The following is a 57,472-nucleotide window of genomic DNA, read 5'->3' on the forward strand; positions in this document are numbered from 1 at the left end:
TTTCATCCTTGATCTGATCGCGTTCCTTTTTATAGACCTTGCGCATTTGTTCGGCTTCGATCTCTTCGACCTTTTCCTTCACTGCGTCACGCACGACGCTGCCCGGCAGAATGCGTTCTTCTTTACGGGCGGCGATCAGCAGGAAGTCCCCGCTGACGTGTACCAGCGGTGCGTCTTCGCCCTTGCCGAATGGCGCGACGAAACCGTAGGTGGTCAACTCCTGGCTTGCACATGGACGCGCCAGTTTGGTGGCCAGTGCAGTTTCCAACGCCTCGGCATCAAAAGGCAGATCTTGGGTCAGGCGATAGATAAGCAGGTTTTTGAACCACATGGGGTGAGTCTCTCCTTTATACAAAGGGGGGCATTATTGTCTTCGCCGGGTCATAGGCCAACCCTTCTCTAAGCCTTTGGAAGGCCTGAGAAAATTAATTTAAAAAGTGCTTGCCAGAGGTTGGGTCGCTCCGTAGAATGCGCGCCACACCGAAGCGAAGGGTGATTAGCTCAGCTGGGAGAGCGTCTGCCTTACAAGCAGAATGTCGGCGGTTCGATCCCGTCATCACCCACCATTCGTTTCAAGTGTTTAGCGCAGCGGTAGTTCAGTCGGTTAGAATACCGGCCTGTCACGCCGGGGGTCGCGGGTTCGAGTCCCGTCCGCTGCGCCATATTCGGTAACCTGGACCACTGAACGCCAGGTCACCACGGAAAAACCCGCTGAGGCGGGTTTTTTTCTGTCTCAAGTTTGTACCTTGTTCCATCGGGTTGTGTCGTTTCACCGGTTTTCGGATTTTTTTGAAAAAAACTTCAATTAAATCAACACTTTACGAAAACTTGTGGCATAATGCGCCCCGTAACGAAGCGAAGGGTGATTAGCTCAGCTGGGAGAGCGTCTGCCTTACAAGCAGAATGTCGGCGGTTCGATCCCGTCATCACCCACCATTCGTTTCAAGCGTTTCGCGCAGCGGTAGTTCAGTCGGTTAGAATACCGGCCTGTCACGCCGGGGGTCGCGGGTTCGAGTCCCGTCCGCTGCGCCATATTCGGTATCTGGAACACTGAACGCCAGATCACCACAGAAAGCCCGCTTAATGCGGGCTTTTTGCTGTCTGGGATTTGGCTTTTTGCCGGATTCACTGAAGAAAGCGACCTGTTCGGGTCGCTTTTTTCGTTTCTGCCTTACTTATTGTTCGGTATTGCGGCTGTGTCGATAGTCGCTGACGGCTTCGTACACCGCTTTGCGCAACCGGTTGATCCCGCCAATCGGCCGATGGGCGTCAAGGCCGAACCATGGATTGAACGACAGGTTGTCGCATTGCAGATTCAGCGCCGGGGTGTCGAAATCCTGGGCGGGCAGCTTGATCTTGGCCACGGTTTCGAAAGGCGCGTCGTGTTCACGCCACTCGATGCTAGTGTCTTCGATCGGCATATATTGGCTCGGATCCTGGCGCTGGACCTGTAACACGAAGCAGGCCGGCACCCGGTCAGTCGACAGCTGCTGGTTCAGCGCACTGCGCAGGAAGTTCGGCAGGTTTTGATTTTGCGTGGGCAGCGTGTAGGTCGGGCAGCTCTCCGGATCGGGTATTACCCGGAATTTGACGTTGGCCTCACCAAACTTGTACGGCGAAACCGAAAAGTAGGTGGTCTGGGTCGGACTTGCCGGGGCAGGGGAGAGTGTCGCCAGCGCAATAAACAGATGACGAACCTGCCAGGTGCGCGGATCCCAAGCCGGGAAGAACGCCATTATCGTTTTGCCGTCAGCCTGAGCGGCCACATTCTGACGGTACTCGGCGACATCGCTGACAAAGAAGTTCGGATGGTTGAACATCACGAAATCCTGTTCGCTGCGCCCTTGTCGGTCACTCAGTAACTGTTTACCCGGCACATCGAACAACTTGATCGCCATGCCCCGGGCATCGCGGATGCTGTCGAACTGCGGATAGGCATTGCCGTTGGACAGCCGCATCGTCGCTTGCCAGGTTTTGCCGGGTTCGCTGAACACGCCTTGGCGCAACGCCGTCGCCAGATCCGGCAGCACCTGAACCTCGGCCTTCACGCAACCATGGGCCTTGGCGTGAGCGTCGCGCAGATAGCGAGTACTTTCGCGGTGTTGATCGACGATCCGCACCGCTGTCTGGATGATGTCCCGGGTCATCGCCGCTTCGCCGTCCGGAATCAGTTCTTCGGCCGATACCGGGCCGCGATGTTGCCAGGCGAGCCATGCCATGGTCAGCGCCCAGCCGAGTACCCCCAACCCCAGCAACCACAGCAGGGTTTTACCAAGGAAGGCACCCAGACGTAGCCAGAGCATGATCAGCATGGGTCAATCCTTTTGACTGATGAGGTGGTCTGGCAATTGCGACTCCAGCGGGCCGCCCAACACTTTCAGGTATTCCAGCAGCGCCCAGCGCTCCTGCGGTTGCAGCAGGCGACCGATCACGCCATTACCGCGCTCGCCGGCGCGGAATTCGTGGCCGCTGTTGTGATTGCCGGTAATACGCGTGTCGAACACAAAACCGTTGGCGAAGGCTTCGGTGCGATAGCCCAGGTGTTTGGGATCGTATTCGAAGGTGCCCTTGTAGAACGTTGTTGCACGTTCATCCTGGGGCGAGAGCAGTTGATAAATGCTCGGCACCGAACCGTTGTGCAGAAACGGCGGCGTGGCCCAGACGCCTGCCAGTGGTCGGGCTTTATAGCTGCGTAATTCCTGGACACCGATAGGCAGGCCGAAACCGTCCAGGTTTGGCCGCTCCGCCGGCGTCACATTGGCTGCGCGATAGGCCTGGTTCCCCACGAAAGCAGTGACGTAGGCCAGCCCCTTGGCCACTGACAACTGGCTCAAATCCAAGGGCTCCGTGGGTTTTGGATGCAATTGCACGTCCAGTTGCGCAAGCTCTGCGGGATCCCACTGCAGGGCTGTCAGATCGAAGCGATGGTCGGCAATATTGTTGGCGGCGCCGGGGTCTGTGCCAATCACCTCCACGGGCAGTAATTTCAGGTGGTGCACCGGTCTGTCGTCGCTTTGGGTGACGCGGGGGACGTGGCACCCGGCGCAGTTTTCAGCGAATAGAGCGCGGCCTTTTGCGGCCAACGGCTTGTCGATGGTGCCCAGCAAGGCTTCCGGCCAGACGGGCGGCTTGAGTCGTTGCAGGGTTTGTTCGATCCGGTGCAGATCGCGCACCTGGACGCTGGACGGATAGCGGTCGTCGCCCTTGAGGGGCTGCCCGCTGGCGTCGAAGAAATTCAGCGTGGCGCCGACACCCAGGGCCTCGCCGATGTTGCGGGCCATCGGTTGCTGCGCCGAACCGTTCCACTGCACCCAGTCGAAAGTCCACATATCCCACAGTTGCGGGTAGTCCACCGGCGCGTTGGCCACGCGGTAGTTGGCCGGCGAAATGGCGTCGCCGAAACTGGCGTTGGCAATGCGTCCGAAGGCGTCGGTACGGCCGGGGCCTTCTTCGGTGGGGTAGAGCCCGCGATGGGTGTCGTTCCAGGCCACTTTCAAGAAGGTATCGAGTGAGCTTTTGAAATCCTGGCGTAGCTGTTGATGCCGGGCGTCATAGTCCTGGCCCAGGACATTGCGCGCGAAACGTTCGAATTTCCACGGGTTGTAGTAAGTCGAGGCGAGGCTGGCCACCAGTGCCTGGCCAAAGCTGCCGCCGCGCAGGGTCGGGACGCTGGACGGCAACACATGCTGGGCCGAGCCGCCGTCGATGCGCACGGCCTGGCCGTTGAAACGCAATTCGCCGGTGTGGCAGGCGGAACAGGTGATGTCCAGAAACTCTTCCTGGCTGCCCGGATTCTGATGACGGGCGAAACCGACGGGCAGGTTGCCAGGGTTGTCTGGCGTGGCTTTCTGGCTCGGATCGATCAGAAAACCAAAGCGTGCGAGGTATTCGGGAGCGGCGAATCGTTTTTGCGAGAAGGGCAGTTCGAGCGCGTTGAACCAGTCATAGCGCAAGCCTTTGACCTGGGTGCCTTGGGGCGTGAAGTAGTAGGCCTGGCGGTCTGCGGCGCTCCATTGCTCCAGGTAATGCACCTGTTGCGCCGGTGACCAGGCCGGTAATTTCGGGTTGGCGACGTAGTACAGCACCACGGCGAGGCCTAGCCCCAGCAGTGCTACGATCAGAATCAGCAAGCGGATTATGAGGCGCACGATAAACATCCTTGTCAATTTGTACCTCTCTTATGCCTCAGCTGATGAAGTGCGGCAAGAGGCCATTACGCCAAGGGCTGTGGGAACCGGCATCGGGGTCTGTGAGAGCCAGATGACAGAAGCTTCATCCTTCTAATCCCGAAATGCGTTTAAACACCTGAACTTATCGGAAGTTTCCTGCTCTCATGCCGGTAGCCATTGGTCGTGGCCGCCTGATAAGCTCGCGGCTTTACTCGATTGCCCTTTAGGCGCATGAACAAGGAAATAGCATGAAACAGCATCGGTTGGCGGCGGCGGTGGCCCTGGTTGGCCTGGTACTTGCGGGTTGTGATTCGCAGACCAGCGTAGAGCTGAAAACCCCGGCGCAAAAAGCTTCCTACGGCATTGGCCTGAACATGGGCAAAAGCCTGGCTCAGGAAGGCATGGATGATCTGGACTCCAAAGCCGTAGCCCAAGGCATCGAAGATGCCGTCGGCAAAAAAGAACAGAAACTGAAGGATGAGGAACTGGTTGAAGCCTTCGCAGCGCTGCAGAAGCGTGCCGAAGAGCGTTTGGCCAAGATGAGCGAAGAGTCGGCAGCCGCCGGCAAGAAATTCCTCGAAGAGAATGGCAAGAAAGCCGGTGTCGTCACCACGGCTTCCGGCCTGCAATACGAAGTGGTCAAGAAGGCCGATGGCGCACAGCCTAAGCCGACCGACGTAGTGACTGTTCACTACACCGGTAAACTGACCAACGGCACCGTTTTCGACAGCTCCGTCGAGCGCGGCAGCCCGATCGATCTGCCGGTCAGCGGTGTGATTCCGGGTTGGGTCGAAGGCCTGCAACTGATGCACGTTGGCGAGAAGTACAAACTGTACATCCCTAGCGACCTGGCTTACGGCGCCCAAAGCCCTAGCCCGGCGATTCCAGCCAACTCGGTGCTGGTATTCGACCTGGAGCTGCTGGGCATCAAGGATCCAGCGAAACAAGACGACGCCAAGTAATCCGCGTCTGCTCGAAAAAACAACGCCTCGCTTATGCGGGGCGTTGTTGCATCTGGGGTTCAGTGAAGGGTAAACAAAGCGAACGGATGCGGTACGCTGCAGTCATAGCCAGTGAGAGCGTCCGAGCTAGACGGACCAGTGCGCCAAGTCAATGAAATCTTGGGTTTTTTTATGTGAGTAAAAAACGCCCGATCTGAGCAGGACCCTTGTGAAACGGGGCTTCCAGCGGTGAAATATAGCTCTGTTCACAAGGTTATCCACAATTTGTGTGGATAACATTTCAGTGGGAGGAAAAGATGAAAATGCCCTGGAATTTCGCCCGCTTCCTGCCACTGGCCGGGCGCCTGCTCGCCCGTGGTCGTTTGCCGACCCTGCTGTTTGCGGTTGCCAGCAAAGGCGCGCGCCAAGGTAATCGTCTGGGCAAACTTAAGGACGATCTGCGCTTGTTGCAGGCACTCTGCCTGGCCTACTGGCGTGGCGAGTACCGAGCCATCAGCCCGAAAGCGATAGTTTCGGTGGTGGCCGGCCTGATGTATTTCCTGAGCCCGGTGGATGCGATTCCGGATTTCATCCCGGTGTTCGGCATGCTCGACGACATTGCCGTGCTGGCCTGGCTGATGAAAGTCCTCGATGACGAACTCAACGCCTTCCGCGCCTGGCGCAAACATCAGGCGCCGGAAAAACTCGCGGTGGTTGAACGCCTGCCCGATACCCCGGAACAACTGCAACTTCAGGGCCCGAAAAAAAACTGAACCGATTCAGGATCATCCATATTCATGCCCCCCGCGACCTTGGCCGCTGTTAGGATTACACTTCTAAGGAAAAGTGCCGACTCGCTAAGTGTCGTTGTCCTACGGGGTAGTCATGGATATTCAGATAATTACACGCGAAGGCGAACCAGAATATGCGGTTCTGCCATGGGCTCAGTATCAGGCTCTACTGAAAGCAGCAGGCATCAACGAACAACCACCGCGCGAAGCCACAGTGCGTCCCGCGGCCACATCAGACCAGACTCTTCCGGGTCTGGATCAACTACGCAGTTTGCGCGAAGGGAAGGGCATCGCCATTGAGGCGCTTGCCCGCACGGTAGGCATCAGCCCGTCATATCTCGCCTTGATCGAAAGCGGTGAGCGTCAACCCGACGCTGCTATTCGCCGCAGCCTCGCCTGGGAATTGACGGTGCCGGGATGGAGGGATGAATCGTGAGCGTACGCATCAGTCGTCAACATTGGGATGGATTGCTGGGGGAACTGGATCAGGCGCGCCGTCAGCGCCATCTTCTGACTTATCGGGCATTGCTGGAGCGATTGCAGCTACCCACGCCCGCCATGCAAACCCTGACCGCCGCCCTTGAGCACCTGGCCGCGCTGGATGCCAGAGCCGAGCAGCCGCTGCGCAGCTCGCTGGTGATCAGCCAGGGCGCCAGTCGTTTGCCGCGCACCGGCTTCTTCGAATGTGTCGAGCGCCTCGGGCGCTTCTCCGGACCGTCCGATGGAGTGGCTGCCGCATCCTGGCATGCCTCGGAAGTGGTGCGGGTGTTCGAATACGAGTACCCCGAGTCGGCGGAAGCCTGAGTGTTCCTACGACTCAAGGCGCGGACTGGTTACTGGCTGGCCCGCCGATTGTTCCACTGGTCGTGGTTTGTGCGCCAGCCGCGCGGCTGGCGCTGGCTCGAGGGCCAGTTCGCGCGCATGGCGAACCTGGGGGATGTCGGCGCCCAGAGCTTCTACGGCCACATCCTGACCTTTCGCGGGGTCGGTCTTGGGGCTCGCGAGGAAGGCGTACGACTACTGCGCCTGGCTGCATTGGCGGGGGATGGCAAGGCGGCGTATCAGGTTGGCGTGATCTGCCTCGCGGGGACGCCGAGCAAGGCACCGGATCCGGTGGAAGCGGCGCGGTTTTGGCGTATTGCCTTGAAGGCCGGGCATCCGTTGGCTGAGATCAAGTTGAAAGGGTTGGCGAGTGGTGATGCTGAGTAGTGATTCGATGTTCTTCGATGAGCAAGTGCTGTGGGGGCGTAACGATGGTCAATTATACGTTCTATGGCGAGCGAGCTGCTTTCGGCCGATTCTGTTGAAAAAGTCGGCCATGGTTTCCACGGTAGAAAAGTACGCGCTTGAGATTAAAATCTTTGCATTGAGCAGAGGATTCCGGACTCAGATTTCGTGTAGCGGCGCGCAAAAAAAGGCGTTTTCAGCGGTCAGTATCCGGGGAGTCTGGAAGAACCGACTTTTTCAACAGAATCGGCCAAAAGCGGTCGCTGAGAAAGGTGCTTCAACCTATTGAAATCGGCAATGATGCTTATGTGGCAGCGGTCAACGCGATTGAGGAAGGGTGTAACTGGCTAGACAGAACTCACTGAGTATGTGTCGATTTTAGGAAGCCACCTCGGGGCGCTTCCTTTTCCACATCAATTGTCAACTGCCAGACAGGTATCTTATGACACAGGAAACGTCCCAATTCCTATCCATCCTCGCGAACATCGAACAAGACGAAAAACGATTACTGCGATCCATACGTGCTGAAGAGCGGAATAGATCTCGTAGTCGCATCCCCCGTTACGTTTTCTGGATCGGGCTGGTCAGCTCTTGCTTGATGGCCGCTGGATTCGTGGCGTGGGTCAAACTCGGAGGGCCAGCGTGGGCAAAGCTCGCCGCCGTTGGGGCTCTTGGACTAGGCTATCTAACCATTCTGTTGCAACCAATATTGCTCGCTTGGTTCCACCGACAAACACTACGCGAAGTAATCTCCGGACCTTTCGCAGCCTTCCTTCGTGCCAACGTGACACAACCGATGGACGTAGATAGCCGCCACCTACCACTGCTCATTGAGCTTCCCAGGATCGAATTGGAACTCGGGCTCCTTGCGTTGAAAATGGAAGCTCAATTCTTGGAAAAGCGCATTAGTTGGGTCGTCGGCTCAATCGATAAGATTGGCATCGTCCCCGGGTGCTTAGCTGTCTTGGTCAGCCTGCAAAAGTTGGGCGAACAATCAACGTGGGTGACAGCTGTCGCTGGGGCAAACATCGGTCTCTTCTTACTGGGTACCTTGGCTAACGTCTACGTAGTGCGTTATCAGCGGATGATCGGCTTGACGGAATTAGCTATCAAGCAACAGGAACTGCGAGATAAAGAACGCGCTGGCGACAAAGGTACATCATGGACGTACCCAAGAGCTGGATGCGCTACTCCGTCAACAGCTTCTGCATGATGCTTGTGCACTCGGCACCGTGGAATTCATCACATATTTTTCGAATGCCCAGACTGGCATAAAAGCCTTCTGCGGTGTACGAAAGCACACTTCTGGCCGGCTCGCTTTCAGCCGATAAGATAGTGATAACACTTTCAAAGCAGGAGTAAAAAAATGTCGTGCTCTAGAGGCGCAGCGTCACCTGATGCGCAAACACAGCGGCGACTCTTCGCTGCATCGGCGGGCTACTGCCAGAACCCCGGATGCTCTAATGAGCTGTTCATCAATGCGGCAGGCAAGTCCGTCCACATCGCTGAGATGGCTCATGTATTTGCGGCCAACGATGCTGGGCCTCGCGCTAAACCGGACCTCAGTCTTGAGGAGCGCGGAGCCTTCGAGAATTTGGTTATGCTCTGCGCCAACTGCCATACGATCGTGGACAAGGCACCGAGCGCCTTTCCAGACAAGACTATGCTGAGCTGGAAGCGCGAGCACGCGAACAAGCTTCAAGGGCTTTTCGGCGCAGTGAAATTCGGCGATCGCGCCAGTGCTCGCGGAGTGGTGGAACCGCTTCTCGCGGAAAATCACGCGATCTTCAAACACTACGGTCCTCACATTGACGCCGCCCACAATCCGGAGAGCGGAGCGGCCGAGCAGTGGAAGCGAAAGATGCTGGCGTGCATCCTACCCAACAATAGACGAATGCTCGCGATCCTTGATGCCAATCGCCACCTGCTTGTAGGCGACGAAAAAGCGACGCTGGAGCAATTTCGGCAACACATTAACGACTTGGAAGCCTTCCATATCGAAGGCAATCGGGAAGATGCTTCTCGCTTCCCAACCGAGTTGTCCAAGATTTTGGAGGCTAGCGAATGAGCAATAGCGCAACCAATTGGGTCGCCGATAAGCTTGTTACCAAGGAAGAGCTAGAGATTGTCGAGCGCACCCCTGAGGACTTTTTGGTCGTCAAGAGCAAGGGTGGCGATTCATTCATAGTCGCAGTCCTCGGTGTGCAAAATATAATAGAGCTTTCGGACGTTGAGCCTCTCTTCGCCGGCGCCAACAAGCCTCAGTTCGTAGTGAATATTCCGTCTAAAGCAAGGTGGAGCGGCGCGGCTATCAATTACGTTCATGCGGCGTCTGCTGCGTTCGGAACGCTGCGCGAAGTCGCCCAAGCGTCCTATTACCATGACCCTGGCAGCTATCGGGAAAAAAACATGGACTTTTACTTCACCGCGATGAATCAGCACTCACATGTGTCCCGTGTCTCCTACGTCTACGAGACGGCTTTTAAGGTCGATCGCAAGTTCGGCCCAAGCCTCATCGTTGCGATTATCGATGCATACAATATGAGCGCCGAAGACATACGCAACGCCAAAACGTACTACGGTCACTTTGATATTGCCCTCAAGTCAACGAGCTACGGCTCAATCACTAGCCAAGCAGACGCAGCTGCCAAGTCGATGGGCGCAGAGGCCTTGATGTTCGGAGAGTTGATGTCGCGCCTGGCTAAGAAATGATTCGCCAGCGTGTAATCACCAGCCTTCGCCAGCTTGCGGTCGATCTCGGAGCGAAGGCCGAAGGAACTCAGTGGCATCTTTTCGGCTCAGTCGACCGGGACGAAGCGGGCGCTGCTGACATCGACTTGATGATTCTCTGCAAGGATGATCACCAAGCCGACGCACTTCGACAAGCAATAGATCCTGATGCTTTTTTACTACCGCTTCATCTAGCTCTGATGACCTTTGATGAGGCCGCTGAAGTGGACGCGATACTAGTGCAACGTAGCCGCTCAATCTTTCCCTGAAGGGCCACATTCGGCCGGTTCTGTTGAAAAAGTCGGCTTCGGTTTCCGCAGCAGAAAAGTATGCGCCTGAGATTGAAATCTGTGTTTTGGGCAGAAGGTTCAGGATCCGGAGAAATGGGGTCAGATCCTGAGGGATCCCCACAAATCTACCCCAGCGCCTGCGCCTGTTGATGTACCTCGGCTCGCGATACGTGCTCAAGTCTCTCCAAGGTTTTTCGAGAGTTCGAGCCGCGTCCGCTGCGCCAGTATTCCAAACCCAGCCGCCACAGCGACAACACCCGTCGGCGTTTAAGGCTATTGCTTTGAAAGCGATGTTCATGACCCGCTTCACGGGCCTGCAACCCCGTTAAACAAATGATGTAGTTAGCCAAAGCTGAGATCAGTAAAAGCACTTCGATTCGGTGCGGGCAGTGACTCCGATGGCGAGCCACGCCAACTCCAAAGTGCTCGTTTTTTACATCCCTGAAGCCTTCTTCTATCTGCATACGCTGCTTGTAAATGGCCACGATTCTCGATGGATTCCATTGATCCTCCGGCAGGTTGCTGGCCAATAACCAAGGCTCTCGTTCACGATTAGCCGATTGTCTGCTGAGTTTGTTTTTAGCGATTGAACCGGTGACACGCTGGTGTTTACGACCCTTTGCCGAATGCCTGACGCAGTACAAATGGATGAAGTGCGGAGCGCTTTGGGTCATCTCGATCTGMCCCAGTGATTTCGGTGAGGACGACGCCAGRGCGTAGAGGTTTTTAACCGGCAGCCAAGTGTGTGCGTCGTTGCGGTAAAGGTCCCGGTTACGCACTCGCCCCACGTAATACCAACCTTKCGCCTCGACGGCTTTGATCCATGGCCGGCGAAAACCCGCATCAGCGACAAGGATCGGAACGCAGTCTTTGGGGAGCATTTCGGCCAASGTTTGCARCAACCGTTTTTGATATTTCGGACAACCCTCGCGYTCATGAACRCTCTCGTAAATGGGGAACGAACGTCCTGCCAAAGGAATGGCAGTGCGCAACAAAAAGAACTCTCCAGCCGCATCGATCGGCGACCAATCGACCAGGATCAACGGATGTCTCAGCGACCCCAGCAAGGCTCGCAACATGACCCAGTAAAACAGCGAGCGCTCGGTTTGCAGATGCCGATTACCCAGCAACCGATCTACTCGTTTGATGGCGTGTTTGGGGTAAGCCTTGCCTGACATGAATCGACCAAGCCCCGTCAGAGTGAGCCGACGTCCTTGGAGTAATGCGCTGACACAACACATCAATGTTTTCAGACGACGAGAATGGACAGTGGGAAGTGCTTGAGCGAGCGCGCTGTGTAAGAATCGGATGGCCTGCATGGGTTCGGGATCTTGTTTTTGTGTGGTGCAATACAAGCTGCCGCCCCATGCAGATCTCTACAATTCCCAACTTCTTGATTTCTCGTAGGAAAAAGCGGGGATTTCTCAGGGTCTGTCCCCGTTTCTCCTGCCTCCGGAACGCATTCCTGTGACGAGCGTGCCTTCTGCGTAAAGACGCTCAGCTATTTGAATTCCCTATGTAAAACGGGCGACCCATAGGTCGCCCGTTTTACATTTACTCCGCAGCCTGCGCCCGCAATCGCCTGCCAATCACATCCATCAAATCACAACCATCCCGCAACGGTATGGCCAGCAGTTTTGAAAAGTCGGACAGCACCACCGTATCGCAACCAATCTCGGCGCGAAAGGCGATGTTTTCCAGCACCTGGGTGACGGTGCGAATGCGGTAGTCGGCCATGGCGTGCAGGACGTCGAGTGGGGCTTGGGTGTCGATGAGCAGGGAGGCCGGGATCAGGTCGATTCCGGTGAGGGGCATGTATCGATTCATTTGAAGATCTCTGTTTGATGGGCTAATGCCGTCACTCAGTCGTCGCCAAACGAGAGGGTGGCAGCTGTACGCAGGTTGGCGAACCGGTACAGAGAAACCGGCAGATCCGAAGATCTCCCGCGCACAGCCGCCATAAATAGCGGCTTTGCGGGTGCGTTGGCGCCTGCAATTAAGCTGATAGCCTTCGCATTCTCTATAATCAGGTCGCCAAACCTGAATCGCCATTTGGGCGACGGGCGGACTATAAGCTTCATCGTTCCAGCGGTGCAAGACGACTGTTTCCGAGGTTGTTGTAGGGCGTTTGCCTGGCGGCAGTTGGGCAACCGGACGCGGCCTACAGAACACTACGCAACTTCGTGGGAGCGAGCCTGCTCGCGATAGCGGTGTATCAATCGACATCAATGTTGAATGTTAGTCAGTCATCGCGAGCAGGCTCGCTCCCACAGTGGATTGGTGGTGTTCATACTCGGCCCATGCGGGTCTACCCCCCATGGCAGCAACTGGCCGGCGCCTTGTCCTTATACCGATCATGATGCCGCACCCACTCCATGATCTCCTCTTCATTACGGCCCTTGGGCGTGAGGTCCAGGTAATTGTAGGCGCCAACCAGCAGGTCCAAGCCGCGGGCGTAAGTGGAATAGGTATGGAAAATCTCCCCCGCTTTGTTGCGATAAAACACGCTGAGCCCTGGGAGTTCTTCCTCAACACCGTCAGTTTTTTCGTAGTTGTAAGTAGCTTTTCCAGCGGCGACGTCTTCGGCCCGGGCGCAGACGCCGAAGTCGTAGTTGAAGTCGCAGCCTTCGGACGAGACCCAATCGAATTTCCAGCCCATGCGCTGTTTGAAGGATTGGAATTCGGCGAACGGTGCGTGGGAAACCGCTACTACCGCTACGTCGTGATGGGCCAGGTGTTGGTTGGCGCCGTCGATGTGGTCGGAGAGGAACGAGCAGCCGGGGCAGCCTTCGTCCCAGCCGGCGGCGAACATGAAGTGGTAGACGATCAACTGGCTGCGGCCGCCGAACAGGTCGGTCAGGCTCAGTTCGCCGTTGGGGCCCTGAAAGCGGTAGGGTTTGTCGATTTTTACCCAGGGCAGGGCGCGGCGTTCGGCGCTGAGTTTGTCTCGTTCTTTGGTGAAGGCTTTTTCGTGGGCCAGGTGTTGTTTGCGGGCCGCGACCCATTCTTCCCGGGACACGACCGGATGATTCTGTATGTTCATGGTGATTTCTCCTGCGAGGCTTCGGTGAAACCGAGCCGCGCTGCGGGTTAAACCGTCTTACACAGCCTAGTCGTTTGGCCTGCGCTCAAATCGACAGGCCGCCGGTCGGTAAGGCGAAATACCTCGGCTGAACGGCTGCCCTCCCGGTCGGTCACAACCTATGAAGGACATTTCACTCTCGGGCTTGGAGGTTGGATCAGGATGACGACTTATAACTGGGATTTGATGGAACGCTTGCTGCATGAAGCGCAGAACAGCGCTGGCCACAGTTTCACCCCACGGCCCTATGCCGAGCAGTATGCGGCGGAGAAAGCGGCTGCCGGTGAGGCGATTGAGAACCTGGATCACCTGAAAACGGTCGCTGGCGAGTACGAAAAGTTACTGTTGGGACGAGGTTATATCGAGCCTCGGCCGACGGATCAGGGCGGCAATGGCGCGAACTACATTTTGACGCCTCGGGGCTCGAGTTTATTGAGCCTGATCGACAGCAGCATTCCGGGGAATCAACATCCACGGCAGGTGCTGGATGAGCAGGACGATGCGCTGGATGAGCTGACGTTTGATGAGGTGGCGTCGAAGGCGCAGATTGCCTGATTTTGTGGTGATCGCAAAAGATCGCAGCCTTCGGCAGCTCCTACAGAATTTGTGTCCACCCGATGTCTCACGGTGTATGCGCTTCCCATGCAGGAGCTGCCGAAGGCTGCGATCTTTTAATCTTCTAACCTCGATGCGCCGCTTTCAGGCATTTCAAATCAGTGAAATCCTTGCGCATCCCCGCAATCTTCTGCAGCAACCGTTCACGCTGAGCAGGCGTGCTCTCGGCCATTAAGTCCACCAGCAACGCCCGAGCCTGGGCTTCGGTGTTGGCATAGGCCACACGGTAAGCGGGGGTCCATAAACTCTCGCGATCAACCAGAAGCGTCTCGATTTGCTGTGGGAATTGCGGACTCTGACGTTGCGCGACCGCCGCGCTGAATTGCTGTTGCCAATGGACGCGGTTGGCAATCCATTCCTTGTTCTGATCCCCCAGGGCGTTCGACCAGGCCATCACCCGTTGCTGTTGGGTTGGGCTGAGCGGTCCGAGCCAGGCATTCAGGCGTTTTTCCATGCGCTTGCTTCGCTCTTTGATCTGTTGCTCGAGAGGTGGGTTGAGGTAGTCCTCCTGGCGTTTGCGCTGGTCCTTGGCGAAAGCGTCGTTCATTTCCGCAACTTGCTTGTCATCCAGCCCTTGCAGCAGTTCGATGGCCGATGGGGTGATTTCCCGGGCGGTTTCGGCGATGGCTTGTTTGGCTTCCTGGGTGCGGGCTTGCAGCGCGGCGTCGGTGATCTGATTGGTCTCGATCATGGTCTGTAAACGATTCAGCCAGTCGAGGTAGCCGGGTAGTTGCGTGGTGCAGTGCCAGCGCAGGTGTTCTTTGAGCCGCTCGTTCAACCAGTCTTTTTGCTGGTGGTTCATGTCCAGGTAGTCGCTGAGCGTCCAGGGAATGATCACGTCGAGGTTGCGGTAAGCCAGGCCCACGCGGGTGCAGGCGGCGATGGTGAGGCTGAGCGTGAGGATGACGGTGATCTGTTTCAACCAATGCGACATGGCAAGCCCTTGCGAAGACCTGGTTTTTTTATGTGAACGCAGGACGAGCCTGTCAGTTCAGCCGATTAATAGAAGGCGCGTGCGGCCTTGAGGGTGACCAGGCCATCGCACTCGCTATTGTGGCCGGAATAGGCGGAGCAATCGCTGCCGCTCAGGCTTGAGTCACTGTAGATCAAGTCCAGGTCGATACCCATGAACGGTCGGGACAATTTCACCGACCAGTCGGTAAAACTGCCTACATATCCACCGTCAACGGACACCGGCGTATTGAGCTGGTGAGTGGTGTATTTCAGGCTGACCCCGATGCCGAACGGCTGATTGCCACTGAGGTCGGCGAACAGGGTGCTGTTCTGTTTGTCTGGGTCGTTGCTGAAGGCAGCGCCGAAGCGGCTGCCCAGCAGGGTCAGGCCGCCGAACAACTCCTGGCTGTCGAGGGTATCCACTTTGGGATAGCTGTAATGGATCATGCCCACTTCGTAGCCGAGGGAGTGATCGAAGGGCTGTTTAAAACCCATGTAGGAATCGACTTCAAGGTTGCTCGAAGGACTAAGCCCCATGCTGGGGGACCATTGGCCCACGTAGAAGCCGCTGTCGTGGCTCAGGTCGAGGCCACCGTGGAACGAGCCGGTTGTCGAGGGTTTGACCAACCCTTGGGCCATACTGCGGCTGGGGGTGGTGGCGAGTTTGAGATCGAAGTCGCCCAATTCGCGCTGGAAGACTTGCGCATGGGCGACCGAACACCACAACAGGCTGGCGAGCAGGAGAAAAGGGGGCTTGAGCATGCGTCACTCCATGAGCTGCGAGGAGCAGGTGGTGAAAACCTGCTGAAACGCTTGATCCAGACACGTGCAAGCATACCGGCGAATGTTCGGCATCGAGGGCCGTTCGTCGATTGTTGAAATATTGATTTGTTTTATGGGGTGTTGCTGGAGGGTTCCAGTCCAAGCGCTTCGAAGCTCAAAGCGCTTAGGGACCAGTTAAAGCGGGGGAATTACTTTTTGCCCAGCGTGATCTGCTTGGACGGGCCGAACGTCTGGCCGCTGACGCCTTTGGCAATTTGCTGGATCTCGCCACCGGACTTGAGGAACGCAGCGATCTGATTGTTGATCGATTCGCTGGTTTCAACGGCTGGAGCTGGCTTTGCTTTGCTGTTGGATGCTTTTACACGCATGGCGGCCATTAACCTGTAGAAATTAACTTGGCCAGGCATCGTACAGGAAATACTTGACAATTGCTTGGTAAATATCCTCCCGAAATACACACGGCAGGTGCGCGAATAATCGCAAGTTATTATTTGGAATAGTCCCCTAAGCTGCTGTTTTAACTAAAAACCTCAGTGGAGAAATAGTGCTTTTCGGATGGGCTGGCCACCGTCCAGACCACCCGAACGGCCTGACGAGCGGCCAAACACGCCCGCCAAACCCAGGGAAATTAGGGCCTTGCGCGGATTTTCTCGCGCCACCGAGCCGGCCCGCCGAACGCCGCCCGCAAAACCGGGTAGAATGCCGCCCACGCAATGAGGGTATTGGACATGGCTTTAGTCGGGCGCTACAACAGTTTGCAAGTGGTTAAACATACTAACTTCGGTTTATATCTGGACGGTGGCGCGGACGGCGAAATCCTTCTGCCTAATCGTTATATTCCCAAAGATATTCCCAGCGAAGATGAAGACTGGCTCAACGTTTTTATTTATCTGGACAGCGATGACAAACTTATCGCTACAACCGAAAAGCCGAAAGTTCAGGTCGGTGAATTCGCCAGTTTGAAAGTCGTTGAAGTCAACAGCATCGGCGTGTTCCTGGATTGGGGTTTGCCGAAGGACCTGCTACTGCCGTATTCCGAAGAGAAACGCCAGATGACGGCCGGCGAGTATGTCGTGGTGCACGTCTACCTCGACAAACACACCCGGCGCATCACCGCGACGGCGCGTCTGGACCGTTACCTGGACAAGACCCCGGCCAACTACACCCCGGGCCAGGAAGTTGATTTGCTGGTGGCCGAAGCGACCGATATGGGCTTCAAGGCAATCATCAACAACAAGCACTGGGGTCTGATCCACAAGAACGAAATCTTCAAGTTCATGCGCGCCGGTAAAGAAGAGAAGGGCTTTATCAAAGAAGTCCGCGCCGACGGCAAGATCAGCCTGAGCCTGCAACCGGTGGGCGAAGAAGCCGCCACCAGTTTGAACTCGAAGATTCTCGCCAAGTTGCGCGACAACAACGGCACCCTGCCGGTCAGCGACAAGAGCGATCCGACGCTGATCAGCAGTATGTTCGGCGTCAGCAAGGGCAACTTCAAAAAGGCCATAGGCGCCTTGTACAAGAACGGCCAGATCGTCATTCACGCTGATCGTATCGAACTCAGCTGACCTGCACCGGCCCCGGTAGGCGCTACCGCAGGTTGTGATCAAAAAAGGATCCAGCCTACGGTAGCCTTCTGCGCAGCATTCACCTATCTCTTTGTATACATAACACCCTGCACCGTTTTTAGGCGCGGACGCCCTGTTCATGGGCGTTATCACCCCCTATACGTCTTGAAGGCTTTGCTCTGAACAGGGCTTAAAGCCAGATTTGTCACACCTTTAGATCATATGGCACGCATTCTGCGTAGTAACTCGTATACAAACTATGCCAGCTCCCGTACGCAGTGTGCTCGCCACACCCATCTCGGGGGCCGCGCCTGTACTTTCGAGGAGCCCCGCGATGACCGAACAATTGCCCAATGGCTACAGCCCGCGCCTGTATAACCAGGACCTGGGGCCACTGCCGCAGACATGGAATTGGTACAACATCTTTGCCTTCTGGATGAGCGACGTGCACAGCGTCGGCGGCTATGTATTCGCCGCCAGCCTGTTTGCGCTTGGGCTGGCGAGTTGGCAGGTGTTGATTGCCTTGCTCGGCGGGATTTGCATCGTGCAGTTGATCGCCAACCTGGTGGCCAAGCCGAGTCAGCAAGCCGCAGTGCCTTACCCGGTGATCTGCCGACTGGCGTTCGGGGTGTTCGGGGCGAATATTCCTGCGGTTATTCGCGGCCTGATTGCGGTGGCCTGGTACGGGATTCAGACGTATCTGGCGTCCAGTGCACTGATCATCGTCGTGCTGCGCTTTTTTCCTGCGATGGCGGCCTACGCCGAACCGCACTTTGCCGGTTTGTCCTACCTCGGCTGGTTCGGTTTCCTTAGCCTGTGGTTCGTCCAGGCGCTGGTGTTCTGGACCGGCATGGAGTCGATCCGCCGCTTCATCGACTGGGCCGGCCCGGTGGTGTACGGCGTGATGTTCCTGCTCGCCGGCTGGATCGTCTGGCAGGCCGGCTGGAGCAACATCAGCTTCACCCTGGCGGAGAAATCCCTGTCTGGCTGGGAAGCCTTCGGCCAGGTGATCGTGGCAACGGCGTTGGTGGTGTCGTACTTTTCCGGTCCGACCCTGAACTTCGGCGATTTCAGTCGCTACTGCCGCAGCATGAACGACGTGCGTCGCGGCAATTTCTGGGGGCTGCCGGTAAACTTTCTGGCGTTCTCGCTGGTGACCGTGGTGATCGTTTCCGGCACCTTGCCGGTGTTTGGTGAAATGCTTCACGACCCGATCGCTACCGTGGCGCGCATCGACAACAGCGTGGCGGTGCTGCTCGGCGCCTTTGCCTTCGTTACCGCGACCGTCGGCATCAACATCGTCGCCAACTTCGTGTCCCCGGCGTTCGACTTCGCCAACGTCGCCCCAAGCAAAATCAGTTGGCGTGCGGGTGGCATGATCGCCGCCATGGCGTCGATCTTCATCACCCCGTGGAACCTGTTCAACAACCCCGAAGTGATTCACTACACCCTCGACGTGCTGGCAGCGTTCATTGGCCCGCTGTTCGGGATTCTGCTGGTGGATTACTACCTGATCAAAAAACAGCAGATCGATGTCGATGCGCTGTTCAATGACGGCCCGAGCGGGCGTTATTACTACAGTGGCGGGATCAACTGGACAGCGGTCAAGGCGTTGATTCCTGCCACCCTGATGGGTGTTGCGATCACTTTCATCCCGGTGTTGCAGCCGATGGCCAACTTCGCCTGGTTCACCGGCTGCTTCCTCGGCGGCGTCCTGTATTTCGCACTGGCCAGGCGCGAGCAGGCACAACAATCGGCGGCGCTGGTCATCGCTGGATGACGTACGTGGCGATTTAAAGGTCTTTTGCAGACACCTTTTTCTGTCCATCTGGTTAATAATCGACAGCATAATTTTTCGCCCTAGCGCCCTCTGTTCAGCAGGAGGGCCGGGGCTTTGCTTTTACTGTCGAGTCACTGCCATGGATTGTGTTGTCGAGGTGTTCCGGTGAGCGCCACCCGGCGTAGCGCCGATGGGTTTGCCCTGCAAGTGATGGTCGGGCTATGCCTCATCTGGGGTGTGCAGCAGGTGATGATCAAATGGGCCGCGCCCGACATCGCGCCGGTCATGCAGGCGGCGGGGCGGTCGGGTATTTCCGCGTTGCTTGTAGGATTGCTGATCTGCTGGAAGGGCGGCTGGGATCAGGTCGGCGCTACCTGGCGCGGCGGTTTGCTGGCCGGCGCGCTGTTTGGCCTGGAGTTCTTCTTCATTGCCGAAGGTCTGCAACTGACCACGGCGGCGCACATGTCAGTGTTTCTCTACACCGCGCCGATCTTTACCGCGTTGGGCGTGCACTGGCTGCTGCCGAGCGAGCGCTTAAGGCCGGTGCAGTGGCTGGGGATTTTTCTCGCCTTCGTCGGCATTGCCATTGCGTTTGCCGGTGGTGTGTCCTGGGACAACCTTGACCACCGCATGTTGCTGGGCGATGCCCTGGGTGTGCTGGCCGGCGCGTCGTGGGGCGCGACCACCGTGGTGGTGCGCGCCTCGCGCCTGTCGGAAGCGCCGGTGACCCTGACGCTGTTTTATCAACTGATCGTCGGCTTCGTCGGCCTGCTGCTGATCGCGATCCTCAGCGGCCAGGTCACCCATGTCAGCCTGACCACGGTGGCGGTGGCCAGCGTGCTGTTTCAGGGATTGGTGGTGTCGTTCTTCAGCTACCTGACGTGGTTCTGGCTACTGCGCCGTTACCTGGCGGCGAACCTCGCGGTGTTTTCGTTCATGACGCCGTTGTTCGGCGTCACGTTCGGCGTGGTGCTGCTGGGTGAAGAGCTGAGCCTGAACTTTGTGATCGGCGCGGTGCTGGTTCTGCTCGGGATCACTTTTGTGAGCGCAGAGCAGTGGGTGCGCCGTCGTTTGCGCAAAGCACTTGGGCAATCCTGATCGGGCGCAGCAGCAAACCTGCGGCAATGATAAAACCGCCGCCGGCGATCACCAGCGCGGGTTGCAAGCCACCGCTGAAATGGCTGCTCAACGCGGCTAGCAATGGCCCGCTGAGCTGACCCACGGCGAAGCACGCGGTCAGCAGCCCGGCGTTACGCTGGGTGGCGTGGGGCGCCAGTTCCCGGGAGCGCTGCATCACTAGTTGCATGCAGGCCAGGAACGGCCCGCCACACAGGATCACCCCCAGTGCCAGGCCGGCACCGCTGCCCAACAGGCAAGCAAACACACCGGCGGCCTGTAGCCATAGCGTCGCCATCAGCCAATGACGAGTTGCGTTCGGGTTGTGCCGACGCAGGCTTACCAACACGACCCCGGTTGCCGCCGCCAGGCCAAAGCACGGCCAGAACAGATCGGCTTGCCATTGCCCGTGGAACTGCGCGCTGGCCATTTGCGAGAGGAAAGTGGCCGGGATGATGTAGCCCAAACCGTACAAACCGTAGATCACCGGTAAACGTCCGACGCCTTGGGTACCCGGCGTGGCGACAGGCGATGTCAGCGTTGAAGGGGCGGCCGGCTGCGGCAGGAACGGCAGAATCCCCAGCAGCATCACCAGCCCGACAGCGGCATACACCAGCCACAAGGTTGCGGACGTCTGCCCCAGCAGGTTCGAGCCTAAGGCCAACAACCCTGTCAGAAAAATCCCCAGACCCGGTCCGGCAAATACCAGCGCGCCGAGCCGTGGACGACCGGCCGCCGCTGCCAGTGGTTGGCTCAACGCGGTAATCATCACCAGCACCCAGGCACTGGCCACGCCCGTACCGAAACGCAGCGCCAGATGCGACCAGAACCCGTTGGCCCAGAATGAGGCCAGGGTCAGCAATACACACAACCACAAACCGCCGAGCAGGCGCCTGCGAACCTGATCTGGGCGACGGGCGAACATCGCGTCCACCGCGCCGACGAAGTAACCAAGGTAGTTGGCGGCGGCAATCAGACCGGCGGCGGTCAGGTCGATCTGACCCTCGCTGAGCAAGTGCGGCAGTTGTGGGGTGAGGGCGAAACGCCCGATGCCCATGGCCATCATCAGGGCGACAAAGCTGGCGGTTAAGCGAATCAGCGGGGACATGGTCTGAGTTCCGTTTCGAGGATCAATGACCGTCAGGCTAGGACTGATTGACTTTCTTTAAAAATGAATAATAGTGAGAAACTTGTTCTGATTTGGAGAATGGTGTGGAATTCAGCCAATTGCGGATCTTCCAGGCGGTGGCGGAAGAGGGCTCCATTACACGAGCCGCTGAACGCCTGCATCGCGTGCCCTCCAACCTGTCGACCCGGCTTAAACAACTCGAAGAGCAACTGGGTGTCGAATTGTTCGTACGCGAGCGTCAGCGTTTGCAGTTGTCGCCTGCGGGAAAAGTCCTGTTGGACTACACGGCCAAGCTGTTCGCCTTGCACGACGAAGCCCACGCGGCAGTGCAGGGCGGGCAACCGGCCGGGGATTTCGTACTGGGCACGATGTACAGCACCGCTGCGATTCACCTGCCAGAGCTGTTGGCGCGCTATCACCGCCGCTACCCGGCGGTGAACCTGCAAGTGCAGTCGGGCCCCAGCGGTGAACTGCTCGAAGGGTTGCTCACCGGGCGCCTCGATGCGGCGCTGGTGGACGGCCCGCTGGAACTGGCCGGGCTCGACGGCGTGCCGTTGTGCGACGAACGGTTGGTGTTGATCAGCGAAGCCGCTCATCCGCCGGTGCGCAGTGCGCTGGATGTCGAAGGGCGTTCGGTGTTCACGTTTCGCCAGGGTTGCTCCTACCGGATGCGCCTGGAAGCCTGGTTTGCCCATGACCATGCGGCCATGGGCCGGGCCATGGAGATCGAGTCTTATCCCGGGATGCTCGCTTGCGTGATTGCCGGCTCTGGCGTGGCGCTGATGTCGGAGTCGATGCTCGCCAGCCTCCCGGGACGCGAAAGCGTGGCGGTGCACCCGTTGGCCGAGCCGTTCGCCAGCGCAACCACCTGGCTGATGTGGCGCAAAGGCATGGTCGGCGCCAATCTGAATGCGTGGATCGAGCAACAGCAGGCGGTGTATCCGTCGACAGCGGTCCAGGCCCAGGCAATTGCTTGAACCATCGTCCAAGGATTTGGATCAATTCAGTAACAGATCATTGCGATCTTGGACGAGCATTACGTAGGACTTCGGACTATTATCAGTGCGAAGGGGCTACAGAACTTCGGCCGCTCGGCACGACCCTGAAGGGGGGCATCATGAAAGAGAAAATCCAAAACTGGCTGCATGACCTGGGTGTCGCACTCGGTTTGATTGAACCGCCTCTGCAACCGGTGCCAATTCGCACTGACGACGAACAACGTCGCCGCCAGCAGCGTCGCCGGTAAACCTTAAAAGATCGCAGCCTTCGGCAGCTCCTACGGGAGTGTGCCTGTGCTGCGATTGCGGGTACACCTGTAGGAGCTGCCGAAGGCTGCGATCCTGGCGGTCCATAGGTTTGATCAGGTGTGGCGGTTAGTACCGCCCAATCTCAATCAAAAACCGGGTCAAGTCATTCGCCGTCCTGGCAGTCTTGAGCATCCGGTCTTCTTCGGCGGTAAACGCCGTCAACCCCAACTGATCCTCCAGACGGAAGATCAGCTCTTCAATATCCTCTTTGTCCAATCCCAACTGCATCAGGTTGGTGTTGTCGTCGAAGTCATCCTGGTTTTCCAGCAGGCGGCGGATGCGACGATGCACGGCGGCACGAACGGCGGCTCTTGTCATGAGATCCTTCTTCGAGAACGTTATGAGGTCCCTGACGCTGAGTACAGCAGGCTTCAGGCGTGTCGGCGCTGCCACTCGTCAATCATCGAGCGCAGATATTCCCCGGAAAAGCTCCCGAAATGCCCGCCGTGCACCGTGCGGATCGGCATCGCGCGCAAGCGTTGCAGGCTGCGGGCGTAGTCATCGAGGTTGGAGTGGTAGGCGTTTTCGATCAGCGGCCCGTCGTAGATGATGTCGCCACTGAACAGGGTTTCAGTCGCCGCTTCATACAGGCTGATGCCACCGGGTGAATGACCCGGCGTGTGCAGCACTTGCAGGACCCGATTACCGAGATCGAGCACGTCGCCGTCTTCGATAAAACCGGTGGCCGGCGCGGCTTTGACCCGGTATTCGGCGTAGCACAATGGGCAGTCGGGGTGAGCCTCGAACATGTCGTCACCGACGAAAGCCTTGCTCAGGGTGTTGTCTCCGTCGGGCTCGGCGAGGATCTGCGCTTCGGCCGGATGCACCAGCCGTTCGGGGAACTCGTGATGGCCCGCGATGTGATCGAAATGGCAATGGCTGGCCACCGCTACCAGCGGTCGTTCGGTGAGCCATGGCAATTGCTCGCGCAGGCTGACCAGGCCGGAACCGCTGTCCAGCAGCAAGTCCTTGTTGCGGCCCTGAATGTGCCAGAGGTTGCAGCGGTAAAAAGGCCGAATGTACGGCTCGTGAATCAGGCGGATACCGTCGCTGAGCTGTTTGACCTCGAACCACTGATCACGGCTGACGATCTTCATAAACAGTTTCCTTCAGCCGAAAAAAACGGGTGTGGCAACCGACGCCACACCCGCCGAAGAAAGCATCAGGTCGTTATAGAAATCTTAGGCAGCGCTCGCCACTACGGCCGGGCGACGGGACAGAAGGCTGACCACCACGAAACTCACCAGGCCCACGCCGAGGCTGTAGTAGATCGGAGTGTTGGCGTCCATACCGTCCTTGATCATGAACAACAGCGCAGTGGCAAAGCCCAGGCCCATGCTGGCGATAGCGCCGGCGGTGGTTGCACGTTTCCAGAAGATCGCGCCGATCAGCGGAATCAGCATGCCGCCCACCAACAGGTTGTAAGCCAGGGTCAGCGCGCTGATCACGTCATGTACGACCAGAGCGATGCCGAGTACGACGATGCCGGTCAACAGGGTGAACAGGCGGTTCATGCCCAGGCTCGACTGTTTGCCTCCACGCAGTTTTGGCAGCAGGTCTTCGGTCAGTGTGGTGGCAGCGGCGAGCAGGCCGGCGCTGGCGGTGGACATCATGGCCGCCAGGGCCGCGGCGATCACCAGACCACGGATACCGTCCGGCAGGGACAGTTTGACGATGGCGGCGAAAGCGTTGTTGACGTTGTCCAGGTCCGGGATCAGCACGTGAGCGGCCATGCCGATCAGGGCGCAGGCCAGGCCGTAAAGGATGCAGTAGAAGCCTGCGAAGGTACCGGCGACCTGAGCCACTTTGGCGCTCTTGACGGTGAACACACGCTGCCAGATGTCTTGGCCGATCAGGATCCCGAAGAAGTAGATCATGAAGTAGGTGATGATGGTGTCCCAGCCAATCGTGGTGAAGCTGAAGGCAGTGGCCGGCAGTTTCAACACCAATTCATCCCAGCCGCCAACGCGGTACAGGCAGATCGGCAACAGGATGAACATCAGGCCGACGGTCTTGATCACGAACTGGACGATGTCGGTCAAGGTCAGGGACCACATGCCGCCGATCGCAGAGTAGATCACAACCACGCCACCGCCGAGCAATACCGAGACCCAGAACGGCAGGCCGAACAGCACTTGCAGCACGGTGCCGATTGCCAGGATCGAAACTACGCCGATCATCAGCGCATACGCCAGCATGATCACCGCGCTCGCGGAGCGGGCCATCGGGTTGTAGCGTTTTTCCAGCACTTGGGTAACGGTATAGATTTTCAGTTTCAACAGCGGTTTGGCGAGGAACAGGTTCAGCGCCACGATCCCGCAGCCGAGTGCCGCGCACAGCCAGAAACCGGAGATGCCATGGACGTAGCCCAGGCGCACGGTGCCGACGGTGGACGCACCGCCCAGAACGGTGGCGGCCATGGTGCCCATGTACATGCTCGGGCCGAGGTTGCGACCGGCGACCAAAAAGTCTTCGTTGGTCTTGGCCTTGCGCATGCCGTAATAGCCGAGCATCAGCATCGCGGCGGCGTATATGAGAACGACGAATAAATCCAAAGCCATGATGGCGTGTCTCCGATTGTTTTTTTTATGGTGAGGCGAAAATCAAACCCTGTGGAAAATCGCCCCTGAGGGAGCGAGGACCACAGGTAATGCGTTGAATCAGGCGGCTTGTCGCATCGCCGGTTTACCGAGCGAATCCGTGCCCTTGCTGCGTGCATCGTTGGGGCCGAACACCGCAGGCGATTCCGGAAACAGGCTCAGCAGCGTCAGGTACACCAGCGAGGCCAGGCCGAGGGTTACCGGCAGGCTGATGTCGATCCCGCCGGCCAGATCTCCGAGCGGCCCGACAAACTGCCCCGGCAGGTTCACGAAGCACAAACCGACCGCGGCACTCGGGATCCAGGCCCCCAGGCCCCGCCAGTTCCAGCCGTGGGTGAACCAGTAGCGGCCACCTTTTTCGCCACGGGTGAACACTTGCAGGTCATCCGGGCAGTAGAAGCCGCGACGCACCAGCAGGCCGATGATCATGATCACCATCCATGGGGTGGTGCAGGTGATGATCAGCACGGCGAAGGTCGACACGCTCTGCACCAGGTTCGCCGCAAAGCGCCCGATGAAGATGAAGGCAATCGACATCACACCGATCAGCAGCGTCGCTTTAACCCGCGACAGGACCCGTGGAAAGACACTGGACATGTCCAGCCCGGTGCCATACAGCGACGTGGTGCCGGTGGACATGCCGCCGATCACCGCAATCAGGCACACCGGCAGGAAGAACCAGCTCGGCGATACCGCCAGCAGGCCGCCGACGTAGTTGTTGGCCGCGATGTAGTCCGGTGCCTTGATCGCCACGATGGTGGCGGTGGCCAGGCCGAACAGGAACGGGATGAAGGTCGCGATCTGCGAGATCACCACGGCGGCCATGATCCGGCGCTTGGAGGTGTCACGCGGGATGTAGCGCGACCAGTCGCCGAGGAACGCCCCGAAGGAAATCGGGTTGCTCATGGCCACCAGCGCAGCGCCGATGAACGCCGCCCAGAAACCCGGTTGACCGAGGCTGACGCTGCCGGCGTAGTTCACATCGAAAGGGCCGGCGAAGGCGAAGACGCCCAGCAGAAACAGCAGGCTGGCGCTCCACACGGCGATCTTGTTGACCCACAGCAGGAAGCGGAAGCCGTAGATGCACACCGTCAGCACCAGGATCGCGAACAGACCGTAGGCCAGGCCCAGGGTCAGGTCGGTTTCCGGCAGGCCGATCAGGCGTTTCGCACCACCGATCAACGCATCACCCGAGCTCCATACCGAGAGCGAGAAGAAGGCGATGGCGGTCAGCAACGACAGGAACGAACCGACGATCCGCCCGTGCACGCCGAAGTGAGCACCGGACGACACGGCGTTGTTGGTGCCATTGAGTGGACCGAACAGGCCCATCGGCGCGAGGATCAGCGAGCCCAGCAACACGCCCAGCACAATCGCCCAGACGCCCGCCTGAAAAGACAGGCCGAACAGTACCGGGAAACTGCCGAGCACGGCGGTGGCGAAGGTGTTGGAACCGCCGAAGATCATCCGGAACAAGTCCGTCGGGCCTGCGGTGCGTTCGTTGTCCGGGATCTGCTCGACCCCGTAGGTTTCAATTTGCGTAAGGCTTTGGTCTTTGTTGTTGTTATTCATGATCTGCTCCGATCATAAAGGCGCGCTCATCGTGCGTGAGCGTCACCTTGGCTAAGGGGGTGGCAGCCCTTCCGGCATTGCGGACAAATGTTCGTGGCAGGCCAGCCATAGGCCTTGTTGTTCTTGGCCAGACGCCTGTTTCTTGAAAACAATCGTCTCGCGCTCCTGGCTGAAGTGTTGCTCCCCTTGCATGCGCAGCTCGGTGGCCACGTCATGGATGAAAATCGCCACGTCACCCTGCAGGCTGACGAAGGCGTTGCTCGAGGTGCACGACAGCACCTCGAAGCCGTCCTCGGCACGCCAGTTGTCCCACAGCGCCTGGTAGGCATCGCGCGACAGCAGAGGCTGTTCGAGGGTGTAGAACACGAAGCTGGCATCGGCACTGAATGCGCCGAAGTAAGCTTCGCGATCGTTACGGGCAAAGGCCGACACCAGCTCGGCGGCGGCGTTGAGTACCTGATCACGTTCGTTCATGACCGATCCTCAGCGATGGACTACGCCTGGCAGTACGCAGAGCATTTCGTACAGCAGGTTGGCGCCCAGCAGCGAGGTGTTGCCGGTGGTGTCGTACGCTGGCGAGACTTCTACCAAATCGCAGCCGACCAGGTCGAGGCCTTGGCAGCCGCGCACGATTTCAATCGCCTGAATGGTCGTCAGACCGCCGATTTCCGGGGTGCCGGTGCCAGGTGCCCAGGCCGGATCGATGCCGTCGATATCGAAACTCAGGTACACCGGACCGTCGCCGACTTTCTCGCGCACTTCGGCCATCAGCGGCGCCAGGGACTTGTGCCAGCATTCTTCGGCCTGAACCACGCGGAAGCCCTGATTGCGGCTCCAGTTGAAGTCATCGGCGGTGTAGCCCTGAGCCCGCAGGCCAATTTGCACTACACGGTCGCAATCCAGAAGACCTTCTTCCACAGCGCGACGGAAGGTGGTGCCGTGGGCGATTTTCTCGCCGAACATGTGATCGTTCACATCGGCGTGAGCGTCGATGTGCACCAGGCCGACCTTGCCGTGCTTTTTATGGATGGCACGCAGGATCGGCAGGGTGATGGTGTGGTCGCCGCCCAGGGTCAGGGGGATCACATCGTGCTCGAGGATATTGTCGTAGGCCTCTTCGATGATCCGCACGGCGTCCAGCAGGTTGAAGGTGTTGATCGCCACGTCACCGATGTCGGCAACCGACAGCGAGTCGAACGGCGCAGCGCCGGTAGCCATGTTGTACGGGCGGATCATCACCGATTCAGCGCGGATTTCACGCGGCCCGAAGCGGGTGCCGGGGCGCAGGGACGTGCCGATGTCCAGCGGGATGCCGATAAAGGCAGCGTCCAGGCCGGCAGCGGAGGGCAAATGGGGGAGTCGCAGCATGGTGGCGATGCCGCCGAAGCGCGGCATTTCATTGCCGCCCAGTGGTTGGTGAAGAATCTTGTCCACGGGTAAGGCCTCATCGTCGTTGTTTTATTTATGCAGGTAAGCCGCTCGGGGAGAGACGGGCACCGCTGTGGGCCGATTCTGCGAAATGCAGTGGCCGGGAAGAATCGCTACGGGCAAATACTTAGTTCAGATTTTTCTAAACTAATGGCAGCAGCGGCGATAGACTCTTTCCCGTGATCGTTCCCACGCTCTGCGTGGGAATGCATCCACGGACGCTCCGCGTCCAGCCGTTTCGTGCATGTGACGCAGAGCGTCACGGACTGCATTCCCACGCAGAGCGTGGGAACGATCTATGGAGTAACCATGGCCAACGCTTTACCCGACCTGAAACTATTGCGCATCTTCGTCAGCGTGGTCCGCCATCAGGGGTTCGCCAACGCCCAGCACGAGCTCAATCTCTCGACGTCGGCCATCAGCACCTATATGAGCCAGCTCGAAGCGGCGCTCGGCCTGGTGCTCTGCCATCGCGGGCGCGGTGGTTTCAGCCTGACCAGCAAGGGCGAGCTGTTCCATCAGGAAACCCTGCGCCTGTTGGCCGAACTCGAAGGTTTCGAACAATACGCCGCCGCCCTCAAAGGCGAACTGCGCGGCACGTTGAACCTGGGGGTGATCGATTCCACCGTCAGCGACAAAGCCTTGCCATTCGCCGAAGCCATCGGTGCCTACAGCCAGGAGCACCCGGCGGTGCACTTGCATCTGTCGGTCATGAGCCCCTACGAACTGCAACTCGGCGTGCAGGACAACCGCCTCGACCTGGCCATCGGTGCCTTTTCCACGCGCATGAGCGGTCTGGTGTACATGCCGCTCTACCGCGAACAGCACTGGCTGTATTGCAGCAGCCGTCATCCGCTGTTCAACGAGCGGCGCATCCCCGAGCAGGTCATCACCCAGCAACGCATGGTCGGTCGCGGCTATTGGAGCCAGGCCGAACTGGCGCGTCATGGTTTCAAACACAGCGCGGCGACCGTGGAAAGTATGGAGGCCCAATTGATTCTGGTGCTGTCCGGCGCCTACATCGGTTACCTGCCGGAGCACTACGCTCAGGCCTGGGCCGACAAGGGGGATTTGCGCGTGCTGCTGCCGGCAACGTTCGGTTATCAGGCACCGTTTTCGATGATCGTGCGCCGTGGCCGTAGCCGCGAACCGTTGATCCAGACTTTCCGTGATTTGCTCAAAGCACAGCTCAATCAGGCTTAAGAATATGTCCAGAATCCAGTGCCCGCGCTGCCTGCGTCCGCAAACTCATTGTCTGTGCCCACTGATCCCAAGCCTGGATAGCCGCACGCGGGTGTTGCTGTTGCAGCATCCGAGTGAAGTGAACCATGCACTGAACACCGCGCGGCTGGCGGCGTTGGGGCTCAAGAATGCCGAGTTGATCGTGGGCGAGGTGTTTGAGGATTTGCCGGCGTTGTTGCATCAGCCGGGCTATCAGGCGCGGCTGCTGTTTCCCGGTGAAGATGCGCAGCCGATGCAGGCGTACACCGCGAGTGATAAGCCGCTGCTGCTGGTGGTTCCGGACGGCACCTGGCGCAAGGCACGCAAAATGCTGCACCTCAATCCGTTGCTGGCGGCGTTGCCCAGAGTGACCCTGGCCGAGGGCGGGGTGTCCCGTTATCGCTTGCGCAAAGCGCCGGGGCCTGGGGCGTTGTCGACGGTGGAGGCGATTGTGCAGGCGTTGCAGACCCTCGAAGCACCGAGCAGTTTCGAGCCGTTATTAAAGCCGTTCGAGGCGTTGATCGAGGGGCAGATCGCGGCGATGGGGGAGGCGGTTTTTCAGCGTAATCATGGGCCGAAATAGTGAGCGTGTGATGTGATCGTTCCCACGCAAAGCGTGGGAATGATCACACAACAGGGACAGCGTGAGACTTAGCGTTCCCGCATCGCCTCGGTCCGTGCCTTCAACACCGGTTTAAGCAGGTAATCCAGCACGCTTTTCTCCCCGGTAATAATGTCCACCGTCGCCACCATCCCCGGAATGATCAGTAGCGGTTTCACGTCCCCGCCCAGGTGATTCTTGTCGGTCCTGACCTGAATCAGATAGAAACTGTTGCCCTTGTCATCGGTAATGGTGTCCGCCCCGATCAACTCAAGCCTGGCACTCAACCCCCCATAAATCGTGTAGTCATAAGCGCTGAACTTGACCATGGCTTTCTGGCCCGGGTGCAGGAACGCCACGTCTTGAGGGCGGACCTTGGCTTCGATCAGCAGGTTGTCCTCCACGGGCACGATTTCCACCATGTCGCTGCCCGGCTGAACCACGCCGCCGATGGTATTGACCTTCAGCACTTTGATGATGCCGTGAACCGGCGACACCACGGTGGTGCGCGTTACCCGGTCGTCGATGGCAATGCTCGTGGCGGTGATTTTCGACAGGTCGGTGCGTTTCTCGTTCAGCTCTTTCGCCGCGTCCGAGCGGAAGGATTGTTCGGACTCGTCGATCTTGCTTTTGATCTCATTGATCGCCGATTCCGCCCGGGGAATCGCCAGGGTCGTGGCGTTCAACGAGCCGCGGATTTCCACCGCGCTGCGTTTGAGCCGCAGGATTTCCACCGGCGACACCGCCCCGGTGCCCACCAGCGGCGCCGACATGTTCATCTCTTGTTGCAGCAGCGCCAGGCTGGAACTGAACTGCCCCTGTTTGGAACGGAACTCCGCCAGCTCCTGGGTTTTTTGCCGAAGCTGTTCAGTCAGCGTGCGCTGTTCGCTGGCCAGTCGGCGCTGGCGTTGTTCGTACAGCGAGCGTTCGTCCTCGGCCACTTGCGGCGCCTTGGCGATGACTTCCGGGGACAGCTTGAACGGCCGGCCTTCCGCTTCGGCGGACAATCGTTCGACCTGCGCGATCAAGGCATAGCGATCCGCTTCGCTTTCGCCCTTGTTCGACAGGAATCGTGTGTCATCCAGGCGCAGTAAGGTGTCGCCCTTGTTCACCATTTGCCCTTCGCGCACGAAAATCTCGGTGACAATGCCGCCTTCCAGGTTCTGGATCACCTGTATCTTGCTCGACGGAATCGCCTTGCCTTCGCCCATGGTGACTTCCTGCAACACGGCGAATTTGGCCCAGACCAGCGCGCTGATCAGCAGTGCCGCCGCCAGCCACACGGTGATCCGCGACCAGCGCGGCGAATCCTGCAACGAGGCACCGGCGGTTTCCGGCATGAATTCGCTTTCGGCGCTTTTGCTGAAACTGCCGAAGTAGCCCCTGTCTTTTGATGTTGCTGACGATGAACCAGCCATGGGCAACTCCTAAACCGTCGCAGAGCCAACACGGCCCTTGCGCAATGCATCGATCACCGCTTCTTTCGGGCCGTCGGCGACGATCCGCCCGTTGTCCAGCACCACCAGCCGATCCACCAGGCTGAGCATCGAGGTACGGTGGGTGACCAGCAGCACGGTTTTGCCCTGGACCCAGCCGTGGAGTTTCTGCCGTAGAAGGTCTTCGCTGCTGTTGTCCATGGCGCTGGTGGGTTCGTCGAGCAGCATGATTGGCGGATCGAGCAACAAGGCCCGCGCCAGCAACACCGCTTGCCGTTGCCCACCCGACAGCAACTGACCGCGCTCGCCTACTGGTCGGTCAAAACCTTGTGGATGCTGACGCGCCAGTTCAGTCACGCCGGTCAGTTCAGCGACTTCGAGCATCCGGGCATCGCTGATGTAGCGTGCGCCGAGGGTCAGGTTGTCGCGCAGGCTGCCGGCCAGCAACGGCAGGTCGTGGGCGACGTAGCCGATCTGTTGACGCAGGTCGGCGACGTCCAGTTGCCGCAGGTCCAGGCCATCGAGCAGCAACTGGCCTTCTTCCGGCGCGTAGAACCCCATCACCAGCCGCGCCAGCGTGCTTTTGCCCGAACCGCTGCGGCCGATGATGCCGATCCGTTCGCCGGGCTTCATGCTGAAGCTGACGTTGGCCAGGGCCGGCGCGTTCTGGCCGTTGTAGTGGAACGTTACGCCGCTGAAGTCCAGGGCGCCTTGCAGTTGCGTGCGCTCCAGCGGCCGCTGCCTGGCGTCGCGCTCTTGCGGCAATGACATCAGCGAATCGGTGCTTTTCATGGTCAGTTGCGCTTGCTGGTAACGGGTGATCAGCCCGGCGATCTGCCCCAACGGCGCGAGCACGCGACTGCCGAGCATGTAGCTCGCCACCAGCGCACCGACGCTGAGGTTGCCGGCGATGATGCTGTAGACCCCGGCGACGATGGTCGCCATGCCAGAGAACTGCTGAATGAACAGCGTGCCGTTGGTGGCCAGCGCCGAGAGGTTGCGTGCATGGCTGTCGAGGCGGGTGAGGGCGCCGTGGGTGCTTTCCCATTTGTGTTGGCGCTCGCTTTCAGCGCTGCAGGCCTTGAGGGTTTCCAGGCCGCCGAGGGTTTCGATCAGCAGGGCCTGGCGCTCGGCGCCGAGGCTCAGACTCTTCTGCACGGTGTCGCGCAGGCGCGCCTGAATCACCATGGCGAAGAGGATCGTGATGGGGAAGGCCAGCACTGGAATCACCACTAGCCAGCCGCCGAGCAGGCCGATCACTACCAGCATCAGCACCGCGAAGGGCATGTCGATCAGGCTGGTCAGCGTGACGGCGGTGAGAAACTCCCGCAGGCCCTGAAAATCATGAATGCTCTGGGCGAAACCACCGATGGTCGCCGGTCGCGCCTTCATCGCCATGCCGGTGATGCGTTCGAACAGGGTCGCCGAAAGAATCACGTCGGTTTTCTTCCCGGCGGTGTCCAGCAAATGCGCACGAACCACCCGCAGCACCAGTTCAAAACCGGTGCCGATCAGCAAGCCGATCGACAGCACCCACAAGGTTGAAGTGGCCTGGTTCGGCACCACCCGGTCGTAGGTCTGCATCACGAACAACGGCACCATCAGGCCCAGCAGGTTGATCAGGAAACTCGCCAGAATCGCATCGCTGTACAGCCATTTCGACAGCTTCAGCGTGTCGCGAAACCACGCCTCGACCCGCGGCACCAACGGTGCGCGCAAGTCTTCGAGTTCATGCCGTGGCCGGGCGAACAAGGCCTGGCCGCTATAGCTGGCGGCCAGCTCGTCCGTGCTGACCCACTGTTCTCCGCCGTCGGCTTCGCTGGGCAGAATCAGCGCCTGACCATCGTCGCCCCACCGGCGCAAGACCGCGCAGCGGCCATGGTTGAGGATCAGCATCACCGGCAGGTTGAGCGCGCAAATATCCGCCAGTTCACGGCGCAGCACCCGCGCCTGCAAACTGGCCCGGGCCGCTGCGCGCGGCAGCAGGTCCAGGCTCAAACGTTGGTGTGCCATTGGCAGCCCGGCACTCAGGCTGGCGCGACTGACCGTCGCGCCGTGGAGTTTGCAGAGAATCAACAGGCCGTCCAGAAGCGGATCATCGAAGCTCAGACGCGGATCGACACCCGTGTTGCCGGTTTCCATGCTGGTCACATTGATCGCTCCTACACGGCGTTACTTCATTTGAGTTCAGGCAAGCGCGCTTCGTTTTTCACTTCGGTGGCGGCGATCGCATCGGCGGGCAGCACCACCCGTTGCTTGCTCAACAACTGGCCCATGTTCGCCAGAACGCGGTACATCGAGAACTCCTCGGTGTAGCGCACTTCGGTGTAGCGGCGGTTGGCGTTGTAGAGCTCGTTTTCACTGTCGAGCAAGTCGAGCAGGGTCCGTTGGCCGAGGCCGAACTGATCCTGATACGCCGCCCGCACACGGGTGGTGGTTTCGGCGTACTCGCGGGCGGTCGGGGTTTGTTTCTTGGCGTTTTGCATGGCGTTCCAGGCCAGGTGGATGTTCTCGTTGAGCTGGCGCAAAGCGTTGTTGCGGATGTCCATCGCCTGGTTGATCTGGTGCGCATCGGAGGCCAACCGGGCCTTGTCGCTGCCGCCACGGAACAGGTTGTAGTTCATCACCACGCCCACTCGCCATTCGTTGTCGTGGCCTTGATCGCCCTGCACATTGTTATTGGCGCCCACCGCTGCTTCGGCATCGAAGCGTGGGTAGAACGGCGACTTGGCAACTTCGTACTGGCTCTCGGCCGATTGCACGTCAGCCTGCGCGGATTTCAGGTACGGGTTGTTTTCCACCATGCTCTGCTGGGCTTCGGGCAGGGTGGCGGGCAGTTCGCCGCGGGTCGACGGCGGGGCTTCGAGTTCATCGGGCATGCGCCCCACGACGCTGTAGAAATTCGCTTCGGCATCGGCCAGATCGACTTCGGCTGTGTCGAGGTTGTTTTGCGCCAGTGCCCGGCGAGCGGTGGACTGGTCGGCGTCGGCGTTGCTGCCGATCCCACGCTGGGTACGCAGGCCGATCTGATCGTTGACCCGCATGTGCGCTTGCAGATTGTTCTTGGCCAGGGTCACCAGTTCGCGGCGCTTGAGCACTTCGAGGTACACCTCGATGGTGCGCAGGGCCAGGTCCTGAGCGGTGCCTTGAGCGTAATAGGCCCGCGAGTTGGACACGCCTTTGGTGCGCGCGACCTCGTTGGCGGTGTTGAAACCGTCGAACAGCATCTGCCGCAGACGCAGTTCCGACTGGGTGTAGGTGAGGATTTCGGTGTTGTGATTGCCCCGCGACCGGGTGGTGGTGTTATCGCTGTAGCCGCGCCCGTAGGCGGCGTTCAAATCCACCGATGGATAAAAGCCCCCTTTAGCGACTTTAATCTGCTCGTCGGCCGAGAGCCGGGCATCGACCCGAGACGCCAGTTCCGGGTGGGTCGCAATGGTGCTCTGGATCGCCTCGGTCAATGACATCGCCTGAGCCTGAGAAGCGCAGGCCATGGCCAGCAGAATCGCACTGCAAAGGGGGGTTAAAACGCGCATGGGTGCATCTCCCTGATTCCTGATGGTGCTTAGCGGTCGCCATTTTTTTGACGATATTTTTAGGTGAAACCGTTTCATGCCTGTAACAACAGAGCTAAGAACATCCTGAAGCGTAGCTAAGAAAAATTTTTCATAAGGGCTATGCCAAAAAAAACTTATGCGCCCTGAGAAATCCAGCACATTGTTCAATGCGAAAGCCTTTGTTTTATTAGCTTTCGGGAGCGTCAACAGGGTTTAGGAAAGTTCCATTCACTTTTCGACACAGGGCGAAGAAGTGCTGGAGGGGAGGAGAGCGAGACGGTTTAGAGGCGACATTTTTTTGTCACTCGAGTGATTCAGAACCGTTACGCATTCGTTTGCAGGCCGGCTGTTTTGGAAGTGGATCCCGATGCCATTGATTGCAGAGGGTTTTATCCCGATCCACAGACTGCCCCTCGCGAGCGACACGCCTGGCGAGAATGTCGGGAGGCAGCGGTTTACACGGAGGTAAGCGCTTTCCGGCAGACAGGCCGCCAGGCCACCTGACCATGGGCACGTTCTTCGCGCAAACAGGATGCCGACATCAGTTGGCAGCGGAGGAATGCACATGGCAACGCTCATCGGTATCGTCAGTAAGGTCATCGGTCAGGTGTATGCAGTGGCGGGTGATGGCACTCGACGGGCACTGATCGAGGGCGATCGGCTGTTTGCCGGCGAGCAACTGGTCACCGGGGCCGAAGGCGCGGTGGCGGTGCATTTGCATAACGGCCAGGATCTGACGCTGGGGCGTGACAGCAGCCTGCAAATGACCGCCCAGTTACTGGCGCACCAGGTGCCGCATGTGGAGACCTCCGATGCGGTGACGCCGAGCCAGGCGCAACTGACCGATATCGAGCAAGTGCAAAAAGCCATTGCCGCTGGTGCGGACCCGACCCAGACCGCTGAGGCCACCGCCGCCGGACCGGGCGCCACCGGTGCGCCCGGTGCACTGGGCGGCGGTCACAGTTTTGTGTTGTTGGAGGAAGTGGGCGGGCGGGTCGATCCCACGATTGGTTTCCCTACAGCGGGCTTCAACGGCATTCCCGAATTTCCTCTGGAGCGCCGGGACCCGGACAACGGCGACAACGGCGGCAACGGTGCAGGCCGTGCAGGCGGTGCGGGGGGTACAGGCGTTGTTCCCGTGAATAACCCGGTCACCATCACCGGCCTCTCGGTGGCGGGCGGCGAACTGACCCTCAATGAAGCCAACCTGGCGGACGGGTCGGCCAGCAACCCGGGGGCACTGACTCAGCACAGCACGTTCACGGTGTCTGCCCCCGACGGGCTGAGCAGCCTGAGCATCGGCGGGATCAGCGTGATCAGTGGCGGGGTGCCCATCGGTTTTCCGCAGTCGATCACCACGCAACTGGGCAATACCCTGACGATCACCGGCTACAACCCGGCCACCGGCGTGGTCAGTTACAGCTACACCCTGGTCGGCAACGAAACCCATTCGGCCGGCGACGGCACCAACAATCTCACCGAACAGTTCACCGTGGTCGCGAGCGACAGCAACGGCGATACCGCCACCGGTTCGCTGGACGTCAATATCACCGACGATGTGCCCAAGGCCATCGACGACAGCAACGCCCATACCGCGTCGGAAACCCTGCTGACCCTGACCGGCAGCGTGCTGCCCAACGACGTCCAGGGCGCCGACCGCATTCCGACCGGCCCCGACAGCGGGCCGATTATCGGCGGCACCTTCACCGGGACTTACGGCACCTTGGTGTTGAACGCCAACGGCACGTATACCTACACACTGAACACCAGCGATGCCGATTTCAAAGCCCTGCACGGTGGTGGCAACGGCACCGAGCATTTCGTCTACACCCTCACCGATTCCGATGGCGATACCAGCACCGCGACGCTGGTGCTGAACATCCATAACAACGATGACCTGGTGACGCTCGATGGCCTGAACGTCAACGGCGGCGAACTCACCGTCTACGAAAAAAACCTCAGCGACGGCAGCAGCGCCAACACACCGGCGCTGACCCAGAGCGGCACCTTCACCGTCACCGCGCTCGACGGTTTGCAAACCCTGACCGTCGGCGGCATCGTGGTGGTCACCGGCGACCTGATCACAGGCTTCCCGCATTCGATCGTCACGCCACTGGGCAACACGTTGACCATCACCGGTTACGACAGCACCACCGGCGTGGTCAGCTACAGCTACACCCTGGTGGATAACGAAACCCACCCGAACGCCAACGGCACCAACAGCATCACCGAGAACCTCAACGTCGTCGCCACTGACGTCGACGGCAGCACGGCGGTGGGCCAGATCAACGTCAACATCGTCGATGACTTGCCCACCGCCAACCCTGATCACGCCTCAGTGGCCGAAGGTGCGACGGTCTCGGGCAACGTGCTGGGCAACGACATCGGCGGCGCCGACGGACCGGCCCTCGGCGGCGCGGTGGTCGGCGTACGCGCCGGCAGCGACACCTCGACTTCAGCCATCGGTGGCTTGAACAGTCAAATCAACGGCACCTATGGCTACCTGACCCTGGATGCCAACGGCGATGCGGTCTATCACAGCAATCCAAATGCCGTGAACGGCCCTGGTGCTACCGACGTGTTCACTTACACCGTGCGCGATGCCGACGGCGATGAAAGCACCACCACCATTACCATCGATGTGGCCAACTGCACCCTCGTAGCTGCCACTGACACCGATGTGACGGTTAGTGAAAAAGCGCTGGATCTGACCAAGGACGGGCAGGACCTGGCGGCGGGCACGGTCATCGGCAGCGAACCTGGCAACACCGGCGAAACCGCCTCCGGCACGCTGGTGGGTTCAGTCACCGGCACCAGCGACACCATCACGTACAGCCTGGTCGGCAGCGCCAACGGAACCTATGGGCAAATCCTGCTCAACCCGGACGGCAGCTACACCTACACCCTGACCTCGCCCCCCACGACCACACCGCACGCCAACGACGGGCCGAACACCCTGAGCGAAAGCTTCACCTATCAGGCCACCGATTCTCTGGGCAACAGCGTCACCGGCACCATCGTGATCAACATCGTCGATGACGTGCCAACCGCTCATGCCGATGTCGATTCAGTGGCGGAAGGCGGCACGGTCAGCGGCAATGTGTTGGGCAATGATGTACTCGGTGCTGACGGCCCGGCCTTGGGTGGCGCGGTGGTCGGCGTGCGCGCCGGTGGCGATACCTCGACTTCGGCTATCGGTGGTTTGAATACGCACATCAACGGCACCTACGGCTATCTCACCCTGGATGCCAACGGCAACGCCGTGTACCACAGCAATCCGAACTCGGTCGGCGAACCGGGCGCCACGGACGTGTTCACCTACACCGTGCGCGATGGCGACGGCGATGAAAGCACCACGACCATTACCATCGACATCTCCAACTGTTCGCTCGTGGTGGCCCCCGATAACGACGTGACCGTTTACGAAAAGGCGTTGGACCTGACCAAGGACGGCCAGGACCTCGCGGCGAGCACTGTCATCGGCAGCGAGCCTGACAACACCGGTGAAACCGCCTCCGGCACATTAGTCGGTTCAATCACTGGCGCCACTGGTGCAATTACTTACGCCCTGGTCGGCAGCGCCACTGGCACCTATGGGCAAATCCTGCTCAACCCGGACGGTTCCTACACCTACACCCTGACTTCTGCGCCCACGACCACGCCGCACGCCAACGACGGCGCGAATACCCTGAGCGAAAGCTTCACCTATCAGGCCACCGACTCCCTGGGCAACAGCGTCACCAGCACCATCGTGATCAACATTGTCGATGACGTGCCGACGGCCCATTGCGATTCGGTTTCGGTGGTGGAGGGCGGCACGATCAGCGGCAATGTGCTGGACAACGATGTGCTCGGCGCTGACGGCCCGGCCTTGGGTGGCGCAGTGGTCGGCGTGCGTGCCGGCGGCGATACCTCGACTTCGGCTATCGGTGGTTTAAATACGCACATCAACGGCACCTACGGCTATCTCACCCTGGATGCCAACGGCAATGCCGTGTACCACAGCAACCCGAACTCGGTCGGCGAAGCGGGCGCCATCGACACCTTCACCTACACCGTGCGCGATGCCGACGGCGATGAAAGCACCGCCACGATCACCGTTGATGTGTCCAACAGCTGCCTCGTAGCCGCCACCGATACCGACGTGACCGTCTACGAAAAAGCGTTGGATCTGACCAAGGACGGACAGGACCTAGCGGCGGGCAGCGTCACCGGCAGCGAGCCCGGCAACACCGGTGAAACCGGCTCCGGCACGTTGGCAGGCTCGGTCACTGGCGCCACTGGCGCGATCACCTACACCCTGGTCGGCAGCGCCACCGGCACCTACGGGCAGATCMTGCTCAATCCCGACGGTTCCTACACGTACACCCTGACCTCGGCGCCGAAAACCTCGCCGAACACCAACGATGGCGCGAACACCTTGAACGAAAGCTTCACCTACAAAGCCACCGATGCGCTGGGCAACAGCACCACCGGCACCCTTGTGGTCAGCATCGTCGATGACGTGCCTCACGCCGTCGCCTCGGACCGTTCGGTGCCGGCGGTGCAGATCGACTCCAACCTGATGCTGGTGATCGATGTGTCCGGCAGCATGGACGACCCCTCCGGCGTATCGGGCCTGTCTCGGCTGGACCTGGCCAAGCAGGCGATCAGCGCGCTGCTCGACAAGTACGACAATCTGGGCGACGTGAAGGTACAGATCGTCACCTTCAGCAGCAGCGCCACCGACCAGACGTCGATCTGGGTCGATGTGGCGACCGCCAAGTCGATCATCGCTACGCTGACGGCAGGTGGCGGGACCAACTACGACGCGGCCGTGGCAACCATGGAGAGCGCGTTCGACACCTCGGGCAAACTCATCGGGGCGCAGAACGTCGGCTACTTCTTCTCCGATGGCAAACCCAACGAAGGCGACATCGGCACCGCGGACGAGATCGCGCTCAAAGCCTTCCTCGACGCCAATGGCATCAAGAACTACGCCATCGGCCTGGGCAGCGGCGTCAATAACGCCAGCCTCGATCCGGTGGCCTATGACGGCAGCACGCACAACGACACCAACGCTGTGGTGGTGACTGACCTCAACCAACTCAACTCGGTACTTTCGGGCACCGTGCAAGGTGCGCCGGTCACTGGTTCGCTGCTGGGCGAGGGCGGTACATTCGGCGCCGATGGCGGTTTCATCAAAACCCTCACGGTCGACGGCACCACCTATACCTACGACCCGAAAGCCAACAGCAATCAGGGTTCGCTGAACTTCAGCGGCGGCGCCAACCACGGCACCTTCAACACCGTCGACAACACCCTGAGCATCGCCACCCACAACAGCGGCACGCTGCTGGTGAACCTCGACACCGGCGAGTACACCTACACCTCGCAGAAAACCACGGCCGTGCAGATCACCGAAAACATCGGCTTCACCGCCAGCGACAACGACGGCGACCTCACCAGTTCGACCCTGACAGTCAACGTGATTGCGAATTCGCCACCGGTGGCGGTCGATGATCACATCATCACCAACGTGCTGTCGGGCAGTATCGTGGTGCCGGGCGAGCTGCTATTGGCCAACGACACCGACCCCAACGGTGATGCGCTCACGGCATCGCCGACCACCTTCAACACGGGTTGGACGGCCAAGGGGGCGGACTTTACCGGCACCAACTCGAGCTTCAGTTTCACCGGCAATAACGTCCAGGCCGTGACCATCGCCCGCAGTGCATTCGTCGCCAACGCTGCCGCCATGACCGCCATGCTGGTGGTCAGCGGGGCCTTGGGGGCGGTCAGCACCAACAATACCAACGATGAGGACCGCATCACCGTCAACCTCAAACAGGGCGAAACCCTCAACCTGGACCACAACCTGGCGGCCGGCCACATCACCATGGAGTACTCGGTCAATGGCGGCGCTTACATGGCTCTCGCCGATGGCCAGACCATCACCGCCACGGCGGACGGCACGTACCAGATCCACATCACCAACATCGACGACGGCGGGCCGGGCAACAGCGGCAAGGGTGCGGAAAACTATCAATTGACCATGACCGTCAACTACGCCGGGGCTCACGACAGCACGCCGGACTTCCACGGCACCTACACCGCCAGCGACAACCACGGCGGCAGCGACAGCGCGGCAGTCGACATCACCTATCAGGCTGGCCATACACTGACTGGCACTTCGGGTGATGACGTGTTGATCGCGGGCACCGGCAACAACATTATCAATGCGGGTGACGGCAACGACGTGCTCACCGCAGGCTCAGGCAATAACGAGATGCATGGCGGCGCCGGCAACGATCTGCTGTTCAGCGGGCCAGGCAACGATTGGCTCGATGGTGGCACCGGCAACGACACCGCGAGCTACGCCCATGCCACCGCCGGCGTCACCGTCAATCTCAGCCTGCTCACCGCGCAAAACACCGTTGGCGCAGGCAGCGACACCCTGACCGGCATCGAAAACCTCACGGGCTCGAACTTCAACGACAGCCTCACGGGCGACAACAACGGCAACATCATCAACGGCGGTCTGGGTAACGATGTGCTCAACGGCGGGGGCGGCGACGACTTGCTGATCGGCGGTCTGGGTGACAACACCCTCACCGGCGGCAGCGGCGCCGACACCTTCCAGTGGCTTAAAGGCAACAGCGGCCACGACGTCATCACCGACTTCACCCCCGGCACCGACAAACTCGACCTGTCGCAACTGCTGCAAGGCGAAAATGGCACCGCAGCGTCGCTGGATGACTACCTGCACTTCAAAGTCACCGGCAGCGGCGCGACCCTGGTCACCAGCATCGACATCAGCGCCATGGCTGGCGCCACGCCGAGCCAGACCATCGACCTGGCCGGCGTGAACCTGGCCAGCCACTACGGCGTCACCCCCGGAGCGAATGGTGTGATTGCCGGCGGTCACGATACCGCGACCATTATCAACGGCATGTTGAACGACCATTCGTTGAAGGTGGATACCGTGTGATCTGAAACGACAAAACCCGCCATCCCGGTGAAAGGGGGTGGCGGGTTTTTTGTTGGTTGGGGTTTTGATCCACCACCCTTGTGCCCGAACACACCTCCTGTGGCGAGGGGGCTTGCCCCGTTGGGTTGCGAAGCGGCCCCAAAACCATTCACCGCAATTTTCAGGTAAACCGCATGTGCCTGGATGACGACTGCTGCGCCCGGGCGCGGATCGGCCGAACGGGGGCAAGCCCCCTCGCCACAAGTTTTGTTTCGTTATAGGGCCGGGTCAGCCTTCAGCTCCAGGCTATCCAGCGCCCGACTCACCGCCAGCTCCCCGAACATGATGAGCTGCGCGACGCCCAGTATCGTATTGCGCTGCGGCCCCTCCAGAAACCCGGCGCAGTCACTGGCGATCACCTTGGCCGAGGCAAAGGATTCGCAGGCGTTGGCCAGCAGTTCTTCGATGTTGATGTCCGGGGCGACGGTGTAAATCGTGCTCGGTTTGCGCGGGGGTTTGGGGTCGGACGGTTTGAGGTAGTAATCGAGGGCGCGCTCGGCGGCTTCGTTGAGTTTTTTGGAGTCCGGGGTTTCGTAGGGGGAAACGTCGTCGGTTTCAGGGGGATTGGGTGTGGCTTTGAACATTGTGATGCTCCTTGATTAGTGGAGCCGCCACGGTTCGCTGCGAAACGAAGGGAGGTGGCAGCTGTACGCAGGTTCGCAGACCGGGAATCAAGGAACCCGGCAGACCCGAAGATCTCCCGCGCACAGCCGCCATAACGCCATCCAGTAGACGAAAAAAAGCGCCAACTGAAAGGGAACGGTGGCGCAATGCGCCTTGATTGACCCGGGCTGCGAAACCCAATCGCTGATTTGTCAGCGACCAGGAAACGATAGAGCCCGACCCCAAAGCGTACAAGCCGGCGGATTCTGGCGCAGTCGTAGGCAGCGGCGCAAGAATGTGTAGCCTGAGTGAGTGTCTGGAGATGTCTTTTAAACATCGTTGTTTAGTGCTCACTCAGGATTGGGAAAAGCCACGGCAGATAAATAAATGCGTGGCTCCTTTTCTCCTGCGTTATTCATGATCGCTGAAGGTAAATATTGTCGAGTCTGAAGTCATTGCCTCCACGTGCGTCAGCATATCCACCGAGATCCTGATGATTATTAAGGTAGATGGTGTAGGAACCGTTGGCCGGCACTTTGAAGGTGTTGGTTTGCGAGTACCACGCCCCCGTTCTGGGAACATGAAAAGCCCCCAGGATTGTTATTCCACTAGACGTGGTGACGCTGATTATCGGTGGAACGTTTGAAGGTTGTGGACTGATGTTCGCCACGGAATAAGTGAATCGGTAGGTTCTCTCCTTTTTGAGCTGAAATGTCTGACGTAGCAAAACTCCGGAGTTTCCTGTGCCCTTATAGGTCAGATTCTGGTAAACGCCGCCACCGATAGTGGCGTCCGAGGATGCAGGTCCAAATGCCCAATTTCCCGCATTGCTGGTGAAGTCTGTTATCGAGTCACGCCAGGTATCGGCCAGTACGAATACATTCAACGGCGGCGATCGAACACCATTAACCTGGCTCGTAGAGGATGAAACCAGATACGTGATTTCAACAGGCTGACCTGGATTGGCAACGAATACTGATCTGGGGATCTGGAAGACTAACGGAGCGACGGCTTTAACCTCTTGTGGCAAGGTCTCGTAGTTTTCTCCGGCACTGGTTAATTTGACGCTTATCCACTGCCCTGGCGACATTCCGATAAATTCCTTAACTTGAATACGCAAACCTGAGTCCGGGATGTCATCAAAGTCCAGATTGGGGCCTGGAACGTCCGGGATTGTCGGCGCAATCAACACCAGAGGCTTGACTGTTAGTTTCAGCGGTGGCGACGACGCAACTTTTTTCCCTCCACGATTCAGGTTCCAGAACACCTCAAACGACTTACCTTGTCGGGCGACAATAAACTCCCGGTTCAGCACAAAGTTGGCGCGCTTGTTCTGATTCAGAAGGGTAAGCGGAAAGGGATCAGAACCCACTGGCGCGTTCCTTTCCACCAGCCTCGCCCGGTCTTCAGCAATCGCCGCCAGGAATTCGACCCGCACCGTCGGAAGATCACCCAATGGATCAATTAGACTGACCGCCGGCTTGACCAGAAATGGCGGCAGCAACTCGATCTTCGCTTCCTCGCCAAACATCAATTGCAGCAAATTGGAGAACACCTCCACCTCACCCGGGTTTGTCACCGTGCATTGCACGGTCAAAGGGGTGTTGGAGTAGGGGGCAATGTATTTGGCTGGCACCTGGAAAGTGACCGGTTGTGTCGGGTCGGTGACGATCAGTCGGAAAATGAACAGGGCCGCAATCCCGTCCTGATCGGTGGTTTGCCACCGAGCTTCGACCGTAGCTCCTTCTTTCAAGGGCCAGTATTCGGCGACCCGCACCGTGGCCATGGCGGTGTCGACCGGCAGTTTGTTGTCCACCAGCGGTTCGACAATCGGCAGGCCCAATTGTTGGGATGTGCCAGTGATGGTGACATCGGCCGGTTTCGAGGGCTGGGTCTTGCCTGCTCTGGTCAACTTGTAGGACGCGTGCAAGGAGCCCCCGATCAAGTTTCGTACCCATTCATTCTCGACCGGAAAATTCACTGTCCTGCTGGCGGCAGTCAGCGTCCGGCTGTAGGTGTGGGTGACCGGGTCGCCACCTTTGGTGAGCCCTTCCAGGGTCAGCTCGATCAGATCATTGATTGCAAATACCCCGGTGACCAGCACCGCCATGGCTCCACCCGCGAGCCCATCGTGATGTACTACGTTGTCGGTATCGGCCGGTTCAAAAATCGGTGCGGCCAGCAACACGATGCCGGGTTTGAAAGTGAGGATAAGTGCATCCGACCAGCCGCTGGAGTTCTCCACCACGTCGAACACTTCCCAGCGCACCACCAGGCTGTTGGTGGGCTTCAGGGTGGCGAGCATTCCCGGCGTCAGCTCAAAGACCACGTCACCTAACGCGGTGACGGTGATTTCCAGGAGCAGCGATCCGAAGGCCAGCACCACCACGTCACCGATGGACTGATTGAAATATTCCGGCACGGTCACGAACATGCCGTCATCGATCACGCTCTGATCGACGAAGCTTTCGGAAGCAACGGGCAGCTTGAGGCCTTGGTTGAAGGGTTTTCCGCCGTCTGTGTCCGGTTCACCCGGCGCCGGGTATTTATAAAACAGCGGCACGGGTGGCGATTGTTCGGTGCCGTTTCCGCTCACACGCTCAACTTCGAACCAGAATTCCTTGTTCTCCGATAGCAGCGGCGCAAACCTGGCTTCCATGTCTTTGGCGGAAATATAGAAAGGAATGTTTTTCGCGTTGCCTTCGGCATCGAAGTGGGCTTCGGTGACGGAAAATTCAGCGACGGACGCGTTTTTTGTTTCGATGTAAACCTTGATGTAGTCGCCGATGGCCATGTTCAGATAGGCCAGGATGTAAACCAGCAAACCGTCTCGGTCGCCGTGCACCATGTTGATGTTGATCCCCAAGGCGCCGTCGCTCTGTGGTTTGAAGCCCGCCGGGAAGGGCGGGTCGACGGCCAGCACGCCGATACCGCGATCGGGCGGGAATACAACGACTTGTCCATTGGAGGCGAGGTCAGCGTTTGTCAGGGGGCTGTTCATGAATGCGTACCTTCCGTAGAGGTGCACGGTTTCCCGAATGGGCGGCACCGATATGGATGGATTAGAACGTTGGCGTGAGTGTTTGCCTACTGTCAGATCTGACAGGTGCACACAGGTTTTAGACGAGTGGTCGTACCGCTCACATCGGCTCCGGCGGCCCGATCAACCGACCCATCACCCCAAACACCCCCAACTCCCGAATCACCTCCAGTTCCCCTTTGGTCTCGACCATTTCCGCAATCAACGGCAGATCGATGCTGTTGGTCGCCCGGTATATCGCATCGATAAACAACCGCTTGTCACTCTGCTCATCGATACCCCGAATGTACGCGCCATCGATTTTCAAGTACGCCAACCCCAGCTGCGTCAGGTTGCCGATCTGGCTGAAGCTGCCGCCGAAATGCTGCAAACCGATGCGGTAACCGGTGTTGAGCAGGCTGTGGCTCAGGCGTTGCAGTTCTTCGGGGGGCGGCAGTTGGCGTTCGTCGATTTCCAGGGTCAGCAGCGGCGCCAGTTCCGGCAGTGATTCGAGTATGTCGCAGATAAGTTTCAGCTGGGTCTGATCGCGCAGGGTGCTGCCGGACAAGCTCAGTGCGAGCGGCCAGCGGTTGGCGGCGAGGTATTCGAGGGTGGTTTCGAGCATGGCTAGATCGAACCGCGCCGACCAGCCGAGGCGTTCGATCCACGGCAGGAAATGCCCGGCGGCAATCGCCTCGCCTTGCGGATCGAGCAGGCGCGCGAGGACTTTGTGGTGCAGCACCTGGCTGGTGTCGGCGCATTGCACCACCGGTTGGAAATACAACTGCATCTTGCCTTCGGTCAGCGCATCGTCGATCCAGTTGCGCCAGTCGTGTTGGGATTGGTTGAGCGTGTTATCGGACTGGGCCAGATATATCCATGGCCGCTCGGGATGTTGTCGGGCCTGGGTCAGCGCCTGATCGAGTCGCATCAGCACATCATTTGCCGGTTCGCCGGGGTGATAGGCGACGATGCCCAGGTGCGCCACCGGCATGCAGTCGCTGGCGCCGGTCAGGCGCAGGTTTTCCAGGGTGGCGCTGATTTCGGAGGCCAGGCGCGCGGCACCCTTACTGTCCAGGCCCGGCGTCAGCAAGCTGAACTCGCCGCCGCGATTGCGCGCCGCGAGCCAGGTGCGACGTTCCGCAGGTTGCGTCAGGCGTTTGAGCAACTCGCCGACGGCGCTGATCAGGGCATCGGTGCGCTGGCCACCCAGGCGTTGATTGAGACCGATCAGGTCGTTGATCCGCAGCATCAGCAAATGACCGTCTCGGCTTTGCTCGGAATCCAGTAATTGGTCGGCCAGTTGTTCATCCAGCAAGCGCCGGTTGGCCAGGCCCGTGAGGTTGTCCTGATAGGATTCGGACCGCAGTTTTTCGCTGCGCGCGGCCTCTTCGGCGAACAGTGCTTTGAGTTTTTCGACCATCTGGTTCATGGCCAGCACCACGCGTTTGAGCTCCGGCGTGCGCGGCAGTTTCGGCAAACTGCGGAACTCGCGTTTGCTGATGGCTTCCGCCTGTTTGACCATGTTGTCGAGCGGCCGCAGTTGCCGGCGCAACAGCCAACCACCAAACACGGCGCTGAGCAGTCCGCAAATCAGCAGCCAGATCAGGCTGCCAAGGGTGCTGTCCCAGAGCTTGGCCAGGGCGAACTGCGGGTTGCTCAGCACTTCGACCCGGGCTGCCTGGTCCCAGCCACGCGTGACCAGTGCATCGCCACCTTGTGGGCGCAGGTTCACCAGACTGACGAACCAGCCGGGTACACCCTCGATTTGCGCTGGTACGCTGCGCTCCACCAGCACTTGTTCATTCTCGATGTTGATGACCCGGATGCTGGTGAAATAGCCACTGTCGAAAATCGAGCTGACCATCAATTCGATCATCGCCGGGTCGTCGATCTGCGCGGTCAACGACAGGCCCAGCGCCGTGGCGGCGTCCTGGGCGTGGGAGCGCAACTGGCTGAGCATCTGTTCACGGGAGCTTTCCAGGCTGACAAAAAAACTGCCGCTGAAGGCCACCAGCAAGAACAGGCAAATGGCGAGGAACAATTGTTTGCGCAGTGACATAAAACGCTCCTTGCTGTGGCGGCTAGCCTTCGCCCACGGCGAACCCTTCGATTTGCATCTTTTTCAATACGTCTTGCCAACGCGACAATTTTTTCGAGTCGCTGCTGCGTTTACCGCCATTGGCCCCCGGCAGGTACAGGCCTTCGGCGTTGAAGGCGTACACCGGCAGCAAGTCTTTGCGTTGGGAGGCGGGGCGGATCTCGTCGATCAGGTTGTCCAGCACCAGCGGATCGGCCGTGGGGCTGCTGTAGAAGGTCAACACCATGTGTGCCTGATTCCGGGTCAGGGCCTTGACGTAGGTGATGCGCAGTTTTTCGCTGGGAATGCCGAGGTGACGCAGGCTGAAATATTTCGCCAGGGCGTAGTCTTCACAGTCGCCTGCGGCTTTGATCAAGGATTCCACGGGCGTGGCCCAGTAATCGGTCTGATGCCAGATGCGCGTGTCATCCTGAAAACTCAGTTGCTGATTGAAGAAGTGATTGACCGCGTTCAGTTGTTCGCGCTCAGGCTGGTTGCGTTCGCTTTGCAGCATTTGGCTCCAGGCCTCGATCCGTCCCTGTGCCGCGCCAAGGGGGCCGTAGCGTTTTTCGGCCGTTTGCAGAACCTGCGCAAAATCCCAGTCGGCCCAGACACTGCCCAACCCGGCCAGCAGAAAACTCGCCAGCAGCAGCCATCCGCCGAACCGAAGTCGGAGCGTTGACCATCCTGGACTACGCGGACTGCGGGACATGTCTGGCTGCTCGGGTGCAGATGCCTGAAGTCTAGGCGGTGTTTACGGCGAGGTCGGGTAGGTCGTCGGACGAAAGGATGTCGGCGGGTTGATCGTTCCCATGCTCTGCGTGGGAATGCATCCTGTGGCGCTCTGCGTCACACCGGCGAAGGGACGCGGAGCGTCCCGGGCGGCGTTCCCACGGGGACCGTGGGAACGATCACATAGATAGGGATCAGGGTTTATGCAGGGTTTTCTGCTTGAGGATATAAACCGTCACCAGCACCGCACTGGTCAGCATGAACCCGCGCGCCCACGGCAGGGGCACCAGGTAGCAGGAAAGCAGGATGCTCGCCCACATCAATCCGATGGCGTAGACCTTGCCCTTGAGCGGAATGCCGTTGCCGTCCAGATAGTCGCGAATCCACGGCCCAAGCCGTGGATGTTCAACCAGCCAGTGATAGAAACGCGGCGAACTGCGGGCGAAACAGGCGGCCGCCAGCAACAGGAACGGTGTGGTGGGTAGCACCGGCAGGAAAATCCCGATCACCCCCAACGCTACGCTCAACCAGCCGATGGCCAGCAGCACGTAGCGCAACATCAGGGGGCGGTTGCCTATGGGGTTGTCCATAGGCAAAACCTTAGTGGTGACGTGGCTTGAGAATCGCCGGTTTTTCGTCTGGCGCGTTGCACAGCAAGTACAGCGCGGTCAGGGCTTCCGGGATTTGCACGATCATGTCGTCCATCAGGTTGGCGTCGGCCGCGATGTCAGAGAACTCAGGCTGTTCGTCGAACAGACCCGAACCGACCATGATCGGCAGCAACATTTCACTGACTTCGTCTTCGGCGGTTTCGAACCAGGCCGCTTCGCGCAGGAACACGCCTTCCATGAAACCGATGCACCAGCCGCGCAGGTCGGAATCGTCCGGGTCGTCGCCCAGGTCGAGGTCGCACGGCAGCTCGAACTCTTCGTCGGACGCCAGTTGGCGGGCGATGTGAGCCTTGAGCAGCACCAGGGTGGATTCGATCGCTTCACGCTCGGTGTCGTCGGCGTAATGCGGTTCTTCGGCGAACAGCGCGTCGATCCATTCGCGGTCGGGAACGCTTTCGGAACAGATCGACAGCGCGGTGAGGTAGCCGTGGGCGGCCACGTAGTCCAGCGCCTCGTCATGCAGCTCGTCGGCGTCGAGGAAGACTTGCAGGCGGGTTAGTTGCTCAGCGAAGGACATTAAAGGGCTACCTTGGGGAATATACGATGCGGGAATTCTAGGCCTTCTTGAGCGCTCAGGCCAGCCGCGCGGCATATTTGCTCCCGGACACACCGTGTGCCCGTGTAGGAGGGATTGGCGAGCGGCGCCCTTTGCAGGGGAGGGGTCGGGTATACTCGCGCGTTTTGTGATGCCCTGCTGGCGTCACGGCTGAAATATGCAGCGTCATGCAAAGCGTACTTACGATTTGTTTGTGCAGCTTTCGTGGTTCTGAACCAGCCTTGCAGGGATGTTTCGGTGATTTTTGGAGTTTTTATGCTCGAACAGGCTCAACGCGTCCTCAAGGACATCTTCGGCTACGACAGTTTCCGTGGCCGTCAGGGTGCAATCATTGAGCGCGTGGCCAGTGGCGGCGACGCCCTGGTGCTGATGCCTACCGGGGGCGGCAAGTCCTTGTGCTTCCAGGTGCCGGCGCTGCTGCGCGAAGGCCTGGCGGTGGTGGTGTCGCCGCTGATCGCACTGATGGACGACCAGGTCGCCACCCTCGAAGAGCTGGGAGTCGCCGCGGCGTCGTTGAACTCCACCCTCAGCGCCGAGCAGCAGCGTGATCTCGCCGCGCGAATCAAGCGCGGCGAGGTGAAAATGCTCTACCTGGCGCCCGAGCGCCTGGTGCAGCCACGGATGCTGGCCTTCCTGCAAAGCCTCGAAATCGCCCTGTTCGCCATCGACGAAGCGCATTGCGTGTCCCAATGGGGCCACGACTTCCGCCGCGAATACCTGCAACTGGGCCAGTTGGCGGAATTGTTCCCCAGCGTCCCGCGCATCGCCCTGACCGCCACCGCCGACAAGCGCACCCGGGAAGAAATCGTCGATCGCCTGCATTTACAGGATGCCGAGCGTTTCCTGTCGAGTTTCGACCGCCCGAATATTTTCTATCGCATCGTGCCCAAGGAGCAGCCGCGCAAGCAGTTGCTGGCGTTCCTCGCCGAGCGGCGCAGCGATGCCGGCATCGTTTACTGCCTGTCGCGCAAAAAGGTCGACGAAGTGGCGGTGTTCCTCAGTGAGCAAGGCTTCCCTGCGCTGCCGTACCACGCCGGTCTGGCCAACGAAACCCGGGCGCATCACCAAAAACGCTTCCTCAACGAGGAAGGCCTGATCATGGTCGCCACCGTGGCGTTCGGCATGGGCATCGACAAGCCCAACGTGCGTTTTGTGGCTCACCTCGACTTGCCGAAGTCCCTTGAGGCGTATTACCAGGAAACCGGTCGCGGCGGTCGTGACGGTCTGCCGGCGGATGCCTGGATGGCGTACGGCCTGCAAGATGTGGTGATGCTCAAGCAGATGCTGCAAAACTCCGAAGGCGACGAGCGCCACAAGCGTCTGGAGCAGCACAAGCTCGACGCCATGCTCTCGCTCTGCGAAGAAACCCGTTGCCGCCGCCAGACCCTGCTGGCGTACTTCGACGAAGACATGCCCGAGCCCTGCGGCCACTGTGACAACTGTGTCGACGGCGTGCAGACCTGGGACGCCACCGAGCCGGCGCGCCAGGCGCTATCGGCGATCTACCGCACTGGCCAGCGCTATGGCGTCGGCCATCTGGTGGACGTGTTGCTGGGCAAGGACAACGAAAAGGTCCGCAGCTTCGGCCATCAGCATTTGTCGGTATACGGCGTAGGCAAAGCGCTGGGCGAAAGTGAATGGCGCTCCTTGTTCCGACAACTTGTTGCTCGCGGTCTGGCGGACATCGACCTCGAAGGCTACGGCGGGCTGCGCCTGAGCGATACCTGTCGGCCGCTGCTCAAGGGCGAAGTGACCCTGGAACTGCGCCGCGACCTCAAGCCGCAAACCACCGCCAAAAGCAGCAAGAGCCAGGCGAGCCAACTGGTCCGCTTCGAGGAGCGCGAACAGTGGGAAGCCCTGCGTGCCTTGCGCCGCAAACTGGCCGAAGAACATGGCGTGCCGCCGTATGTCATCTTCCCCGATTCGACGCTGCTGGAAATGCTCCGCAGCCAGCCGACCTCGCTGGCGGAAATGGCCACGGTCAGCGGTGTCGGCGCGCGCAAACTGGAACGTTACGGCGAGGCTTTCCTCGAAGTGCTCGGCGGTCAGGTCGAGGCACCGAAAGTGGTGGCCGATGTGCGCCACGAGCTGATCACCCTGGCCCGGGCCGGCATGACACCGCTGCAGATCGCCGGTCAGTTGCAATGCTCGGAAAAGAACGTCTACACGATGCTCGCCGAGGCCATCGGCAAGCAGCAGCTGTCACTGGAACAGGCGCTGGACCTGCCCGAAGAGTTGATGGGCGAAGTTCAGGACGCCTTCCTCGACGGCGAAGGCGAACTGCCGCCGGTGGCGGAGATCGCCGCGTTGTTCGCAGGGCGGGTGCCGGAAGGCGTTTTGTATTGCGTACGTGCCGCGCTGCAGTCGGAATTCGAAATTTGAATGACCTCCACACGCCCCCCGTAGGAGCTGCCGAAGGCTGCGATCTTTTGATCTTGCCTTTAAAAGCAAAGTCAAAAGATCGCAGCCCTTCGGCAGCTCCGGATGTAACGATTCAGTACAGAGCAAACCTTGCCTATAGCCAAAGGTCATGCTTAGCTGACTAATAATTAGTTTTTCTCTATTTCAGTCTAACCATGAGTGTTTTATGCCGTTAACCGATCAACACCGCTTTGGCATGCAACTGGCCCAGATGTCTCGGGGCTGGCGTGCCGAACTGGACCGCCGACTGGCTGGCCTGGGTCTGTCCCAGGCGCGCTGGCTGGTGCTGCTGCACCTGGCGCGTTTCGATGATGCTCCCACCCAGCGTGAACTGGCGCAAAGCGTCGGCGTCGAAGGGCCTACCCTGGCTCGACTGCTCGATAGCCTGGAAAGTCAGGGCCTGGTGCAACGCCAATCGGTGCTGGAAGACCGTCGGGCGAAAAAAATCGTCCTCTGTGCCCCGGCCCGTCCCTTGATCGAACAAATTGAAACCATTGCCACGCAACTGCGCCACGAATTGTTCGAAGGCGTTGATGAGGCGGATTTGAAGGTCTGCATGCGTGTCCACGCGCACATCCTGGGCAACCTGGAAAAATCTTGAGGCACAACCACGCGTCGGACTTTTGAGATACCCCGTTGGGCAGACTATAAAGAACTACTAGGTAATATCGTGTTCGTACCGGATGTGCGAATGCATACAGGTTGGTTCTGGTTATCTAAGGGATGCTCATGCTCGAGAGTTGGCGCGTTGTATTGCGGTGTTGCAGCAGGCTGCTGTTGGTCGGTGGTGCCGTCACTTACTCGGCATTGGCCCCTGCGCTAGGCTTGGGTGAGATCACCCAGCATTCGGCGTTGAATCAGCCATTCAGCGCCGATATCGCCCTGGTGGATGTCGGTGGTCTGGAGGAGGGCGAGCTGTCGGTCAGCCTGGCGACGGCGGAGGAGTTCAGCCGCGCCGGTGTCGAGCGGGTGTTCTTCCTCAATAACCTGAAGTTCACGCCGATCCTGCGGGGCAACCGCAGCCTGATCCGGGTGACGTCCAGTAAACCGGTCAAGGAACCCTTTCTGAATTTTCTGGTGCAGCTCAATCAGCCCAACGGGCGTTTGCTGCGCGAGTACACCGTGCTGATCGATCCGCCGGGTTCACCGGGGATTGTTCCCGTCAACGACGACCCCGCGCCGGGCTCTCAGGATTCCGCGTTCCCGTCCGTTGAACCGGCTGTTGCACCGCCACCTGCGGTGAATAGTTCGGCACCCAAGCCTGATGTCGATAAACCAGCCGCCACGCCGGCGAATGATCCTGTTGCCGAACAACTGGCCACCAGCGTGCTGCAAAACCAGCAGCTGCAAAAGACCATCGATGAACTCAATGCGAAGCTGCAGGCGCAGGACGAGCAGATCGCCGTTCAGAAAAAACAGGTGACTGAGCTGCAAACCCAACTGACGGAAGTCAAACAGGCGTCGGCGGCACCTGCCGCACCCGAGGTGCCGGCGCCGGCGCCGGTTCCGGTGGTTATCGAGACGTCCGAAGCATCCCATTGGCCGTTGATCATCGGGTTGCTGTCGTTGGTGGCCCTGGTGTCGCTCGCAGTGTTCATTCGCCGTCAACGACAGCAGGTTCAGGCCTTACCCGAGCCGCTACCCGTGCAGCCGTCACGTCATGAACCGGTGCTCAACCGCACGGCAGAACCAGCCAGGCCAGCCACCCAGGCGCAATCGGTAGCCGGCTTGGCGGATGAGACTGCCGCAGGCGACGTGCTGGAGGGGGTTGGTATCTACCTCGCCTATGGCCGTTTGTCCGAGGCAGCCGGATTGTTGCGAGAGGCATTGGTCAAGGAGCCCCAGCGCACCGACCTGGCCGTGCAGCTGCTGGAGGTTCTTGGTAAACAGGGTGACGCGCAAGCATATGACGCGCAGGAAAGTAGCTTGCGTGAGGCCGGGTTTGACGCACAGCAACTTCAGGACATCCGCGCCCGCCATCCGAAACTGGTCGGCGCCGCGCCGGTGGTCGCCGCCGTGGCAGTGGCTCCGTCCACGCCTGCAATCCCAGCGGCACCGAGCGATGAATTCCAGTTGAACCTCGACGACCTGTCGATGGATGCGAACTGGGACCTGATCAGCCCCTTCGACAACTCACCGCCCAGCGCCAAACCATCGAATGAGCCATCACCGGCAGACGAGCCCGGGTTCACGTCGAATCTTCATGTGTTGCCCGATGTCTTCGAAATACCCGACGAGCCGACGCTGGATGAGCCCGAGCTTGAATGGGTCGCCGAACCTGACTCGCAATCTCTGGACGAGACCTTTCTCAACGAATTCAGCGATCCCGGCCAGCCGCTGGAGCTTGAACCGCTGAATGCTGAGTTGATGGATCTTGAACCGGCCGAGCCGAGCAGCGCGGGCAAACTCGAACAGGCCCAGACCTGCATTGACGACGGCGACCTGGACAGCGCCATCGAGCTGCTGAACGAGTTGCTCAAGGAAGGCGACGAACCGCTGAAGGAGACGGCCCGAACGCTGTTGGCGGGTATTCGCTGAAGATCAAAAGATCGCAGCCTTTGTGGTTATTATGGCAACCCCTCAGGCAGAGGAGTTTTGCCAATCATGACCGCACGTAAACCGGAAATCGTCATCACCTACTGCACGCAATGCCAATGGCTGTTGCGCGCCGCCTGGCTGGCCCAGGAACTGCTCAGCACCTTCGGCGATGATCTGGGCAAAGTATCCCTGGTGCCCGGTACCGGCGGGGTGTTCCACATTTTCTGTGACGATGTGCAGCTCTGGGAACGCAAGGCCGACGGCGGTTTCCCCGAGGCCAAGGTGCTCAAGCAGCGGGTCCGTGATCAGATCGATCCGGACCGCGACCTGGGCCACAACGACCGCACTCAGTGAGACGGCGCTTGCGCGGCAACGGTCTTGTGGCTTGAACCGCCGGACAACCGGCTGGAGAGCACGATGGCCACGATGATCAACGCGCCGCCGATCAGCATGCGCAGCGTCGGGTTTTCATCGAACAACAACCAGGCCAGGGTGATGCCGTAAACCGGCTCCAGGGCAAACACCACTGACGCGGTCCGGGCCTTGATCACCGCCAGGCTGGCGACGAACAGGCTGTGAGCGACGCCGGTGCAGAACACCCCGAGCAGGCCAATCCACAGCCAGTCGATGGCGCGTACTTCGCTCAACTGCGGCATCGCCACCGGCAGCAGGCAGATCGCAACCACTACGTTCTGACACAGCGCCGCCTGCACCGGCGGGATTCGCCCGGAGCTGGCGCGGTTGGTCAGGGACAGCAGGGAGAACAGCAGGCCGGAGGCCACTGCCCACAACAGGCCGGTGGTGGCGCCGCTGGCGAGATCGAAGTCCGGTGTGACCAGTACCAAACCAATGCTGACCAGCACCACCAGCAAGATTTCATTGGCGCGGATGCGCTCGCGGAAAATCAGCCCTTCGAGGATCACGGTAAACGCCGGGAAACTGGCAAAGCCCAGGGTCGCGATCGCCACCCCGGCCACCTTCACCGCAATGAAGAAACTCACCCAGTGCCCGGTCAGCAGCAAGCCGCTGAGCAACAGGCGGCGCCAGTCCACGGCGTCGAGTGCCTGCCAACGGGTATTACTGGCGAACCGGGCGAAAAACGCCAGGGCGAGGACGGCAAACGCGGCACGACCGAACACGATGATCGCCGGTGAGGCGGCGGCAAGTTTGCCGAACACGCCGGTCAGGCCGAACATCAGTGCACCGATATGCAGAGCGCCAAGGGCGGTACGGGGAGTCATTGCAGTCCTTGAATAACGTATCGAATCTGGCCGACAACACCGTCGACCTGTGTAGGAGCAGCCTTCGGCAACTCCTACACAATGAACGATGTGCTTGCGGGTGTCTGTCGCCAGACTCGCGTCATTTGTCGCCAGCCTCGCGGCGCAATTTACCGGGGGAGGCGCCGAACTCACGCAGCACTGCTGCGGCGAATGCGCTCTGGGAGTTGTAGCCGACCCGACAGGCGATCTCGCCAATGGGCAGCGCCGAATCGCGCAACAAGCGCACGGCGATGTGCAGCCGGCGACTGCGGATGTAGTCCATCGGCGTTTGCCCGCATTCCGCCACGAACCGCGCGTGCAAGCGAGCGCTGGACAGGCCGGCAATGCGCGCCAGGTCGGCGACTTGCAGTGGATAGGCCGCGTATTGATCGATGTGAGCGTTGAGCGCCGCATACGGTAGACGCCGACCGCCGACCGTGTCGGGCTTGGCGTTGTTGAGGCTGGCCAGCAGTAACACCGCGCCTTGCTGGGCGATCAGCGGATCGCTGATCGGGCTGCCCGCCAGCCAGCTCACCAATTGGCTTTGCCCGGCGTCCAGCGGCAGACGCCCGGCATTGTCGAGCAAGCGGCGGCTGGCCTCGGCGTGGTCCCCCAGTGACTGAGACACCCACTGATCGCCCGGCACATCCAGCACCAGGCAACGACTGCCGTGGGCGCTGCCGCAGGCATGATGCGCCCCGGACGGCACCACCACGAAACTCTGCTGAACCACCTGACTGCCACGCCCCTCGACCTCGAAATCCAGTGCACCCGACAGCCCGAATACCAGTTGCGCGTGGTCGTGGCTGTGGACGATCAGGTCGTGGGTGTATTGGCGCAGGGTGAGGATCGGTCTCATCGCAGGTCTCGTGGCGATATTGATGAGTGAAGCCGCCAGTCTACACCGAGGCCCTGCGTTCGCGCGTTGTCACAGGACTGACTTGCGATTGTCATGGGCAATTAACCCGACTGGCGCAAGCTTGCCAAAACTTGTCCAGAGGGTTGCCCATGACCAGCGCCGAGCTCGCCAAACCCAGCCGTAAGCAACGTGTGCGGACCTTATGGATTTCCGACGTGCATTTGGGCACACGGGACTGCCAGGCCGAACACCTGTCGCAGTTTCTCAAGGGCTACCATGCCGACAGGATTTACCTGGTCGGTGACATCATCGACGGCTGGAAGCTGCGCAGCGGCATGTATTGGCCTCAGGCGCACACCAATGTGATTCGTCGCCTGCTGACCATGAGCAAGCGCGGCACAGAAGTGATCTACGTCACCGGCAACCATGACGAATTCCTGCGCCGTTATTCGAAACTGATGCTGGGCAATATCCAGTTGGTGGACGAAGCCGTGCACGTGACCGCCGATGGTCGTCATCTGCTGGTGATTCATGGCGATCAGTTCGACGTGATTACTCGCTATCACCGCTGGCTGGCGTTCCTCGGTGACTCGGCCTACGAATTCACCCTGACCCTCAACCGCTGGCTCAACCATTGGCGGGCCCGTTATGGCTACGGCTATTGGTCGCTGTCGGCGTACCTCAAGCACAAGGTCAAGACCGCCGTCAGTTTCATCAGCGATTTTGAGGAAGCCATCGCCCACGAATGCGTCAAACGCGAGTTGCATGGCGTGGTGTGTGGGCACATTCACCATGCCGAGATTCGCAAGGTTGGGGAAGTGGATTACC

The 57,472-nt window shown here is 59.6% G+C and carries 50 protein-coding genes and 4 tRNA genes (2 of these 54 running past the window's edge); 27 read left to right on the plus strand and 27 right to left on the minus strand.

Going from position 1 to position 57,472, the window contains the following annotated elements; genetic code table 11:
• A protein-coding gene (gene rdgC, locus AC1D2Q_RS16430; RefSeq protein WP_007936132.1) for a recombination-associated protein RdgC crosses the window boundary here: on the minus strand, positions 1-331 show its start. 590 nt of this gene lie to the left of the window's left edge; the window shows 331 of its 921 coding nt (coding positions 1-331); it begins with the start codon at positions 329-331; its stop codon lies off the left edge, out of view.
• Positions 332-490: 159 nt separating this feature from the next.
• Here rdgC and AC1D2Q_RS16435 point away from each other — a divergent pair.
• From AC1D2Q_RS16435 to AC1D2Q_RS16450, 4 genes are all read left to right on the plus strand, one after another.
• Positions 491-566: transfer RNA gene (locus AC1D2Q_RS16435), tRNA-Val, on the plus strand.
• Between the two features lie 19 nt (positions 567-585).
• Positions 586-662, plus strand: a tRNA-Asp gene (locus tag AC1D2Q_RS16440).
• A gap of 198 nt (positions 663-860) precedes the next feature.
• A tRNA-Val gene (locus AC1D2Q_RS16445) sits at positions 861-936 on the plus strand.
• A 19-nt stretch (positions 937-955) separates the two neighbouring features.
• Positions 956-1,032 (plus strand) — tRNA-Asp (locus tag AC1D2Q_RS16450).
• Between the two features lie 143 nt (positions 1,033-1,175).
• Here the strand turns inward: AC1D2Q_RS16450 and AC1D2Q_RS16455 are convergent.
• The gene (locus AC1D2Q_RS16455) at positions 1,176-2,312 is read right to left on the minus strand and encodes a catalase family protein (protein ID WP_477813869.1); all 1,137 of its coding nucleotides are present in this window, start codon (positions 2,310-2,312) and stop codon (positions 1,176-1,178) included.
• Between the two features lie 3 nt (positions 2,313-2,315).
• The gene (locus AC1D2Q_RS16460; RefSeq protein WP_477813870.1) at positions 2,316-4,148 is read right to left on the minus strand and encodes a di-heme-cytochrome C peroxidase; all 1,833 of its coding nucleotides are present in this window, start codon (positions 4,146-4,148) and stop codon (positions 2,316-2,318) included.
• 269 nt (positions 4,149-4,417) lie between these two features.
• Between AC1D2Q_RS16460 and AC1D2Q_RS16465 the strand changes: the two genes are divergently transcribed.
• The 9 genes from AC1D2Q_RS16465 (at position 4,418) to AC1D2Q_RS16505 (ending at position 10,127) form a co-directional block, all read left to right on the plus strand.
• Positions 4,418-5,131 carry an FKBP-type peptidyl-prolyl cis-trans isomerase gene (locus tag AC1D2Q_RS16465; protein WP_018925162.1) on the plus strand — a complete coding sequence of 238 codons (714 nt, stop codon included), beginning with the start codon at positions 4,418-4,420 and terminating at the stop codon, positions 5,129-5,131.
• A 296-nt stretch (positions 5,132-5,427) separates the two neighbouring features.
• Positions 5,428-5,883 carry a YkvA family protein gene (locus AC1D2Q_RS16470; protein WP_477813871.1) on the plus strand — a complete coding sequence of 152 codons (456 nt, stop codon included), beginning with the start codon at positions 5,428-5,430 and terminating at the stop codon, positions 5,881-5,883.
• A 112-nt stretch (positions 5,884-5,995) separates the two neighbouring features.
• Entirely contained in the window at positions 5,996-6,337 is a 342-nt protein-coding gene (locus AC1D2Q_RS16475; RefSeq protein ID WP_026286335.1) for a helix-turn-helix domain-containing protein, read from the plus strand.
• Positions 6,334-6,705, plus strand: a complete 372-nt coding sequence (locus AC1D2Q_RS16480; protein WP_007898892.1) for a hypothetical protein — start codon at positions 6,334-6,336, stop codon at positions 6,703-6,705. The genes AC1D2Q_RS16475 and AC1D2Q_RS16480 overlap by 4 nt, the downstream gene beginning before the upstream one ends.
• Positions 6,706-7,110 (plus strand): SEL1-like repeat protein, encoded by a 405-nt coding sequence (locus tag AC1D2Q_RS16485; RefSeq protein ID WP_477813872.1) that lies wholly within the window; start codon positions 6,706-6,708, stop codon positions 7,108-7,110. It abuts the gene before it with no gap.
• Positions 7,111-7,924: 814 nt separating this feature from the next.
• Positions 7,925-8,341: a hypothetical protein gene (locus AC1D2Q_RS16490; protein ID WP_477813873.1), complete on the plus strand. Its 417-nt coding sequence runs from the start codon at positions 7,925-7,927 to the stop codon at positions 8,339-8,341.
• A gap of 153 nt (positions 8,342-8,494) precedes the next feature.
• Positions 8,495-9,196: a hypothetical protein gene (locus AC1D2Q_RS16495; RefSeq protein ID WP_477813874.1), complete on the plus strand. Its 702-nt coding sequence runs from the start codon at positions 8,495-8,497 to the stop codon at positions 9,194-9,196.
• On the plus strand, positions 9,193-9,840 hold the full coding sequence (locus tag AC1D2Q_RS16500) for a hypothetical protein (protein ID WP_477813875.1): 648 nt from the start codon (positions 9,193-9,195) through the stop codon (positions 9,838-9,840). Before AC1D2Q_RS16495 ends, AC1D2Q_RS16500 begins: the two co-directional genes overlap by 4 nt.
• Positions 9,837-10,127: a nucleotidyltransferase domain-containing protein gene (locus AC1D2Q_RS16505; protein ID WP_477813876.1), complete on the plus strand. Its 291-nt coding sequence runs from the start codon at positions 9,837-9,839 to the stop codon at positions 10,125-10,127. The genes AC1D2Q_RS16500 and AC1D2Q_RS16505 overlap by 4 nt, the downstream gene beginning before the upstream one ends.
• A gap of 146 nt (positions 10,128-10,273) precedes the next feature.
• On the opposite strand, the gene AC1D2Q_RS16510 is transcribed toward AC1D2Q_RS16505, so the two are convergent.
• From AC1D2Q_RS16510 to AC1D2Q_RS16520, 3 genes are all read right to left on the minus strand, one after another.
• Complete coding sequence (locus AC1D2Q_RS16510; RefSeq protein WP_477813877.1) at positions 10,274-11,467, minus strand: IS4 family transposase; 1,194 nt, start codon at positions 11,465-11,467, stop codon at positions 10,274-10,276.
• A 235-nt stretch (positions 11,468-11,702) separates the two neighbouring features.
• Complete coding sequence (locus AC1D2Q_RS16515; protein ID WP_028939944.1) at positions 11,703-11,975, minus strand: hypothetical protein; 273 nt, start codon at positions 11,973-11,975, stop codon at positions 11,703-11,705.
• Between the two features lie 481 nt (positions 11,976-12,456).
• The gene (locus tag AC1D2Q_RS16520; protein WP_477813878.1) at positions 12,457-13,191 is read right to left on the minus strand and encodes a DUF899 domain-containing protein; all 735 of its coding nucleotides are present in this window, start codon (positions 13,189-13,191) and stop codon (positions 12,457-12,459) included.
• A 201-nt stretch (positions 13,192-13,392) separates the two neighbouring features.
• Here AC1D2Q_RS16520 and AC1D2Q_RS16525 point away from each other — a divergent pair, with 201 nt between their 5' ends.
• Positions 13,393-13,785, plus strand: a complete 393-nt coding sequence (locus tag AC1D2Q_RS16525; protein WP_477813879.1) for a transcriptional regulator — start codon at positions 13,393-13,395, stop codon at positions 13,783-13,785.
• A gap of 124 nt (positions 13,786-13,909) precedes the next feature.
• Here the strand turns inward: AC1D2Q_RS16525 and AC1D2Q_RS16530 are convergent, their stop codons facing one another.
• The 3 genes from AC1D2Q_RS16530 to AC1D2Q_RS16540 form a co-directional block, all read right to left on the minus strand.
• Complete coding sequence (locus AC1D2Q_RS16530; RefSeq protein WP_477813880.1) at positions 13,910-14,779, minus strand: DUF6279 family lipoprotein; 870 nt, start codon at positions 14,777-14,779, stop codon at positions 13,910-13,912.
• A 65-nt stretch (positions 14,780-14,844) separates the two neighbouring features.
• A complete protein-coding gene (locus AC1D2Q_RS16535) occupies positions 14,845-15,561 on the minus strand; it encodes a TorF family putative porin (RefSeq protein WP_477813881.1) in 717 nt (238 codons plus the stop codon).
• A 209-nt stretch (positions 15,562-15,770) separates the two neighbouring features.
• Positions 15,771-15,959 (minus strand): hypothetical protein, encoded by a 189-nt coding sequence (locus AC1D2Q_RS16540; RefSeq protein WP_017337097.1) that lies wholly within the window; start codon positions 15,957-15,959, stop codon positions 15,771-15,773.
• A 351-nt stretch (positions 15,960-16,310) separates the two neighbouring features.
• Between AC1D2Q_RS16540 and AC1D2Q_RS16545 the strand changes: the two genes are divergently transcribed.
• The 3 genes from AC1D2Q_RS16545 to AC1D2Q_RS16555 all read left to right on the plus strand — a co-directional run bounded on the left by AC1D2Q_RS16545 (position 16,311) and on the right by AC1D2Q_RS16555 (position 20,025).
• Positions 16,311-17,147 carry a CvfB family protein gene (locus tag AC1D2Q_RS16545; protein ID WP_030131899.1) on the plus strand — a complete coding sequence of 279 codons (837 nt, stop codon included), beginning with the start codon at positions 16,311-16,313 and terminating at the stop codon, positions 17,145-17,147.
• A 334-nt stretch (positions 17,148-17,481) separates the two neighbouring features.
• On the plus strand, positions 17,482-18,927 hold the full coding sequence (locus AC1D2Q_RS16550; protein WP_477813882.1) for an NCS1 family nucleobase:cation symporter-1: 1,446 nt from the start codon (positions 17,482-17,484) through the stop codon (positions 18,925-18,927).
• Positions 18,928-19,092: 165 nt separating this feature from the next.
• Entirely contained in the window at positions 19,093-20,025 is a 933-nt protein-coding gene (locus tag AC1D2Q_RS16555; protein WP_477813883.1) for a DMT family transporter, read from the plus strand.
• On the opposite strand, the gene AC1D2Q_RS16560 is transcribed toward AC1D2Q_RS16555, so the two are convergent.
• A complete protein-coding gene (locus AC1D2Q_RS16560; RefSeq protein ID WP_477813884.1) occupies positions 19,961-21,151 on the minus strand; it encodes an MFS transporter in 1,191 nt (396 codons plus the stop codon). The genes AC1D2Q_RS16555 and AC1D2Q_RS16560 overlap by 65 nt on opposite strands.
• Before the next feature lie 104 nt (positions 21,152-21,255).
• On the opposite strand from AC1D2Q_RS16560, the gene ptrR reads away from it, so the two are divergent.
• Entirely contained in the window at positions 21,256-22,149 is an 894-nt protein-coding gene (ptrR, locus tag AC1D2Q_RS16565) for a putrescine utilization regulator PtrR (protein ID WP_477813885.1), read from the plus strand.
• 140 nt (positions 22,150-22,289) lie between these two features.
• On the plus strand, positions 22,290-22,418 hold the full coding sequence (locus AC1D2Q_RS16570) for a PA1414 family protein (RefSeq protein WP_007914492.1): 129 nt from the start codon (positions 22,290-22,292) through the stop codon (positions 22,416-22,418).
• A 127-nt stretch (positions 22,419-22,545) separates the two neighbouring features.
• Here the strand turns inward: AC1D2Q_RS16570 and AC1D2Q_RS16575 are convergent, their stop codons facing one another.
• From AC1D2Q_RS16575 to speB, 6 genes are all read right to left on the minus strand, one after another.
• Entirely contained in the window at positions 22,546-22,797 is a 252-nt protein-coding gene (locus AC1D2Q_RS16575; RefSeq protein WP_026286702.1) for an acyl carrier protein, read from the minus strand.
• A 53-nt stretch (positions 22,798-22,850) separates the two neighbouring features.
• The gene (locus tag AC1D2Q_RS16580) at positions 22,851-23,576 is read right to left on the minus strand and encodes an MBL fold metallo-hydrolase (protein ID WP_477813886.1); all 726 of its coding nucleotides are present in this window, start codon (positions 23,574-23,576) and stop codon (positions 22,851-22,853) included.
• 84 nt (positions 23,577-23,660) lie between these two features.
• Positions 23,661-25,040 carry a sodium:solute symporter family protein gene (locus AC1D2Q_RS16585; protein ID WP_007942152.1) on the minus strand — a complete coding sequence of 460 codons (1,380 nt, stop codon included), beginning with the start codon at positions 25,038-25,040 and terminating at the stop codon, positions 23,661-23,663.
• 99 nt (positions 25,041-25,139) lie between these two features.
• Positions 25,140-26,651, minus strand: a complete 1,512-nt coding sequence (locus AC1D2Q_RS16590; protein WP_477743406.1) for a purine-cytosine permease family protein — start codon at positions 26,649-26,651, stop codon at positions 25,140-25,142.
• A gap of 51 nt (positions 26,652-26,702) precedes the next feature.
• The gene (locus AC1D2Q_RS16595; protein WP_105339914.1) at positions 26,703-27,125 is read right to left on the minus strand and encodes a YybH family protein; all 423 of its coding nucleotides are present in this window, start codon (positions 27,123-27,125) and stop codon (positions 26,703-26,705) included.
• A 9-nt stretch (positions 27,126-27,134) separates the two neighbouring features.
• Positions 27,135-28,085: an agmatinase gene (gene speB, locus AC1D2Q_RS16600; RefSeq protein WP_007942156.1), complete on the minus strand. Its 951-nt coding sequence runs from the start codon at positions 28,083-28,085 to the stop codon at positions 27,135-27,137.
• A 303-nt stretch (positions 28,086-28,388) separates the two neighbouring features.
• Here speB and AC1D2Q_RS16605 point away from each other — a divergent pair, with 303 nt between their 5' ends.
• Both AC1D2Q_RS16605 and AC1D2Q_RS16610 read left to right on the plus strand, forming a co-directional pair.
• The gene (locus AC1D2Q_RS16605) at positions 28,389-29,282 is read left to right on the plus strand and encodes a LysR family transcriptional regulator (RefSeq protein WP_007938472.1); all 894 of its coding nucleotides are present in this window, start codon (positions 28,389-28,391) and stop codon (positions 29,280-29,282) included.
• Between the two features lie 4 nt (positions 29,283-29,286).
• Positions 29,287-29,883 carry a tRNA-uridine aminocarboxypropyltransferase gene (locus AC1D2Q_RS16610; RefSeq protein WP_477813887.1) on the plus strand — a complete coding sequence of 199 codons (597 nt, stop codon included), beginning with the start codon at positions 29,287-29,289 and terminating at the stop codon, positions 29,881-29,883.
• A 68-nt stretch (positions 29,884-29,951) separates the two neighbouring features.
• On the opposite strand, the gene AC1D2Q_RS16615 is transcribed toward AC1D2Q_RS16610, so the two are convergent.
• From AC1D2Q_RS16615 to AC1D2Q_RS16625, 3 genes are read right to left on the minus strand one after another with little or no spacing between them, the layout of a single operon-like run.
• Positions 29,952-31,319: an HlyD family type I secretion periplasmic adaptor subunit gene (locus AC1D2Q_RS16615; RefSeq protein WP_477813888.1), complete on the minus strand. Its 1,368-nt coding sequence runs from the start codon at positions 31,317-31,319 to the stop codon at positions 29,952-29,954.
• Positions 31,320-31,328: 9 nt separating this feature from the next.
• Positions 31,329-33,488 carry a type I secretion system permease/ATPase gene (locus AC1D2Q_RS16620; RefSeq protein ID WP_477813889.1) on the minus strand — a complete coding sequence of 720 codons (2,160 nt, stop codon included), beginning with the start codon at positions 33,486-33,488 and terminating at the stop codon, positions 31,329-31,331.
• Between the two features lie 26 nt (positions 33,489-33,514).
• Positions 33,515-34,873 carry a TolC family outer membrane protein gene (locus tag AC1D2Q_RS16625; RefSeq protein WP_019648053.1) on the minus strand — a complete coding sequence of 453 codons (1,359 nt, stop codon included), beginning with the start codon at positions 34,871-34,873 and terminating at the stop codon, positions 33,515-33,517.
• A gap of 586 nt (positions 34,874-35,459) precedes the next feature.
• Here AC1D2Q_RS16625 and AC1D2Q_RS16630 point away from each other — a divergent pair.
• Positions 35,460-41,864 (plus strand): retention module-containing protein, encoded by a 6,405-nt coding sequence (locus AC1D2Q_RS16630; RefSeq protein ID WP_477813890.1) that lies wholly within the window; start codon positions 35,460-35,462, stop codon positions 41,862-41,864.
• 254 nt (positions 41,865-42,118) lie between these two features.
• Here AC1D2Q_RS16630 and AC1D2Q_RS16635 read toward each other — a convergent pair whose 3' ends face one another.
• The 6 genes from AC1D2Q_RS16635 to AC1D2Q_RS16660 form a co-directional block, all read right to left on the minus strand.
• Positions 42,119-42,487, minus strand: a complete 369-nt coding sequence (locus AC1D2Q_RS16635; protein WP_105339907.1) for a DUF6124 family protein — start codon at positions 42,485-42,487, stop codon at positions 42,119-42,121.
• A 434-nt stretch (positions 42,488-42,921) separates the two neighbouring features.
• Positions 42,922-45,507, minus strand: coding sequence for a carbohydrate-binding protein (locus tag AC1D2Q_RS16640; RefSeq protein WP_477813891.1), 2,586 nt, complete (start codon positions 45,505-45,507; stop codon positions 42,922-42,924).
• A gap of 139 nt (positions 45,508-45,646) precedes the next feature.
• On the minus strand, positions 45,647-47,587 hold the full coding sequence (gene lapD / locus AC1D2Q_RS16645; RefSeq protein WP_477813892.1) for a cyclic di-GMP receptor LapD: 1,941 nt from the start codon (positions 47,585-47,587) through the stop codon (positions 45,647-45,649).
• 22 nt (positions 47,588-47,609) lie between these two features.
• On the minus strand, positions 47,610-48,317 hold the full coding sequence (lapG, locus tag AC1D2Q_RS16650; RefSeq protein WP_477813893.1) for a cysteine protease LapG: 708 nt from the start codon (positions 48,315-48,317) through the stop codon (positions 47,610-47,612).
• Positions 48,318-48,531: 214 nt separating this feature from the next.
• Complete coding sequence (locus AC1D2Q_RS16655) at positions 48,532-48,927, minus strand: YbaN family protein (protein ID WP_477813894.1); 396 nt, start codon at positions 48,925-48,927, stop codon at positions 48,532-48,534.
• Positions 48,928-48,937: 10 nt separating this feature from the next.
• Positions 48,938-49,525: a UPF0149 family protein gene (locus AC1D2Q_RS16660; RefSeq protein WP_007938492.1), complete on the minus strand. Its 588-nt coding sequence runs from the start codon at positions 49,523-49,525 to the stop codon at positions 48,938-48,940.
• A gap of 294 nt (positions 49,526-49,819) precedes the next feature.
• On the opposite strand from AC1D2Q_RS16660, the gene recQ reads away from it, so the two are divergent.
• The 4 genes from recQ to AC1D2Q_RS16680 all read left to right on the plus strand — a co-directional run bounded on the left by recQ (position 49,820) and on the right by AC1D2Q_RS16680 (position 54,877).
• Positions 49,820-51,946, plus strand: a complete 2,127-nt coding sequence (gene recQ, locus AC1D2Q_RS16665; protein ID WP_019648061.1) for a DNA helicase RecQ — start codon at positions 49,820-49,822, stop codon at positions 51,944-51,946.
• Positions 51,947-52,151: 205 nt separating this feature from the next.
• Positions 52,152-52,586 (plus strand): MarR family transcriptional regulator, encoded by a 435-nt coding sequence (locus AC1D2Q_RS16670; RefSeq protein WP_018929920.1) that lies wholly within the window; start codon positions 52,152-52,154, stop codon positions 52,584-52,586.
• Between the two features lie 128 nt (positions 52,587-52,714).
• Positions 52,715-54,523: a motility hub landmark protein FimV gene (locus AC1D2Q_RS16675; RefSeq protein WP_477813895.1), complete on the plus strand. Its 1,809-nt coding sequence runs from the start codon at positions 52,715-52,717 to the stop codon at positions 54,521-54,523.
• A 66-nt stretch (positions 54,524-54,589) separates the two neighbouring features.
• A complete protein-coding gene (locus tag AC1D2Q_RS16680) occupies positions 54,590-54,877 on the plus strand; it encodes an Rdx family protein (protein ID WP_007895010.1) in 288 nt (95 codons plus the stop codon).
• Here the strand turns inward: AC1D2Q_RS16680 and AC1D2Q_RS16685 are convergent.
• Complete coding sequence (locus AC1D2Q_RS16685) at positions 54,871-55,764, minus strand: DMT family transporter (RefSeq protein WP_477813896.1); 894 nt, start codon at positions 55,762-55,764, stop codon at positions 54,871-54,873. The genes AC1D2Q_RS16680 and AC1D2Q_RS16685 overlap by 7 nt on opposite strands.
• A gap of 121 nt (positions 55,765-55,885) precedes the next feature.
• Entirely contained in the window at positions 55,886-56,644 is a 759-nt protein-coding gene (locus tag AC1D2Q_RS16690; protein WP_428635896.1) for a helix-turn-helix transcriptional regulator, read from the minus strand.
• Between the two features lie 149 nt (positions 56,645-56,793).
• On the opposite strand from AC1D2Q_RS16690, the gene AC1D2Q_RS16695 reads away from it, so the two are divergent.
• On the plus strand, positions 56,794-57,472 hold the 5' portion of the coding sequence (locus AC1D2Q_RS16695; protein ID WP_018929924.1) for a UDP-2,3-diacylglucosamine diphosphatase. 137 nt of this gene lie beyond the right edge of the window; 679 of the gene's 816 nt are visible here — the first part of the coding sequence; it begins with the start codon at positions 56,794-56,796; its stop codon lies beyond the right edge, outside the window.

The organism is Pseudomonas sp. P1_A1 (assembly GCF_056406935.1).

Bases quoted from the DNA above. Each gene is read 5' to 3' on its own strand.
- AC1D2Q_RS16455 (WP_477813869.1), bottom strand. From the start codon at position 2,312: ATGCTGATCATGCTCTGGCTACGTCTGGGTGCCTTCCTTGGTAAAACC.
- AC1D2Q_RS16465 (WP_018925162.1), top strand. From the start codon at position 4,418: ATGAAACAGCATCGGTTGGCGGCGGCGGTGGCCCTGGTTGGCCTGGTA.
- AC1D2Q_RS16470 (WP_477813871.1), top strand. From the start codon at position 5,428: ATGAAAATGCCCTGGAATTTCGCCCGCTTCCTGCCACTGGCCGGGCGC.
- AC1D2Q_RS16475 (WP_026286335.1), top strand. From the start codon at position 5,996: ATGGATATTCAGATAATTACACGCGAAGGCGAACCAGAATATGCGGTT.
- AC1D2Q_RS16490 (WP_477813873.1), top strand. From the start codon at position 7,925: ATGGACGTAGATAGCCGCCACCTACCACTGCTCATTGAGCTTCCCAGG.
- AC1D2Q_RS16495 (WP_477813874.1), top strand. From the start codon at position 8,495: ATGTCGTGCTCTAGAGGCGCAGCGTCACCTGATGCGCAAACACAGCGG.
- AC1D2Q_RS16500 (WP_477813875.1), top strand. From the start codon at position 9,193: ATGAGCAATAGCGCAACCAATTGGGTCGCCGATAAGCTTGTTACCAAG.
- AC1D2Q_RS16505 (WP_477813876.1), top strand. From the start codon at position 9,837: ATGATTCGCCAGCGTGTAATCACCAGCCTTCGCCAGCTTGCGGTCGAT.
- AC1D2Q_RS16515 (WP_028939944.1), bottom strand. From the start codon at position 11,975: ATGAATCGATACATGCCCCTCACCGGAATCGACCTGATCCCGGCCTCC.
- AC1D2Q_RS16520 (WP_477813878.1), bottom strand. From the start codon at position 13,191: ATGAACATACAGAATCATCCGGTCGTGTCCCGGGAAGAATGGGTCGCG.
- AC1D2Q_RS16525 (WP_477813879.1), top strand. From the start codon at position 13,393: ATGACGACTTATAACTGGGATTTGATGGAACGCTTGCTGCATGAAGCG.
- AC1D2Q_RS16530 (WP_477813880.1), bottom strand. From the start codon at position 14,779: ATGTCGCATTGGTTGAAACAGATCACCGTCATCCTCACGCTCAGCCTC.
- AC1D2Q_RS16535 (WP_477813881.1), bottom strand. From the start codon at position 15,561: ATGCTCAAGCCCCCTTTTCTCCTGCTCGCCAGCCTGTTGTGGTGTTCG.
- AC1D2Q_RS16540 (WP_017337097.1), bottom strand. From the start codon at position 15,959: ATGGCCGCCATGCGTGTAAAAGCATCCAACAGCAAAGCAAAGCCAGCT.
- AC1D2Q_RS16545 (WP_030131899.1), top strand. From the start codon at position 16,311: ATGGCTTTAGTCGGGCGCTACAACAGTTTGCAAGTGGTTAAACATACT.
- AC1D2Q_RS16550 (WP_477813882.1), top strand. From the start codon at position 17,482: ATGACCGAACAATTGCCCAATGGCTACAGCCCGCGCCTGTATAACCAG.
- AC1D2Q_RS16560 (WP_477813884.1), bottom strand. From the start codon at position 21,151: ATGTCCCCGCTGATTCGCTTAACCGCCAGCTTTGTCGCCCTGATGATG.
- AC1D2Q_RS16570 (WP_007914492.1), top strand. From the start codon at position 22,290: ATGAAAGAGAAAATCCAAAACTGGCTGCATGACCTGGGTGTCGCACTC.
- AC1D2Q_RS16575 (WP_026286702.1), bottom strand. From the start codon at position 22,797: ATGACAAGAGCCGCCGTTCGTGCCGCCGTGCATCGTCGCATCCGCCGC.
- AC1D2Q_RS16580 (WP_477813886.1), bottom strand. From the start codon at position 23,576: ATGAAGATCGTCAGCCGTGATCAGTGGTTCGAGGTCAAACAGCTCAGC.
- AC1D2Q_RS16585 (WP_007942152.1), bottom strand. From the start codon at position 25,040: ATGGCTTTGGATTTATTCGTCGTTCTCATATACGCCGCCGCGATGCTG.
- AC1D2Q_RS16590 (WP_477743406.1), bottom strand. From the start codon at position 26,651: ATGAATAACAACAACAAAGACCAAAGCCTTACGCAAATTGAAACCTAC.
- AC1D2Q_RS16595 (WP_105339914.1), bottom strand. From the start codon at position 27,125: ATGAACGAACGTGATCAGGTACTCAACGCCGCCGCCGAGCTGGTGTCG.
- AC1D2Q_RS16605 (WP_007938472.1), top strand. From the start codon at position 28,389: ATGGCCAACGCTTTACCCGACCTGAAACTATTGCGCATCTTCGTCAGC.
- AC1D2Q_RS16610 (WP_477813887.1), top strand. From the start codon at position 29,287: ATGTCCAGAATCCAGTGCCCGCGCTGCCTGCGTCCGCAAACTCATTGT.
- AC1D2Q_RS16615 (WP_477813888.1), bottom strand. From the start codon at position 31,319: ATGGCTGGTTCATCGTCAGCAACATCAAAAGACAGGGGCTACTTCGGC.
- AC1D2Q_RS16625 (WP_019648053.1), bottom strand. From the start codon at position 34,873: ATGCGCGTTTTAACCCCCCTTTGCAGTGCGATTCTGCTGGCCATGGCC.
- AC1D2Q_RS16635 (WP_105339907.1), bottom strand. From the start codon at position 42,487: ATGTTCAAAGCCACACCCAATCCCCCTGAAACCGACGACGTTTCCCCC.
- AC1D2Q_RS16640 (WP_477813891.1), bottom strand. From the start codon at position 45,507: ATGAACAGCCCCCTGACAAACGCTGACCTCGCCTCCAATGGACAAGTC.
- lapD (WP_477813892.1), bottom strand. From the start codon at position 47,587: ATGTCACTGCGCAAACAATTGTTCCTCGCCATTTGCCTGTTCTTGCTG.
- lapG (WP_477813893.1), bottom strand. From the start codon at position 48,317: ATGTCCCGCAGTCCGCGTAGTCCAGGATGGTCAACGCTCCGACTTCGG.
- AC1D2Q_RS16655 (WP_477813894.1), bottom strand. From the start codon at position 48,927: ATGGACAACCCCATAGGCAACCGCCCCCTGATGTTGCGCTACGTGCTG.
- AC1D2Q_RS16660 (WP_007938492.1), bottom strand. From the start codon at position 49,525: ATGTCCTTCGCTGAGCAACTAACCCGCCTGCAAGTCTTCCTCGACGCC.
- recQ (WP_019648061.1), top strand. From the start codon at position 49,820: ATGCTCGAACAGGCTCAACGCGTCCTCAAGGACATCTTCGGCTACGAC.
- AC1D2Q_RS16670 (WP_018929920.1), top strand. From the start codon at position 52,152: ATGCCGTTAACCGATCAACACCGCTTTGGCATGCAACTGGCCCAGATG.
- AC1D2Q_RS16675 (WP_477813895.1), top strand. From the start codon at position 52,715: ATGCTCGAGAGTTGGCGCGTTGTATTGCGGTGTTGCAGCAGGCTGCTG.
- AC1D2Q_RS16680 (WP_007895010.1), top strand. From the start codon at position 54,590: ATGACCGCACGTAAACCGGAAATCGTCATCACCTACTGCACGCAATGC.
- AC1D2Q_RS16685 (WP_477813896.1), bottom strand. From the start codon at position 55,764: ATGACTCCCCGTACCGCCCTTGGCGCTCTGCATATCGGTGCACTGATG.
- AC1D2Q_RS16690 (WP_428635896.1), bottom strand. From the start codon at position 56,644: ATGAGACCGATCCTCACCCTGCGCCAATACACCCACGACCTGATCGTC.